This is a genomic window from Pseudomonas sp. MH9.2 (assembly GCF_034353875.1).
Classification (GTDB): Bacteria; Pseudomonadota; Gammaproteobacteria; order Pseudomonadales; family Pseudomonadaceae; genus Aquipseudomonas.
Window position 1 is genome coordinate 2586420 of record NZ_CP133784.1, and the last position, 41081, is coordinate 2627500.

The window sequence follows — 41081 nt, forward strand, 5'->3', positions numbered from 1 at the left end:
CCGGTCGACTTCGGCACCATGAAGGCGACGATCAGAATCCCTACCAGCGCCATCCCGCCCGTGGCCAGAAACAGCCCCGACAGGCCGAACGCGCGGGTCAGCAAGGGGCCGACGACCATGGCAACCGCAAAGGAGAGACCGATGGTCATGCCGATCATGGCCATCGCTTTGGTGCGGTGCTGTTCGCGGGTAAGGTCCGAGAGCAACGCCATCACCGCCGCCGAGATGGCGCCAGCCCCTTGCAGGATCCGTCCGGCGATCACGCCCCAGATCGAGTCCGCATTGGCCGCCAGCAAGCTGCCAAGAGCAAAGATGATCAAGCCCAGATAAATTACTGGCCGCCGACCGATCCGGTCGGAAATCATCCCGAATGGAATCTGCAGCACCGCTTGGGTCAGGCCATAAGCGCCGATAGCCAGACCGATGAGCGCAGGAGACGCGCCCGCCAGGTCCATGCCATAGGTGGCCAGCACCGGCAAAACCATAAACATGCCAAGCATACGGAAGGCGAACACCAGCGCCAGACCGCTTGCTGCGCGGGTCTCGCTGCCACTCATGCGTTCGCTAAGGGGATCGTGCATGGAAAAACCTCGTGTGAACCGGCAGCGATTCTACCAGTCCCATCGATGTAGAGCACATACGCGACGCTTTGCCGCGTAATGGTATGGAGCCGTATACTCCCGTGTTTAAGCCCGCCAAGCGAGGCCGCAGTGGACAAGATCCTGATACGTGGGGCGCGAACCCACAACCTGAAGAACATTGACCTGACCCTGCCACGCGACAAATTGATCGTCATTACCGGTCTTTCCGGTTCTGGTAAATCGTCGCTAGCCTTCGATACGCTTTACGCCGAAGGGCAGCGGCGCTATGTCGAGTCGCTTTCCGCGTACGCTCGGCAGTTTCTGTCGATGATGGAAAAGCCGGACGTCGATACGATCGAAGGGCTGTCGCCGGCGATTTCTATCGAACAGAAATCCACGTCGCACAACCCGCGTTCGACGGTGGGCACGATCACCGAAATCTACGATTACCTGCGCCTGCTGTATGCGCGTGTCGGCCAGCCTCGCTGCCCGGACCACGATATTCCGCTGGAAGCGCAGACCGTCAGCCAGATGGTCGACCTGGTACTGGCGCAACCTGAAGGCAGCAAACTGATGCTCCTGGCGCCTGTGGTTCGCGAGCGCAAAGGCGAGCACCTGGCGATCTTCGAAGAGCTGCGCGCTCAAGGCTTCGTCCGCGCACGGGTCAACGGCAGGCTATGTGAACTCGATGAACTGCCCAAGCTGGATAAACAGAAGAAGCACTCCATCGACGTGGTGGTTGACCGGTTCAAGGTTCGTGAAGACATGCAGCAGCGTCTGGCCGAGTCCTTCGAAACCGCGCTGAAACTGGCTGACGGTATCGCCTGGGTCGCGCCGATGGATGACGAGCCGGGCGAGGAAATGATTTTCTCCGCACGGTTTGCCTGCCCGATCTGTGGACACGCCATCAGCGAGCTGGAGCCCAAGCTGTTCTCCTTCAATAACCCGGCTGGCGCGTGCCCGACCTGCGACGGCCTGGGTGTGAAGCAGTTTTTCGACATCAAGCGTCTGGTCAATGGCGAGTTGACGCTGGCCGAAGGCGCGATTCGTGGCTGGGACCGGCGCAACGTCTATTACTTCCAGATGCTCGGCTCTCTCGCGAGCCACTACGGGTTCAGCCTCGAAGTGCCGTTCAACGAGTTGCCCGCCGATCAGCAGAAAATCCTCCTGAATGGCAGCGGCACGCAGAACGTCGACTTCCGCTATCTCAATGATCGCGGCGACATCGTCAAGCGTGCGCATCCGTTCGAAGGCATCGTGCCCAATCTCGAGCGGCGCTATCGCGAGACCGAGTCGGCCACAGTGCGCGAAGAGCTGGCCAAGTTCCTCAGCACTCAGCCCTGCCCGGATTGCCGTGGCACCCGTCTGCGTCGTGAGGCGCGGCATGTCTGGGTAGGCGAAAAAACCCTGCCGGCCGTGACCAGTCTGCCCATCGGCGATGCTACCGAGTATTTCAGCACGCTGAAGCTAACCGGACGGCGCGGTGAAATTGCCGACAAGATCCTCAAGGAAATTCGCGAGCGCCTGCAGTTCCTGGTCAACGTCGGCCTGGATTATCTGTCCCTGGACCGCAGTGCAGATACCTTGTCTGGCGGTGAAGCCCAACGTATTCGCTTGGCCAGCCAGATCGGCGCGGGCCTCGTCGGGGTCCTGTATATCCTAGACGAACCGTCCATTGGCTTGCATCAACGGGACAACGACCGGCTGCTGGGCACGCTCAAGCATCTGCGTGACATCGGCAATACGGTGATCGTGGTCGAGCATGACGAAGATGCTATTCGCCTGGCTGACTACGTGGTGGACATCGGCCCTGGTGCCGGTATTCATGGCGGGCACATCGTTGCGCAAGGCACGCCGGCCGAAGTCATGGCGCATCCTGATTCACTGACCGGCAAATACCTGTCAGGCCGGGTGAAGATTGAAGTACCGGCCAAGCGCACGCCACGCGACAAGAAGCTGAACCTGACCCTCAAGGGCGCGCGTGGCAACAACTTGCGCAATGTCGATCTGGAAATCCCGATCGGTCTGCTGACCTGCGTGACCGGTGTTTCCGGCTCGGGCAAGTCGACGCTGATCAACAACACACTGTTCCCGCTCAGCGCCACGGCCCTGAATGGCGCAACCACGCTAGAAGCCGCGGCGCACGACAGCATCGATGGCCTTCAGCACCTGGATAAAGTCGTCGATATCGACCAAAGCCCCATCGGTCGAACCCCGCGCTCCAATCCGGCAACGTATACCGGGTTGTTCACACCTATTCGCGAGTTGTTTTCCGGTGTTCCAGAGTCGCGCTCACGCGGGTACGGCCCGGGACGTTTCTCGTTCAACGTGAAGGGCGGCCGTTGTGAGGCGTGCCAGGGCGATGGTCTGATCAAGGTCGAGATGCACTTTCTGCCGGACATCTACGTGCCTTGCGATGTGTGCAAGAGCAAGCGCTATAACCGCGAAACGCTGGAAATCAAATACAAGAGCAAGAACATCCACGAAGTGCTGGAGATGACCATCGAGGAAGCTCGGGTGTTCTTCGATGCCGTACCTGCACTGGCGCGCAAACTGCAAACGCTGATGGATGTTGGGCTGTCGTACATCAAGCTGGGGCAGTCCGCGACCACGCTGTCGGGCGGCGAGGCGCAGCGGGTCAAGCTGTCACGCGAGTTGTCCAAGCGTGATACGGGCAAGACGCTGTACATCCTCGATGAGCCGACCACCGGTTTGCACTTCGCCGATATTCAGCAGTTGCTCGACGTGCTGCATCGTCTGCGCGATCACGGGAATACCGTAGTGGTGATCGAGCACAACCTGGATGTGATCAAGACCGCTGACTGGTTGGTGGACCTGGGTCCGGAAGGCGGTTCCAAGGGCGGCCAGATCATCGCCTGCGGTACCCCGGAGGAAGTCGCAGAGATGAAGCAGTCTTACACCGGCCACTACCTCAAACCGCTGCTGCTTCGGGATAAAGCCGACGCAGTCTAGCCGGTGCGCTAACGAAAAAGCCCTGCCGCATTTTTTCTGCGGCAGGGCTTTTTTATGGCTGTGGTGCGGGAATCAGAACTGCGATTGCAGGTAATTCTCCAGACCGATCAACTTGATCAGGCCGAACTGCTGTTCCAGCCAGTACGTGTGATCTTCTTCGGTATCGGCCAACTGAATGCGCAGGATTTCGCGGGTTACGTAATCCTTGTGCAGCTCGCAGAGCTCAATTCCCTTGCAAAGCGCGGCACGCACCTTGTACTCAAGGCGCAAATCGCTGGCGAGCATCTCAGGGACCGTGGTGCCTATGTCCAGATCATCGGGACGCATGCGCGGCGTGCCTTCGAGCATCAGGATCCGGCGCATCAAGGCATCGGCGTGCTGGGTCTCTTCTTCCATTTCGTGGTTGATACGCTCGTAGAGCTTGCTGAAGCCCCAGTCCTCGTACATCCGCGAATGAATAAAATATTGATCGCGGGCTGACAGCTCCCCCGTCAGCAGCGTATTGAGGTAATCGATTACATCCGGGTGACCTTGCATCGCCCTCATCTCCCTGCTTGAAAGGCTGTAGTTTGAACCAACCCGCCGGGGAGGTCACTTCACAAAAAGCCAGAAAATGTGAAAACACGGCGAAAGCCGAACAATCAAATGCGAAAAGCCGCCCCCTTGAGGGCGGTTCTGTATATCGCTTCAACTTAGACCTGGTTCAGTTGCACACCAAGGGCTTTGGCGACGCCTTCGCCGTACGCAGGATCGGCCTTGTAGAAGTATTGCAGCTGACGTTGCACGACATCAGCCGTCACACCGGCCATCGCGCCGGCGATGTTGCCGATCAAGAGTGCTTTCTGTGCATCGTCCATCAGGTTGAAGAGCGCACCCGCGTGGCTGAAGTAGTCACCGTCCTGACGATGATCGTAACGTGTGGCCTCACCGCTCAGCGCCAACCCGGGCTCAGCATAACGCGGGGCCTGCTTAGGGGCGTCAGCGTAGCTGTTGGGTTCGTAGTTAGGCGTTCCACCACCATTGCTGCCAAAGCTCATGGCGCCATCACGCTGATAGCTGTTAACCGGGCTCTTTGGCGCATTGATCGGCAATTGCTGGTGGTTGGTACCGACCCGATAGCGCTGTGCGTCAGCGTAAGCAAAGACACGCCCTTGCAGCATGCGATCAGGCGACAAACCAACACCAGGCACCCTATTACTTGGCGCAAACGCGGCCTGTTCGACTTCGGCGAAGTAGTTCTGCGGGTTACGGTTCAGCTCCAATTCGCCGATCTCAATCAGCGGGTACTCTTTCTGCGACCAGGTTTTGGTCACGTCAAACGGGTTCTCGTGATGGGCGGCCACCTGAGTCTCAGTCATGATCTGGATGCACACCCGCCATTTCGGGAAGTCACCCTTCTCGATCGCGGAGAACAGATCGCGCTGGGAGTAATCCGGGTCAGTACCTGCCAGGCGCGCGGCATCAGCAGGTGCCAGGTTCTTGATACCTTGCTTAGTCTTGTAGTGCCATTTGACCCAATGACGCTCACCCGTCGCGCTGATCAGGCTGTATGTGTGACTGCCGAAGCCGTGCATGTGACGGTAGCCATCCGGAATGCCACGGTCCGAAAACAGGATCGTGACCTGGTGCAGCGCCTCGGGCGAGTGCGACCAGAAGTCCCACATCATTTGCGCGCTTTTCAGGTTGGATTGGGGCAACCGTTTTTGGGTGTGAATGAAGTCAGGGAATTTAAGTGGGTCACGGATAAAGAAAACGGGCGTGTTGTTCCCGACGATGTCCCAGTTGCCTTCTTCGGTATAGAACTTGATCGAAAAACCACGCGGGTCGCGCTCGGTGTCTGCCGAACCACGCTCACCACCGACGGTAGAGAAGCGCATGAAAATTGGAGTCTGCTTGCCCACGGACTCAAACAATTTAGCGCTGGTGTACTGAGTGATGTCGCGATTGACCGTGAAAGTACCGTGAGCACCCGAGCCTTTCGCGTGCACGCGGCGCTCCGGGATATTCTCGCGATTGAAGTGTGCAAGTTTCTCGATCAGGTGAAAATCGTCGAGTAACAGTGGGCCACGCGGGCCTGCGGACCGGGAGTTTTGGTTATCAGCGACAGGAGCGCCACTGGCAGTCGTAATCGTTTTATTCAGGCTCATACGAAATCTTCCTCTCTAACGTGTCCAACCGGCTAAACGGCCTGAGAGGAGTATTGGGCAATTTTGTTACGCCATCAAATTCATTAAATTATAAATATCGATAGATTTTACTAATCATTCAGACACAAAAAACCGGGCACTAGGCCCGGTTCTTTGTACAGACTGACGTCTTATTCAGCAGCTTCTACAACACCACCAACCGGACGATCAACCAGTTCGACGTACGCCATAGGCGCGTTGTCGCCAGTGCGGAAACCGCACTTGAGGATGCGCAGGTAGCCACCCTCACGGGTTGCATAACGCTTGCCCAGGTCGTTGAACAGCTTACCAACGATGGCTTTCGAACGAGTACGGTCGAAGGCCAGACGGCGGTTAGCCAAGCTGTCTGTCTTAGCCAGGGTGATCAGCGGCTCGGCAACGCGGCGCAGTTCCTTGGCTTTCGGCAGTGTAGTTTTGATCAGCTCGTGCTCAAACAGCGACACCGCCATGTTTTGAAACATGGCCTTGCGGTGTGAGCTGGTGCGGCTCAGGTGACGACCACTTTTACGATGACGCATGGTTCATTCCTTACCAAACACAACGTTCGGTGATTACGACGATCAGGCAGTCGCCTTGTCGTCCTTCTTAAGACTTGCAGGCGGCCAGTTGTCGAGGCGCATGCCGAGGGACAGACCACGGGAGGCCAGAACGTCCTTGATTTCAGTCAAGGATTTCTTACCCAGGTTCGGAGTCTTCAACAGTTCTACTTCGGTGCGCTGAATCAGGTCGCCGATGTAGTAAATGTTCTCCGCCTTAAGGCAGTTGGCCGAACGTACAGTCAGTTCCAGATCGTCAACCGGACGGAGAAGGATCGGATCGATCTCGTCTTCCTGTTCGATAACCACTGGCTCACTGTCACCTTTGAGATCGACGAACGCAGCCAACTGCTGTTGCAGAATAGTTGCAGCGCGGCGAATAGCCTCTTCAGGATCCAGGGTACCGTTGGTTTCCAGATCAATAACCAGCTTGTCCAGGTTAGTACGCTGCTCGACACGGGCGTTTTCCACCACGTATGCGATACGGCGAACCGGGCTGAACGAAGAGTCAAGCTGCAAGCGACCAATGCTGCGGCTTTCGTCTTCATCGCTCTGACGCGAATCGGCCGGTTCATAACCACGACCACGAGCTACGGTGAGCTTCATGTTCAAGGCGCCGTTAGACGCCAGGTTAGCGATTACGTGATCGGGATTAACGATCTCGACATCATGATCCAGCTGAATATCGGCAGCGGTAACCACCCCCGAACCCTTCTTCGACAAGGTCAGCGTAACTTCGTCTCGACCGTGCAGCTTGATAGCCAGACCTTTAAGGTTCAACAGGATTTCAATTACGTCTTCCTGTACACCTTCGATGGCGCTGTACTCATGGAGTACACCGTCAATCTCGGCCTCGACTACTGCACAGCCGGGCATTGAGGACAACAGGATGCGTCGCAACGCGTTGCCCAGGGTGTGGCCGAAACCACGCTCGAGAGGCTCGAGCGTGATCTTGGCGCGGGTTGGACTGACAACCTGCACATCAATATGGCGGGGTGTCAGGAACTCATTTACCGAAATCTGCATGGATGCACCTATTTTCTAGCCCTTACTTGGAGTAGAGCTCGACAATCAGGCTTTCGTTGATGTCGGCGGACAGATCACTGCGAGCTGGAACGTTTTTGAAGACGCCAGATTTTTTCTCAGTGTCTACTTCTACCCATTCTACGCGGCCACGTTGGGCACACAGATCGAGAGCTTGGACAATGCGCAGTTGGTTCTTTGCCTTCTCGCGAATAGCGACCACGTCACCAGGGCGAACCTGGTAGGACGGTACGTTAACGGTTTTGCCGTTAATGCTGACCGATTTATGCGATACCAGCTGACGGGATTCGGCACGAGTAGAGCCAAAACCCATACGGTATACAACGTTGTCCAAACGGCATTCGAGCAATTGCAGCAGGTTCTCACCAGTAGCGCCTTTCTTGCCGGCTGCTTCTTTGTAATAACCGCTGAATTGACGTTCGAGAACGCCGTAAATACGACGGACCTTCTGCTTTTCACGCAGTTGGGTGCCGTAATCGGATTGGCGACCGCGGCGTTGGCCGTGGATACCTGGGGCTGCTTCGATGTTGCACTTGGATTCGATAGCGCGGACGCCGCTCTTCAAGAAGAGATCGGTGCCTTCACGACGTGCAAGTTTGCATTTTGGACCAATGTAACGAGCCATTTCTTACAGTCTCCTGGATTACACGCGGCGCTTCTTCGGCGGACGGCACCCGTTGTGCGGGATTGGCGTCACGTCGGTGATACTGGCGATCTTGTAGCCACAGCCGTTCAAAGCACGGACAGCGGACTCACGACCTGGACCTGGACCCTTGACGTTAACGTCGAGGTTCTTCAGGCCGTATTCCAGCGCAGCTTGACCAGCACGTTCAGCAGCTACTTGAGCAGCGAACGGGGTGGACTTGCGAGAACCACGGAAACCCGAGCCGCCGGAGGTAGCCCAAGAAAGCGCGTTACCTTGACGATCGGTAATGGTGACGATTGTGTTGTTAAAAGACGCGTGGATGTGGGCGATGCCATCAACCACTGTCTTTTTAACTTTTTTACGAGGACGAGCAGCAGGTTTTGCCATGACTAAATTCCTGTCGTTGCGCTGGTGCGATTACTTGCGGATCGGCTTACGCGGACCTTTGCGAGTACGCGCGTTGGTCTTGGTACGCTGACCGCGTACTGGAAGACCACGACGATGGCGAAGACCGCGGTAGCAGCCCAAATCCATCAAGCGCTTGATTTTCATGTTGATTTCGCGACGCAGGTCACCTTCAGTGGTGAACTTTGCCACTTCGCCACGCAGCTGTTCAATCTGCTCGTCGCTCAGATCTTTGATCTTCACCGCTGGGTTAACCCCAGTGGTTGCACAAATTTTCTGTGCAGTGGTGCGACCAACACCATAGATGTAGGTCAACGAGATAACAGTATGCTTGTTATCTGGAATGTTAACGCCTGCAATACGGGCCATTCAGTGGGACTCCAATTGACAGCTACCTACGCCCCGGAAGCCAAGAAATAGGGCGCGAGATAATATCGCTGTAATAACAAATAATCAACCCAGCAGCGCACTAGCTGCTGGGCTTTAAGCACAAATCACACTCAGCCTTGGCGCTGTTTATGACGTGGTTCCGCGCTGCAAATTACTCGAACAACACCTTCGCGGCGAATAATCTTGCAGTTACGGCACAGCTTTTTCACCGATGCACGAACTTTCATCACCAACTCCTCGAACCTTATGGGTGCTTCAGCGCAGCATGCCGCTACCGTAGCCCTTCAGGTTGGCTTTCTTCATCAGGGATTCGTACTGGTGCGAAACGAGGTGCGATTGTACTTGGGACATGAAGTCCATCACAACCACTACGACGATCAGCAACGAAGTCCCGCCAAGGTAGAACGGTACGTTTGCCGCAACCACCAGAAACTGGGGAAGCAGACACACGGCCGTCATATAAAGAGCACCGAACATGGTCAAGCGGGTCAGAACGCCATCAATATAGCGCGCAGACTGCTCGCCTGGACGGATGCCCGGAATAAAGGCACCGGACTTCTTCAGGTTTTCCGCTACGTCTTTCGGATTGAACATCAACGCCGTATAGAAGAAGCAGAAGAAAATAATCCCTGCACTAAACAGCAGAATATTCAACGGCTGACCAGGAGCGATCGACTGCGAGAGGTCCTGCAACCAGCCCATACCTTCAGACTGGCCAAACCAGGCACCCAACGAAGCCGGAAACAGCAAAATGCTGCTCGCGAAAATAGCTGGAATTACACCGGCCATATTCACTTTCAGCGGTAAGTGGCTAGTCTGCGCAGCGAAGACCTTACGGCCCTGCTGACGCTTGGCGTAGTGAACGGCAATACGACGCTGACCACGCTCAATGAACACCACAAAACCGATAATCGCTACTGCCAGCAAACCGATGGCAACCAAGGCGAAAATGTTGATATCACCCTGACGTGCAGACTCGAAAGACTGCCCAATCGCTCTCGGAAGACCGGCGACGATACCCGAAAAAATCAACATCGAGATACCGTTACCAACACCGCGCTCGGTAATCTGCTCACCCAGCCACATCATGAACATCGCGCCAGCCACAAACGTGGATACCGCAACGAAATGGAAGCCAAAGTCACCAGTGAACGCAACGCCCTGCCCTGCCAGACCAATGGACATGCCAATAGCCTGAACAAGAGCGAGGACGACAGTGCCATAGCGGGTGTATTGACTGATCTTACGACGACCAGCCTCACCTTCCTTCTTCAACTGCTCCAACTGCGGGCTCACGGCGGTCATCAACTGCATGATGATCGATGCCGAAATGTACGGCATGATCCCCAGTGCAAAGATACTCATCCGTTCCAGCGCGCCGCCGGAAAACATGTTGAACAAGCTAAGAATGGTCCCCTCATTCTGTCGAAACAGGTCCGCCAGCCGGTCCGGGTTGATACCAGGAACTGGGATGTGCGCGCCTATCCGGTAGACGATAATCGCCAGGAGTAGAAAACGCAGTCGAGCCCAGAGCTCGGATAACCCGCCTTTGCTGAGCGCTGAGAGAGCACCTTGCTTAGCCATTTATTCCTCGAACTTGCCGCCAGCTGCTTCGATAGCCGCACGCGCACCTTTGGTGGCTGCGATACCTTTGATGGTGACAGCGCGAGTAACCTCACCGGACAACATGATTTTCACACGTTGTACGTTTTGGTTGATCACGTTGGCATCCTTCAGGGACTGCACGGTGACGATGTCGCCTTCCACTTTAGCCAGTTCGGACAAACGCACTTCTGCGCGATCCATAGCTTTCAGGGAAACGAAACCGAATTTCGGCAGACGACGATGCAACGGCTGTTGGCCGCCTTCAAAGCCCGGAGCAATAGTGCCACCGGAGCGGGAGGACTGACCTTTGTGGCCACGGCCACCGGTCTTACCCAAACCACTACCGATACCACGGCCCGGACGATGCTTTTCGCGACGGGAACCCGGCGCTGGACTCAGATCATTGAGTTTCATCGATTAACCCTCGACTCGCAGCATGTAGTAAGCCTTGTTGATCATCCCGCGATTCTCGGGAGTATCCAGCACTTCTACAGTGTGACCGATGCGACGCAGACCCAAACCCTTAACGCACAATTTGTGGTTAGGGATGCGACCGGTCATGCTTTTGATCAGCGTTACTTTAACGGTAGCCATGATCAGAAGATCTCCTTGACACTTTTACCGCGCTTGGCAGCAATAGATTCAGGAGATTGCATAGCTTTCAAACCTTTAAAAGTGGCGTGAACCACGTTTACCGGGTTAGTCGAGCCGTAGCACTTGGCCAGTACGTTCTGAACACCAGCAACTTCCAACACTGCACGCATAGCGCCGCCAGCGATGATACCAGTACCTTCAGACGCAGGCTGCATGTACACCTTCGAAGCGCCATGAGCAGACTTCATTGCGTACTGCAGAGTGGTACCGTTAAGGTCCACCTGAATCATGTTGCGACGAGCAGCTTCCATTGCTTTCTGGATCGCAGCAGGCACTTCACGTGACTTGCCACGGCCGAAACCAACACGCCCTTTACCATCACCCACCACGGTCAACGCGGTGAAAGTGAAGATACGGCCGCCTTTAACGGTTTTAGCAACGCGGTTCACTTGAACCAGCTTCTCAATGTAGCCTTCGTCGCGTTTTTGGTCGTTATTTGACATAACTTAGAACTCCAGCCCGCCTTCACGAGCAGCATCAGCCAGCGCCTTGACGCGGCCGTGGTACTTGAAGCCAGAACGGTCAAAAGCCACTTGCGAGACGCCTACGGCTTTCGCACGCTCAGCGACCAGCTGGCCAACCTTAGTGGCCGCGTCGATGTTGCCAGTGGCTCCATCACGCAGTTCTTTGTCCAAAGTCGAGGCGCTCGCCAAGACTTTGCTGCCGTCGGCCGAGATGACCTGGGCATAAATGTGCTGCGAAGAGCGGAACACGCAGAGACGCACGACTTCTAGCTCGTGCATTTTCAAGCGTGCTTTGCGAGCGCGACGCAGTCGGGTAACTTTTTTGACGGTCATTTGCTATGCCCTACTTCTTCTTGGCTTCTTTACGGCGGACGACTTCGTCTGCGTAACGCACACCTTTGCCTTTGTACGGCTCAGGACGGCGGAAGTCGCGGATCTCAGCGGCCACTTGACCAACCAACTGCTTATCGATACCTCGGATGAAGATATCGGTCTGGTTGGGAGTCTCAGCGGTGATGCCATTCGGCAGGTCGTATTCCACTGGATGCGAAAAGCCGAGAGCCAGGGACAGCACTTTGTCTTTTGCTTGCGCTTTATAACCGACACCGACCAGCTGGAGCTTACGCTCGAAGCCTTGGCTTACGCCTTGGACCATGTTGTTAACCAGTGCACGAGTGGTGCCGGCCATTGCACGAGTCTGTTGATCGCCATTGCGAGCAGCGAAACGCAGCTCACCAGCTTCTTCAACAATCTCAATGGACGAATGGATGTTCAGATCTAGAGTGCCCTTGGCACCCTTCACCGAAAGCTGCTGGCCGACGAGTTTAACTTCGACGCCTGCTGGCAACTTAACGGGGTTCTTAGCTACGCGTGACATGCTTATCCCCCCTTAGAACACTGTGCAAAGAACTTCGCCGCCGACACCGGCAGCGCGCGCAGCACGATCCGTCATCACACCTTTGTTGGTGGAGACGATAGACACACCGAGACCGCCACGAACTTTTGGCAGATCATCGACGGACTTGTACTGACGCAGGCCTGGACGGCTAACGCGCTTCACTTCTTCGATGACTGGACGGCCTTCGAAGTACTTCAGCTCGATGGATAGCAGCGGTTTGATTTCGCTGCTGATCTGATAACCCGCAATGTAACCTTCGTCCTTGAGGACTTTGGCTACAGCTACCTTCAACGTGGAAGATGGCATGCTTACGACGGGCTTTTCAGCCATCTGGGCATTACGGATACGAGTTAGCATGTCCGCTAACGGGTCCTGCATACTCATGGGCTAGACGCTCCTGTTACAAAAATAATTAGCCTTGCGGCTACAGCTTGTCGCCGAGAAACTCCGGGCAAATGAAAGCACGGGCTCAGGCGAGCCGATCATTCTAGACACACCCCGGAAATGAATCAAGCCCCAAAAGGGGCTTGATTCAAAATCACGCTTCACACAGACCAATCTTTTACAAGATTGACCCGTGCGAGACGAGATGGACGCCTTACCAGCTAGCCTTGACCAGACCAGGAACGTCGCCACGCATTGCTGCTTCACGCAGCTTGTTACGGCCAAGGCCGAACTTGCGATAGACGCCGTGTGGACGGCCAGTGATGCGGCAGCGGTTACGCATGCGCGCAGCGCTTGCGTCACGTGGCTGCTTCTGCAGAGCTACTTGAGCTTCCCAACGTGCTTCTGGACTTGCGTTCAGATCAACGATGATAGCTTTCAGTTCTGCACGCTTCTTGGCGTACTTGGCAACCGTGAGCTGACGTTTCAGCTCGCGGTTTTTCATGCTCATCTTGGCCATTGTCCTACTCCAATCAGTTGCGGAACGGGAACTTGAAGGCACGCAGCAATGCGCGACCCTCGTCATCCGTACGAGCAGTGGTGGTCAGGGTAATGTCCAGACCGCGAAGAGCATCGATCTTGTCGTAATCGATTTCCGGGAAAATGATCTGCTCTTTAACGCCCATGCTGTAGTTACCACGACCATCGAAGGACTTGGCATTCAGGCCGCGAAAATCGCGAACCCGAGGCAGGGAGATCGACAGCAGACGATCCAGGAATTCGTACATACGATCGCGACGCAGAGTGACTTTAACGCCGATCGGCCAACCTTCACGGACTTTAAAGCCAGCGATGGATTTCCGAGCGTAAGTCACAACGACTTTCTGACCGGTGATCTTTTCCAGGTCAGCAACAGCGTGCTCGATGACTTTTTTGTCACCGACCGCTTCGCCAAGACCCATGTTAAGGGTGATCTTTGTAACGCGCGGAACTTCCATCACGTTCGAAAGCTTAAGTTCTTCCTTAAGTTTCGGAGCGATTTCCTTCCGGTAAATCTCTTTTAGTCGTGCCATGGTCTTCTACCTAGCAGTGTTCAAGCATCAACCGCTTTTTGGGTCGACTTGAAGACACGAATTTTCTTGCCGTCTTCAACTTTGAAACCAACGCGGTCAGCCTTGTTGGTTGCGCCGTTGAAAATGGCGACGTTAGAAGCGTGCAATGGCGCTTCTTTCTCGACGATACCGCCCTGAACGCCCGACGCCGAGTTAGGCTTGGTATGACGCTTAACCAGGTTGAGCCCACCAACGACCAGACGGTCGTCAACGAGAACCTTAAGCACCTTACCGCGCTTACCTTTGTCTTTGCCGGCGATCACGATGATCTCGTCGTCACGACGAATCTTTTGCATGTCGGATCTCCTTACAGCACTTCTGGGGCGAGCGAGACGATCTTCATGAACTTCTCAGTACGAAGTTCACGGGTCACTGGCCCAAAGATACGGGTGCCAATCGGCTCTTGCTTGTTGTTCAACAGAACAGCAGCGTTGCCGTCAAAGCGGATGATGGAGCCGTCAGCACGACGAACACCATGGCGAGTGCGGACTACTACTGCAGTCATCACTTGGCCTTTTTTCACCTTGCCGCGCGGAATTGCTTCCTTGACGGTCACTTTGATGATGTCACCGATACCAGCGTAACGACGATGGGAGCCACCCAGCACCTTGATGCACATAACGCGGCGTGCGCCGCTGTTATCGGCCACATCGAGCATGGATTGAGTCTGAATCATATAATTTCTCCGACCCCTAGTCCTTAGACTTCCACAGCGCGTTCGAGAATATCAACCAATGCCCAAGACTTGGTCTTGGCCAGCGGACGAGTTTCACGAATCGTGACTTTGTCGCCGATGTGGCACTGATTGGTTTCGTCGTGCGCGTGCAGCTTAGTCGAACGCTTAACATATTTACCGTAGATCGGGTGCTTTACGCGACGCTCGATCAGAACGGTGATGGTCTTGTCCATCTTGTCGCTGACAACACGGCCAGTCAGCGTACGGACGGTTTTTTCGGCTTCAGCCATGATCACTTACCTGCCTGCTGGTTAAGCACAGTCTTCACGCGAGCAATGTCACGTTTAACTTGCGAGAGCAGGTGAGACTGCCCCAACTGGCCAGTTGCTTTCTGCATACGCAGATTGAACTGGTCGCGCAGCAGGCCGAGCAATTGCTCGTTCAGCTGCTGTGCTGATTTTTCACGAAGTTCATTCGCTTTCATCACATCACCGTCCGTTTAACAAAGGAGGTGGCGAGTGGCAGCTTCGCAGCAGCCAGGGCGAAAGCCTCACGCGCCAGCTCTTCAGTAACACCCTCGATTTCATACAGGACTTTGCCTGGCTGAATCTGGGCAACCCAGTACTCAACGTTACCCTTACCTTTACCCATCCGAACTTCGAGTGGCTTTTTGGTTACAGGTTTGTCCGGGAATACACGGATCCAGATTTTGCCGCCACGTTTAACGTGACGGGTCAGTGCACGACGCGCTGACTCAATCTGACGAGCGGTGAGACGACCACGAGCAACAGACTTCAGCGCATATTCGCCGAAGCTGACTTTGCTACCGCGCTGAGCCAAGCCACGGTTGTGGCCTGTCATCTGCTTGCGGAACTTCGTACGCTTTGGTTGCAACATTTGGCGTACCCCTTACTTAGCAGCTTTTTTACGAGGCGCTGGTGCTTGTGGTTTCAGCTCTTCTTGGCGACCACCAATTACTTCGCCTTTGAAGATCCAAACCTTTACACCGATCACACCATAAGTGGTGTGAGCTTCGTAGTTGGCATAGTCGATGTCAGCACGCAGGGTGTGCAGTGGCACACGACCCTCGCGATACCATTCAGTACGTGCGATTTCAGCACCGCCGAGACGACCGCTCACTTGGATTTTGATGCCTTTGGCACCAATGCGCATGGCGTTCTGAACAGCGCGCTTCATAGCGCGACGGAACATTACGCGACGCTCCAGCTGCTGAGCTACGCTCTGCGCAACCAGCATACCGTCAAGCTCCGGCTTGCGGATCTCTTCGATATTGATGTGCACAGGCACACCCATTTGCTTGGTCAGGTCCTGACGCAGTTTCTCAACATCTTCACCTTTCTTGCCGATCACGATGCCGGGACGAGCGGTGTGGATGGTGATACGTGCAGTCTGAGCCGGACGATGGATATCGATACGGCTTACGGACGCGCTTTTTAGTTTGTCTTGGAGATACTCGCGCACCTTCAGATCAGCGAACAAATAGTCCGCATAAGTCCGACCGTCTGCGTACCAGACGGAGGTGTGCTCCTTGACGATTCCCAGGCGAATGCCAATGGGATGTACTTTCTGACCCATCTCTTCGACTCCGTTACTTGTCAGCAACCTTGACAGTGATATGGCAAGACCGCTTGACGATGCGATCAGCGCGGCCTTTGGCACGCGGCATGATTCGCTTCAGCGAACGCCCTTCGTTGACGAAAACGGTGGAGACCTTAAGGTCATCAACGTCTGCGCCTTCGTTATGCTCGGCGTTGGCTACGGCCGACTCCAGCACTTTCTTCAGGATCTCGGCGGCTTTCTTACTGCTGAAAGCCAACAGGTTGAGCGCTTCGCCCACCTTCTTCCCGCGGATCTGGTCGGCGACCAAGCGGGCTTTCTGGGCGGAGATTCGAGCGCCCGACAACTTAGCGGCTACTTCCATCGTTCCTTACCCCTTAACGCTTGGCTTTCTTGTCTGCCACGTGCCCACGATAAGTGCGGGTACCGGCAAACTCGCCTAGTTTATGGCCGACCATGTCTTCGTTCACAAGAACTGGGACATGTTGACGACCGTTATGCACAGCAATGGTCAAACCGACCATTTGCGGCAGAATCATAGAACGGCGCGACCAGGTCTTAACTGGTTTGCGATCATTCTTTTCCGCCGCCACTTCGATCTTCTTCAGTAGGTGAAGATCGATAAAAGGACCTTTTTTCAGAGAACGTGGCACTGTCGTATCCCTCTATTTACTTGCGACGACGGACGATCATTTTGTCGGTACGCTTATTACCACGAGTCTTCGCGCCCTTAGTCGGGAAGCCCCACGGCGATACCGGATGACGACCACCAGAGGTACGACCTTCACCACCACCATGTGGGTGGTCAACCGGGTTCATGGCAACACCACGAACGGTTGGGCGAACGCCACGCCAGCGTTTGGCACCAGCTTTACCCAGCGAACGCAGGCTGTGCTCGGAGTTCGAGACTTCGCCAAGCGTTGCACGGCATTCAGCCAATACTTTACGCATTTCACCAGAGCGCAGACGCAGGGTCACGTAGACACCATCACGCGCTACCAGCTGAGCAGAAGCACCAGCGGAACGAGCGATTTGCGCGCCTTTACCCGGCTTCAACTCGATGCCGTGTACGGTGCTACCCACTGGAATGTTGCGCAACTGAAGAGCGTTGCCCGGCTTGATCGGTGCCAAGGCACCTGCGATCAGCTGGTCGCCAGCACTAATGCCTTTAGGGGCAATAATGTAGCGGCGCTCGCCATCTGCGTACAACAGCAGGGCGATGTGAGCAGTACGGTTTGGATCGTATTCGATACGCTCAACGGTGGCACTGATGCCATCTTTGTCGTTACGACGGAAATCGACCAAACGATAATGCTGCTTATGACCACCACCGATGTGACGAGTGGTAATACGGCCATTGTTGTTACGACCACCAGTCTTCGATTTCTTCTCGAGCAGCGGTGCGTGAGGAGCGCCTTTATGCAGCTCCTGGTTGACCACCTTGACCACAAAACGGCGGCCAGGGGAAGTCGGTTTGCATTTAACGATTGCCATGATGCACCCCTTCCTTACTCAGCACTGCTGCTGAAATCGAGATCTTGGCCCGGTTGAAGGGAAATAATCGCCTTCTTCCAGTCATTACGCTTGCCCAGACCGCGAGCAGTACGTTTGCTCTTACCCAGAACATTCAGGGTAGTAACACGCTCTACTTTCACGCTGAACAGGCTTTCGACGGCCTTCTTGATTTCCAGCTTGGTTGCGTCAGTAGCAACCTTGAAAACGAACTGGCCTTTCTTGTCAGCCAGAACCGTAGCCTTCTCGGAAACGTGCGGGCCGAGTAGAACTTTAAATACGCGTTCCTGGTTCATCCCAGCAGCTCCTCGAATTTCTTCACGGCCGACACGGTGATCAACACCTTGTCGTATGCGATCAGACTAACTGGATCGGAACCCTGTACGTCACGAACATCAACGTGCGGCAGGTTACGAGCAGCCAGGTACAGGTTCTGATCAACAGCATCAGACACGATCAAGACATCAGTCAGACCCATGCCATTCAGCTTGTTCAGCAGGTCTTTGGTTTTCGGCGCTTCAACTACGAAGTCCTGAACCACGACCAGACGATCAGTACGTACCAGCTCAGCAAGGATGGAGCGCAATGCTGCGCGATACATCTTCTTGTTGAGTTTCTGGGAGTGATCCTGAGGACGAGCAGCAAAAGTGGTACCGCCGCCACGCCAGATTGGGCTACGGATAGTACCGGCACGAGCACGACCAGTACCTTTCTGACGCCATGGGCGCTTACCGCCACCGGAAACGTCTGAACGGGTCTTCTGGGCCTTGCTACCTTGACGGCCGCCGGCCATGTAGGCCACGACTGCTTGGTGAACCAGCGTCTCGTTGAACTCGCCGCCGAACGTCAGTTCGGAAACTTCGATCGCCTGAGCGTCATTTACATTTAATTGCATGTCAGCTTCCCCTTAACCGCGAGCCTTGGCTGCCGGACGTACAACCAGGTTGCCGCCAGTAGCGCCAGGAACAGCACCCTTGACCAACAACAGATTGCGTTCAGCGTCCACGCGCACCACTTCCAGGGACTGCACGGTCACGCGCTCAGCGCCCATATGACCGGACATTTTTTTGCCCTTGAATACACGACCAGGAGTCTGGCACTGGCCGATTGAGCCCGGGACGCGGTGGGATACGGAGTTGCCGTGAGTATTGTCTTGGCCACGGAAATTGTGGCGTTTGATCGTACCCTGGAAACCTTTACCTTTGGACTGACCGGTCACATCGACCATCTGACCAGCGGCGAAGATTTCTGCATTGATTACGTCGCCAGCCTGGTAGTCGCCTTCTTCAAGACGAAACTCCCAAACACCGCGACCAGCAGCAACGTTCGCTTTTGCGAAGTGACCTGCTTGAGCAGCAGTCACACGCGAAGCACGACGCACACCGACAGTGACTTGCACTGCACGATAGCCATCAGTTTCTTCGGTTTTGAACTGGGTGACGCGATTCGGCTCGATCTCAATGACCGTAACCGGAATGGAGACACCTTCTTCGGTGAAAATACGGGTCATACCGCATTTACGACCGACTACACCAATAGTCATGTTGTAAACCTCATGAGTGTACGGGGCTTTCACCCGCTATGGCCGCCCATTTCAGAGCGTTACACGACTAAGACCCGAGTCTTAGCCGAGGCTGATCTGTACTTCCACACCGGCCGCAAGATCAAGCTTCATAAGTGCGTCAACGGTTTTATCCGTTGGCTGGACGATGTCCAGAACGCGCTTGTGAGTACGGATCTCATACTGGTCGCGCGCGTCTTTGTTGACGTGCGGAGAAACCAGAACAGTGAACCGCTCTTTACGGGTAGGAAGTGGAATCGGACCACGCACCTGTGCACCAGTACGTTTCGCGGTTTCCACGATTTCCTGGGTGGATTGGTCGATCAGACGATGGTCAAAAGCCTTCAACCTGATACGGATTTGCTGATTTTGCATTGGATTTCAGACTCCCAGCTGCTATTCCCACCGGACGCAATACGCCCGTTAAAAGGAGGCGCAATTCTATAGACGGCCCAACCTAGTGTCAACCCAATAAAAAAGCCCCCGCAAGCGGGGGCCCTTTTATCAATCAACGCTTACGCGAGGATCTTGGCTACTACGCCAGCGCCGACGGTACGACCGCCTTCACGAATGGCGAAACGCAGACCTTCTTCCATCGCGATGGTTTTGATCAGGGTAACAGTCATTTGAATGTTATCACCTGGCATTACCATTTCAACGCCTTCTGGCAATTCGCAGTTACCGGTCACGTCAGTTGTACGGAAGTAGAACTGTGGACGGTAGCCTTTGAAGAACGGAGTATGACGGCCGCCTTCTTCTTTGCTCAGAACGTAAACTTCTGCGGTGAACGTGGTGTGCGGCTTAACCGAACCCGGCTTGACCAGAACCTGGCCACGCTCAACGTCTTCACGCTTGGTACCGCGCAACAGCACGCCGCAGTTCTCGCCAGCACGACCTTCGTCGAGCAGCTTACGGAACATTTCAACGCCGGTGCAGGTAGTGGTGACGGTGTCACGCAGACCAACGATCTCGATCGATTCCTGGATCTTGATGATCCCACGCTCGATACGACCTGTTACCACGGTGCCACGACCAGAGATCGAGAACACGTCTTCGATTGGCATCAGGAACGGCTTGTCGATCGCACGCACTGGATCTGGGATGTAGCTGTCCAGAGTCTCAAGCAGCTTAAGAACCGAAGTGGTACCCATTTCGTTATCGTCCAGACCTTCCAGCGCCATACGCGCGGAACCGATAATGATTGGAGTATCGTCACCCGGGAAGTCGTAAGTGCTCAGCAGATCGCGCACTTCCATCTCAACCAGTTCCAACAGCTCAGCGTCGTCTACCAAGTCAGCCTTGTTCAGGTAAACAACGATGTACGGAACACCTACCTGACGGGACAACAGGATGTGCTCGCGAGTCTGAGGCATAGGACCATCAGCTGCCGAGCAAACCAGGATAGCGCCGTCCATCTGCGCAGCACCGGTGATCATGTTCTTCACATAGTCAGCGTGACCTGGGCAGTCAACGTGAGCGTAGTGACGGATCTTGGTGTGGTATTCAACGTGAGCAGTGTTGATGGTGATACCACGAGCCTTTTCTTCCGGCGCGCTATCGATGCTGCCGAAATCAGCTGCTTTACCACCAAACGCTTCTGCAGCCACTCGAGTCAGAGCAGCAGTCAGAGTGGTTTTGCCATGGTCAACGTGACCAATGGTGCCAACGTTGACGTGCGGGAGGGTACGTTCAAATTTTTCTTTAGCCACGACAATTAACTCCTAGCCTAAAGGGGCTGAATCAGCCTTGTTTTTTAGTGACAGCTTCGACGATATGCGCCGGAGCTACATCGTATTTTTTGAATTCCATAGAGTAGCTCGCGCGACCCTGAGACATGGAACGGACGTCGGTCGCATAACCGAACATCTCACCCAACGGAACCTCGGCGCGAATCACTTTGCCGGAAACCGTATCTTCCATACCCAAGATCATGCCGCGACGACGATTCAAGTCGCCCATCACGTCACCCATATAGTCCTCAGGTGTAACAACCTCTACAGCCATGACCGGCTCAAGCAGAACACCACCACCTTTAGTGGCCAACTGCTTGGTCGCCATGGAAGCAGCCACCTTAAACGCCATCTCGTTGGAGTCGACGTCATGGTAAGAACCATCGAACACAGTAGCCTTCAGGCCGATCAGCGGATAGCCGGCAACAACGCCGTTCTTCATCTGCTCTTCGATACCCTTCTGGATAGCCGGGATGAATTCCTTAGGAACCACACCACCCACTACTTCGTTCACGAATTGCAGACCTTCCTGACCTTCGTCAGCAGGAGCAAAACGAATCCAGCAGTGGCCGAACTGACCACGACCGCCGGACTGGCGAACGAACTTGCCTTCGATCTCACAGGCCTTCGTGATTTTTTCACGATAGGAAACCTGTGGCTTACCGATGTTGGCTTCGACGTTGAACTCACGGCGCATCCGGTCTACCAGGATGTCCAGGTGCAACTCGCCCATGCCAGAGATGATCGTTTGACCAGTCTCTTCATCAGTTTTGACGCGGAAAGATGGATCTTCCTGAGCAAGTTTGCCCAGAGCGATACCCATTTTTTCCTGGTCATCCTTAGTCTTTGGCTCAACGGCAACCGAAATAACGGGTTCCGGGAAGTCCATACGAACGAGGATGATCGGCTTGTCGCTCGAGCAAAGGGTGTCACCGGTGGTGACGTCCTTCATACCAATCAAGGCCGCGATGTCACCAGCGCGTACTTCCTTGATCTCTTCACGAGTGTTCGCATGCATTTGCACCATACGACCAACGCGCTCTTTCTTGCCCTTGACCGAGTTGATCACGCCGTCGCCGGAGCTCAACACGCCCGAGTAAACGCGCACGAAAGTCAGAGTACCCACGAATGGGTCGGTAGCAATTTTGAAAGCCAGAGCCGAGAACGGTTCGTCGTCGTTTGCATGACGTTCCATAGCGACTTCTTCGTCATCCGGGTCAGAACCCTTGATGGCTGGAATGTCAGCTGGAGCCGGCAGGAAATCGATAACGGCGTCTAGAACCAGGGGAACGCCCTTGTTCTTGAACGAAGAACCGCAGACAGCAAGAACGATCTCACCAGCGATAGTACGCTGACGCAGAGCAGACTTGATCTCTTCGATGGTGAGCTCTTCACCTTCGAGGTACTTGTTCATCAACTCTTCAGTGGCTTCGGCCGCAGCCTCTACCATGTTGCCGCGCCACTCTTCAGCCAGCTCAAGCATGTCCGCCGGAATTGCTTCGCGGCGTGGAGCCATGCCCTTGTCAGCATCATCCCAGTAGACCGCTTCCATGTTGATCAGATCGATCTGACCCTGGAAGTTATCTTCAGCGCCAATAGCGAGCTGAATAGGGACTGGAGTGTGACCCAGGCGCTGCTTGATCTGAGCGACAACGCGCAGGAAGTTAGCACCCGCACGGTCCATCTTGTTTACGTAAACAAGACGCGGAACACCGTATTTGTTGGCTTGACGCCATACGGTTTCCGACTGAGGCTCAACACCCGAAGTGCCACAGAACACAACGACAGCGCCATCAAGTACGCGCAGCGAACGCTCTACTTCAATAGTGAAGTCAACGTGGCCAGGGGTGTCGATGATGTTGAAGCGATACTTGTCGAACTGCTTGGCAGAACCCGACCAGAAGGCCGTGGTTGCAGCGGAGGTGATAGTGATACCACGCTCCTGCTCCTGCACCATCCAGTCCATGGTCGCGGCGCCATCATGCACCTCGCCCATTTTGTGGTTTACGCCAGTGTAAAAAAGGACGCGCTCGGTGGTGGTGGTTTTACCAGCATCCACGTGAGCTACGATACCAATGTTACGGTAGCGGTTAATCGGAGTAGTACGAGCCATAAAGCCCTCGCAAAATTAGTGATGCCGAAATTAGAAGCGGTAGTGCGAGAAAGCCTTGTTGGCTTCAGCCATACGGTGCACGTCTTCACGCTTCTTAACTGCAGCACCTTTACCTTCAGCAGCGTCCATCAATTCGCCAGCCAAACGCAGAGCCATAGACTTTTCGCCACGCTTGCGCGCGAAGTCTACCAACCAGCGCATTGCCAGGGCGTTACGACGGGACGGACGAACTTCGACCGGAACCTGGTAAGTAGCACCGCCTACACGGCGCGACTTCACTTCGACCAGCGGAGCGATGGCGTCGAGAGCTTTCTCGAAGATTTCCAGGGGGTCGCTATTCTTGCGTTCTTTAACCTTTTCCAGCGCGCCATAAACGATACGCTCGGCAACGGCTTTCTTGCCGCTTTCCATCACGTGGTTCATGAACTTGGCCAGAATCTGGCTGCCGTATTTTGGATCGTCAAGCACATCGCGCTTGGCTGCTACGCGTCTTCTTGGCATGGATAAGCCCTCAAACGGTCTTCAGGTTAGCTCGGGACCACAGCGCTCTTGCGAGGTGCGCCCGACCTTACTCTTATCGACTCAGAAAAATAGAAATCTGCAATTTATCGCAAAAAACGGCCGATTACTTCGGACGTTTGGTACCGTATTTCGAACGACCTTGGTTACGACCTTTAACGCCGGAAGTATCCAGGGAGCCGCGAACGGTGTGGTAACGAACACCTGGCAAGTCTTTTACACGACCGCCACGAATCAGTACGACGCTGTGCTCTTGCAGGTTGTGACCTTCACCACCGATGTACGAGGAAACCTCGAAACCGTTGGTCAGGCGCACACGGCATACTTTACGCAGTGCCGAGTTTGGTTTTTTCGGCGTAGTTGTATACACACGGGTGCATACGCCACGACGTTGCGGGCAGTTCTGCAGCGCAGGTACGTCGGATTTCTCGACGATACGCTTACGCGGCTGACGTACCAGCTGGTTGATAGTTGCCATCTACTAGCTCCACTGTTGTCTTGCGACGCTATTGTCTTACAAGAAAAGCAAAATGGCAGGACACGAGTCCCGCCAAATTTAGGGGTACAAGAGTCTAAAGAGGATCCTGCCCCCAGTCAAGACAAAGCCCCAACCTCCCCGACCATGAAGACAACAGCATAACGCCATTGCCTTTTGGCCGGGAGGGCCAGGGCTTCAATCTTAATTACCGCTTGAGTTCAACGCTTCGGTCAGTGCAGCTTCGACTTCACTGGCGCTAACACGCAACGGTTTGTCTGCTTCACGGCGACGTTTGCGCTCGCTGTGATAAGCCAGACCGGTACCGGCCGGGATCAAACGACCCACGACCACGTTTTCTTTCAGGCCGCGCAAGTAGTCGCGCTTGCCGGTTACAGCCGCTTCGGTCAGTACCCGCGTTGTCTCCTGGAAGGAGGCTGCGGAGATGAACGACTCGGTGGACAACGATGCCTTGGTGATACCCAGCAACACACGAGTGAACTTGGAAACGAATTTCTCGTCCGCGCTCAGGCGCTCGTTCTCGACCAGAACATGCGTCAACTCCATCTGGTCGCCCTTGATGAAGGTTGAATCGCCAGACTCGGCGATCTCAACTTTACGCAGCATCTGACGAAGAATCGTTTCGATGTGCTTATCGTTGATTTTCACGCCTTGCAGACGATAAACGTCTTGGATCTCGTTAACGATGTACTTGGCCAGCGCACTCACACCCAGCAGACGCAGGATATCGTGTGGATCACTCGGGCCGTCGGAGATGACTTCACCGCGGTTCACTTGCTCGCCTTCGAAGACGTTCAGGTGACGCCACTTTGGAATCAGCTCTTCGTACAAGTCGCTGCCATCGTTCGGGGTAATGACCAGACGGCGCTTGCCTTTGGTCTCTTTACCGAACGCGATGGTGCCGCTGACCTCAGCCAGAATGGAGGCTTCTTTCGGACGACGCGCTTCGAACAAGTCGGCAACACGCGGCAGACCACCGGTGATGTCACGGGTTTTCGAAGTCTCTTGCGGGATACGGGCGATAACATCACCGATCGCAACCTGCACACCATCCGCAACACCGACCAGGGCGTTAGCCGGCAGGAAGTACTGAGCCGGTACGTCGGTACCTGGCAGCAGCAGATCCTTGCCATCCACACCGACCATCTTAACGGCAGGACGGATGTCCTTACCGGCAGCTGGACGGTCTTTGGCGTCGAGTACTTCGATGTTGGTCATACCGGTCAATTCGTCTGTCTGACGCTTGATCGTGATGCCTTCTTCCATGCCCACGTAGGTCACGGTACCTTTCATCTCGGTGACGATTGGGTGAGTGTGCGGATCCCACTTGGCCACGATTGCGCCAGCGTCGACCTTGTCGCCTTCCTTCACCGAAATCACAGCACCGTACGGCAGCTTGTAACGCTCACGCTCACGACCGTAGTCATCAGCAATAGCCAGTTCACCAGAACGAGACACTGCAACCAGGCAACCATCAACTCGCTCAACGTGCTTCAGGTTGTGCAGGCGGACAGTACCGCCATTCTTCACCTGAACGCTGTCAGCAGCAGAGGTCCGGCTTGCCGCACCACCGATGTGGAACGTACGCATGGTCAGCTGAGTACCCGGCTCACCGATCGACTGCGCAGCGATTACGCCGACAGCTTCACCGATGTTCACCTGATGCCCGCGAGCCAGGTCACGACCGTAGCACTTGGCGCAGATACCGAAACGAGTTTCGCAGCTGATTGGCGAACGTACGATCACTTCATCGATGCTGTTCAGCTCGATGAACTCAACCCACTTCTCGTCAACCAGGGTGCCTGCAGGAACGATGACATCATCGGTACCCGGCTTGAACACGTCACGGGCGATAACTCGACCCAGTACGCGCTCACCCAATGGCTCAACGACGTCGCCGCCTTCAATGTGCGGCGTCATCAGCAGACCGTGCTCGGTACCGCAGTCGACTTCTGTAACCACCAGATCCTGAGCCACGTCTACCAGACGACGAGTCAGATAACCGGAGTTCGCAGTTTTCAACGCGGTATCCGCCAAACCTTTACGAGCACCGTGAGTGGAGATGAAGTACTGAAGTACGCTCAAACCTTCACGGAAGTTCGCAGTGATCGGCGTTTCGATGATCGAGCCATCCGGCTTGGCCATCAAGCCACGCATACCTGCGAGCTGACGAATCTGTGCAGCGGAACCCCGTGCGCCGGAGTCAGCCATCATGTACATCGAGTTGAAGGATTCCTGATCAACTTCGACGCCATGACGGTCGATGACTTTCTCTTTCGAGAGGTTCGACATCATCGCCTTGGAAACTTCGTCGTTGGCCTTGGACCAAAGGTCGATCACCTTGTTGTACTTCTCGCCCTGGGTTACCAGGCCTGAGGCGTACTGACTTTCGATCTCTTTAACTTCTTCGGTCGCAGCGTCGATGATGCGAGCTTTTTCATCAGGGATAACGAAGTCGTTAACACCAATGGAAACACCCGAAATAGTCGAGTAGGCAAAACCGGTATACATCAATTGGTCAGCGAAAATAACGGTCTCTTTCAAACCAACCACGCGGTAGCACTGGTTGATCAGTTTGGAGATCGCTTTTTTCTTCATCGGCTGGTTGACCACGTCGTACGACAGGCCGGCCGGAACCACCTGGAACAACAGCGCACGGCCGACGGTTGTGTCGACGATACGGGTGTTCTTGACGCTGCCACCATCACGATCATTGACGGTTTCGTGGATGCGGACTTTGACTTTGGCATGCAGCGCGGCTTCGCCGGCACGGAACACACGGTCAACTTCCTGCAGATCCGCGAACACACGACCTTCGCCCTTGGCGTTGATCGCTTCACGCGTCATGTAGTACAGACCCAATACAACGTCCTGCGACGGAACGATGATTGGCTCACCGTTGGCTGGCGACAGGATGTTGTTGGTCGACATCATCAGCGCACGCGCTTCGAGCTGGGCTTCCAGCGTCAGCGGTACGTGAACGGCCATTTGGTCGCCGTCGAAGTCGGCGTTGTACGCAGCACAGACCAACGGGTGAAGCTGAATAGCTTTACCTTCGATCAGAACCGGTTCAAACGCCTGGATACCCAGACGGTGAAGAGTCGGTGCACGGTTGAGGAGAACCGGGTGTTCGCGAATCACTTCAGCGAGAACGTCCCAAACCTCTGGCAACTCGCGCTCAACCATTTTCTTCGCGGCTTTGATGGTGGTGGCGAGGCCACGCATTTCCAACTTACCGAAAATGAACGGCTTGAACAGCTCGAGAGCCATTTTCTTTGGCAGACCGCACTGGTGCAGACGCAGAGCCGGGCCTACGGTAATTACCGAACGACCCGAGTAGTCAACACGCTTACCGAGCAAGTTCTGACGGAAACGACCTTGCTTACCCTTGATCATGTCAGCCAGGGACTTCAGAGGACGCTTGTTCGAACCAGTAATGGCACGGCCACGACGGCCGTTGTCGAGCAAGGCATCGACCGCTTCCTGCAACATACGCTTTTCGTTGCGCACGATGATGTCCGGTGCGGACAGATCAAGCAGGCGCTTCAAGCGGTTGTTACGGTTGATCACTCGACGATACAGATCGTTGAGGTCGGACGTCGCGAAACGACCACCGTCAAGCGGAACCAAAGGACGCAGATCTGGCGGCAGAACCGGCAGAACGGTCAGCACCATCCACTCAGGAAGGTTGCCGGAACCCTGGAAGGCTTCCATCAACTTCAAGCGCTTGGACAGCTTCTTGATTTTGGTTTCGGAGTTGGTTTGCGGAATTTCTTCGCGCAGACGGCCAATCTCGTGTTCCAAGTCGATAGCGTGCAGCAGTTCACGGACAGCTTCAGCACCCATACGGGCGTCGAAGTCATCGCCGAACTCTTCGAGTGCTTCAAAGTACTGCTCGTCGTTGAGCAGTTGACCCTTTTCAAGGGTGGTCATGCCTGGATCGATAACGACATAGCTCTCGAAATAGAGAACGCGTTCGATATCACGCAGGGTCATGTCCATCAGCAAGCCGATACGGGACGGCAGGGACTTCAGGAACCAGATGTGGGCAACTGGCGAGGCCAGTTCGATGTGAGCCATACGCTCGCGACGAACTTTTGCCAGCGCGACTTCTACGCCGCACTTCTCGCAGATCACACCACGATGCTTCAAGCGCTTGTACTTACCGCACAGGCACTCGTAATCCTTTACCGGGCCAAAGATCTTGGCGCAGAACAGGCCGTCACGCTCAGGTTTGAACGTACGGTAGTTGATGGTTTCCGGTTTTTTAACTTCACCGAACGACCACGAACGGATCATCTCAGGCGATGCCAATCCAATACGGATGGCGTCGAACTCTTCGACTTGACCCTGGTTTTTCAGCAAATTCAGTAGGTCTTTCAAGGCCTTTCCTCCTGGCGGAGCAGGGAGCAGGCAATACAGCCCTGCTCCCAATTCGCGTCACGTGTTATTCGGTTTCCAGATCGATATCGATACCGAGCGAACGAATTTCTTTGATCAACACGTTGAAGGACTCGGGCATGCCCGGCTCCATACGGTGATCGCCGTCCACGATGTTTTTGTACATCTTGGTCCGACCGTTCACATCGTCCGACTTCACTGTGAGCATTTCTTGCAGAGTGTAAGCCGCGCCGTATGCTTCCAGCGCCCACACTTCCATCTCCCCGAAACGCTGACCACCGAACTGAGCCTTACCACCCAGCGGCTGCTGGGTAACCAGGCTGTAAGAACCAGTGGAACGCGCGTGCATCTTGTCGTCCACCAAGTGGTTCAGCTTCAGCATGTACATGTAGCCAACTGTTACCGGGCGCTCGAATTTGTTGCCGGTACGACCGTCGAACAGCTGCATCTGGCCGCTTTCTGGCATATCAGCCAGTTTAAGCATTGCCTTGATTTCGCTTTCCTTGGCACCGTCGAACACCGGAGTTGCCATTGGCACGCCGTTGCGAAGGTTCTTCGCGAGATCCAGGATTTCCTTGTCGGTGAAGTCTTCCAGATTTTCCTGGCGACCGCCGATTTCGTTGTAGATCTCGTTGAGGAACTTGCGCAAGTCTGCGACTTTACGCTGCTCTTCAAGCATACGGTTGATCTTCTCACCCAAGCCCTTGGCAGCAAGGCCCAGGTGGGTTTCAAGGATCTGACCGACGTTCATACGCGAAGGTACGCCCAGCGGGTTGAGGACGATATCGACCGGTGTGCCATTGGCATCGTGCGGCATGTCTTCAACTGGCATGATCACGGAGACCACACCTTTGTTACCGTGACGACCAGCCATCTTGTCACCCGGCTGGATGCGACGGCGGATTGCCAGGTAAACCTTGACGATCTTCAGAACGCCAGGTGCCAGGTCATCGCCCTGCTGCAGCTTGCGTTTCTTGTCTTCGAACTTGTCATCCAAAAGACGGCGACGATCAACGATGTAAGCCTGAGCCTTCTCGAGCTGCTCGTTCAGAGCATCTTCAACCATGCGCAGTTTGAACCACTGACCATGCTCGAGACCGTCGAGAATTTCGTCGGTGATGTCCTGACCCTTCTTCAGACCTGCGCCGCCTTCAGCCGTACGGCCTACCAAAGCGGAACGCAGACGTTCGAACGTAGCGCCTTCGACGATACGGAACTCTTCGTTCAAGTCCTTACGGATTTCGTCGAGCTGGATCTTCTCGATGGACAGAGCACGAGCATCACGCTCAACACCGTCACGAGTGAAGACCTGAACGTCGATGACAGTGCCCTTGGTACCCGTAGGTACGCGCAGGGAAGTGTCCTTAACGTCGCTCGCCTTCTCACCGAAGATCGCACGCAACAGTTTTTCTTCTGGTGTCAGCTGGGTCTCGCCTTTCGGAGTGACCTTACCGACCAGAATGTCGCCAGCGCCGACTTCAGCACCGACATAAACGATACCGGCTTCATCAAGCTTGTTCAGTGCAGCTTCACCCACGTTCGGAATGTCTGCAGTGATCTCTTCAGGCCCAAGCTTGGTGTCACGAGCCACACAGGTCAGTTCCTGAATGTGGATCGTAGTGAAACGGTCTTCTTGAACAACACGCTCGGACAGGAGGATGGAGTCTTCGAAGTTGTAACCGTTCCACGCCATGAATGCGATGCGCATGTTCTGACCCAGAGCCAGCTCACCCATATCGGTGGACGGACCGTCAGCCATGATGTCGCTACGCTCAACCCGATCACCCTTGCTCACCAGCGGACGCTGGTTGATGCAGGTGTTCTGGTTGGAACGGGTGTATTTGGTCAGGTTGTAGATGTCTACACCAGCTTCACCGGTTTCAACTTCGTCATCAGCAACACGAACCACGATACGGCTGGCATCGACCGAGTCGATCACGCCGCCACGACGAGCCACGACGCAAACACCGGAGTCACGGGCAACGTTACGCTCCATCCCGGTGCCGACCAGCGGCTTGTCGGAACGCAGGGTCGGTACCGCCTGACGCTGCATGTTCGAACCCATCAACGCACGGTTGGCGTCGTCATGCTCGAGGAACGGGATCAGCGAGGCCGCTACCGAAACTACCTGCTTCGGCGAAACGTCCATCAGCGTCACGTCTTCAGGCGCCTTGACGGTGAATTCGTTGAGGTGACGTACCGCAACCAATTCGTCGATCAGGTGACCGGTGTCGTTCATCGTGGCCGAAGCCTGAGCGATAACGTGATCCGCTTCTTCGATAGCCGAGAGGAACACGATTTCGGTAGTCACCAGTGCGTCTTTAACCACACGGTACGGGCTTTCGAGGAAGCCGTACTGGTTGGTACGCGCATAGGCAGCCAAGGAGTTGATCAGACCAATGTTCGGACCTTCCGGCGTTTCAATCGGGCATACACGACCATAGTGAGTCGGGTGTACGTCACGAACTTCGAAGCCGGCACGTTCACGAGTCAAACCACCAGGGCCGAGTGCAGAGACACGACGCTTGTGGGTGATCTCGGACAGCGGGTTGTTCTGGTCCATGAACTGCGAAAGCTGGCTGGAACCGAAGAACTCTTTGACCGCGGCTGCGACTGGCTTGGCGTTGATCAGGTCTTGAGGCATCAGACCTTCGCTTTCCGCCATCGACAGACGCTCTTTGACCGCACGCTCTACACGTACCAGGCCAACGCGGAACTGGTTTTCGGCCATTTCGCCAACACAACGAACACGACGGTTACCCAAGTGGTCGATGTCATCGACGATGCCTTTCCCGTTACGGATATCAACCAGCGTCTTCAGGACGGCGACGATATCTTCTTTGCACAACACACCCGAACCTTCGATCTCGGTACGACCGATACGACGGTTGAACTTCATCCGACCGACTGCAGACAGGTCATAGCGCTCAGGGCTGAAGAACAGGTTGTTGAACAGCGTTTCGGCTGCATCTTTGGTCGGTGGCTCACCAGGACGCATCATGCGATAGATCTCGACCAGCGCTTCCAATTGGTTGCTGGTGGAGTCGATCTTCAGCGTGTCAGAGACAAACGGACCGCAATCGATATCGTTGGTGTACAACGTTTCGACACGGACAACCTGAGCCTTGGCGATTTTTGCCAGAATCTCGGTGTTCAGCTCCGTGTTGCATTCGGCAATGATTTCGCCGGTCGCTGGATGCACGATGATCTTGGCGGTAGTGCGACCCAGGACATAGTCCATAGGCACTTCCAGCTCTTTGATCCCGGCTTTTTCCATCTGGTTTACATGGCGAGCGGTGATCCGACGACCTTGTTCGACAATGACTTTGCCTTTGTCGTCCAAGATGTCAATAGCCGCAATTTCACCACGAAGACGCTGAGGAATCAGCTCCAGATTCAGGTTTTCACCCTGCACATGGAAAATGTTGGTGGTATAGAACGCATCGAGCACTTGCTCAGTCGTATAGCCCAGCGCGCGCAACAATACGGACGCAGGCAGCTTACGACGACGGTCGATACGAACGAACACGCAGTCTTTCGGGTCGAACTCGAAGTCCAGCCACGAGCCGCGGTATGGAATGATACGCGCGGAATAAAGCAGCTTACCGGAGCTGTGCGTCTTACCGCGGTCGTGGTCGAAGAACACGCCCGGGGAACGGTGCAACTGGGAAACGATTACGCGCTCGGTACCGTTGATTACGAAGGTACCGTTCTCAGTCATCAGGGGAATTTCACCCATGTAGACTTCTTGCTCTTTGATGTCCTTGATCGCTTTATTCGACGATTCTTTGTCGAAAATGATCAAACGGACCTTGACCCGCAAAGGCACAGCGTAAGTCACACCGCGCAGCACGCACTCTTTGACATCAAATGCCGGTTCGCCCAAGCGATAACCCACATACTCCAGCGCAGCATTGCCGGAGTAGCTGATGATCGGGAAAACGGATTTGAAGGCTGCATGCAGACCGACGTCGCGGAACTGATCTTTGGTAGCTCCCGCTTGCAGGAATTCGCGATACGAATCCAGCTGGATGGCCAGGAGATAAGGCACATCCATTACGTCCGGCAACTTGCTAAAGTCCTTGCGGATACGTTTTTTCTCAGTATATGAGTAAGCCATCAGCGTTCCCCAGCTTGGTCACCTGCTTGTTTGGCTTCTCCCGACGGGAGCAGCCAGAAAATCGTGCAAACCCCTTGGTTTGCACCACCCGCATCGGGTGGCTCTTACACGTTACAGATGCTGACCAGGCCAGCCATCTATAACGGAAAAAGGCCGGTGGCAAGAGCCACCAGCCATCAGCCTTTCGCTTAACGCTTGGGCTGGATACGCAAAGTCGATGCTTATTTCAGCTCGACTTTAGCGCCTGCTTCTTCCAGAACAGCTTTGGCTTTGTCAGCAGCATCTTTCGATACAGCTTCCAGAACGATGCCAGGAGCGCCGTCAACTACAGCTTTGGCTTCTTTCAAGCCCAGGCCAGTCAGTTCACGTACAGCCTTGATCACGTTAACTTTCTTCTCGCCAGTTTCGGTCAACATAACGTTGAATTCAGTCTGCTCTTCAACAACAGCGGCAGCAGCAGCTGGGCCGGCGGAAGCAGCGGCAGCAGAAACGCCGAATTTTTCTTCGAAAGCTTTGATCAGCTCAACAACCTGCAGAACGGACATTTCAGCTACGGCGTTGAGGATATCGTCTTGAGAGATAGACATGACTCTAATTCCTGATTTGGGGACGGCCTACGCGGCCATCGAAATAAACAAAAATACGCGAGAAGAAGTGCTCAGCCTTAAGCTGCGGCCGCTTCTTTTTGTTCGCGAACAGCCGCCAGAGTACGAGCCAACTTGCTGGTAGCGCCTTGAATCACGCTCATCAGCTGAGAAATAGCTTCGTTACGGGTCGGCAGAGTTGCCAGTACGTCGATCTGATTAGCTGCGAGGAACTTGCCCTCGAACGCAGCTGCCTTGATCTCGAACTTATCCTGACCTTTGGCGAATTCCTTGAACAAACGGGCAGCAGCGCCAGGGTGTTCGTTGGAGAACGCAACCAAGGTCGGGCCTGTGAACACGTCGTTGAGCACGTCATATTGAGTGCCTGCAACGGCGCGTCGCAGCAAGGTGTTACGTACAACACGTACGTAAACGCCTGCTTCACGGGCCTCTTTACGGAGTCCGGTCATAGCGCTTACTGTCACACCGCGGGCATCAGCCACGACAGCGGACAGAGCTACTTTGGCAGCCTCGTTGACTTCAGCGACGATGGCCTTCTTGTCTTCGAGTTTAATTGCCACGGGTTAACTCCTGCTTGTTACCGTTTCATCCAACCGAGGTCGGATGTCGTTTTGGTGTCTGATTCGGTAAGGAACCGGGAGCACCATCTGCGTAGGCTTGAGGTTTAAGACTTTCGCCGCCTACGGTCTTGGATAGCCCCCGCCAGGCAGGGACCCCAATCTTTCATAGGTGCAGTCGCCTGCACCCATTTGTCTTACGCGTCCAGCGAGCCTTGGTCGATGACCAGACCTGGGCCCATAGTGGTGCTCAGGGTAACGCGCTTGACATAAATACCTTTCGAAGAAGCTGGCTTGATACGCTTCAAATCAGCGATCAGCGCTTCAACGTTTTCCTTCAACTTGACAGCGTCGAAACCGACTTTGCCAACGGAAGTGTGGATGATGCCGTTTTTGTCGGTGCGATAACGAACCTGACCAGCCTTGGCGTTTTTAACCGCCGTGGCTACGTCTGGCGTCACAGTGCCGACTTTAGGGTTAGGCATCAGGCCACGTGGGCCGAGGATCTGACCCAACTGACCAACAACACGCATCGCGTCCGGGGAGGCGATAACAACGTCGAAGTTCAGGTTACCGGCTTTCATTTCGGCGGCCAGGTCGTCCATACCAACACGATCAGCGCCAGCAGCCAGAGCAGCTTCAGCAGCAGGGCCCTGGGTGAACACAGCAACGCGAACAGTTTTGCCAGTGCCGTGCGGAAGCACGGTTGCACTGCGAACAACCTGATCGGATTTACGCGGGTCAACACCAAGGTTAACCGCAACGTCAACAGATTCGCTGAACTTGACCGTCGACAGCTCGGTCAACAGAGCAGCTGCGTCTGCGAAGTTATAAGCTTTGCCCGGCTCAATTTTAGCCGCGATAGCTTTTTGGCGCTTAGTCAACTTAGCCATTACACACCCTCCACGTTAAGGCCCATGCTACGAGCAGAGCCAGCGATGGTACGCACAGCGGCGTCCATATCACTTGCTGTCAGATCCGCGTTTTTGGTTTTCGCGATTTCTTCCAGCTGAGCACGGGTCACGGTGCCAACCTTAACGGTGTTCGGACGAGCGGAACCGCTAGTCAGACCAGCAGCCTTCTTCAGCAGAACCGAAGCAGGTGTGGATTTGGTTTCGAAAGTGAAGCTACGGTCGCTGTAGACAGTGATGATCACTGGAGTCGGCAGACCTGCTTCAAGACCCTGAGTACGGGCGTTGAAAGCCTTGCAGAATTCCATGATGTTCACGCCATGCTGACCCAGAGCAGGACCAACAGGTGGGCTTGGGTTAGCCTGAGCGGCCTTCACTTGCAGCTTGATGTAAGCGGTAATTTTCTTGGCCATGAGGCACTCCAATTACGGGTTCAGACGCCTAAAAAGGCTCCCCGGTTACTTGCGCGTTTATCCCAGTGACGACAAAACCCCACAGCCTAGGGCTGCGGGGTTGGGATTTTCGTTCAGCTATGCCTTTTCGACCTGGCTGAACTCTAACTCTACCGGAGTAGAGCGACCGAAAATAAGCACAGCCACTTGGATCCGGCTTTTTTCGTAGTTAACTTCTTCAACCGTGCCGTTAAAATCAGCGAATGGACCGTCGGTGACACGAACAACTTCACCTGGCTCGAACAGTGTTTTTGGCTTCGGTTTGTCGCTACCATCAGCGACGCGACGCAGAATCGCTTCTGCCTCTTTATCAGTGATCGGTGCTGGCTTATCAGCAGTACCGCCGATGAAACCCATCACACGAGGAGTGTCCTTGACCAAGTGCCAAGTACCCTCATTCATATCCATCTGTACCAGCACATAGCCTGGAAAGAATTTGCGCTCGCTTTTGCGTTTCTGGCCATTACGCATTTCAACCACTTCTTCAGTGGGAACCAGAATTTCGCCGAAGCCTTCTTCCATGCCAGCCAGCTTCACACGCTCAAGCAGAGAGCGCATGACATGCTTCTCATAACCGGAGTAAGCATGCACTACGTACCAACGCTTAGCCACGGGACACCCTTAGCCGACAATCAAAGAAACAAGCCAACCGAGCAGGGAATCTAAACCCCACAACAGCAGCGCCATAACCAACACAACAGCCACAACAATCAATGTGGTCTGCGTAGTTTCTTGGCGAGTAGGCCAAACGACTTTACGAATCTCGGTACGAGCTTCCTTTGCCAACACGAAGAAAGCTTTACCTTTTCCTGTCTGCAAACCAACAAAGGCAGCAGCAGCAGCAATAGCAAGCAATACAAGCACGCGGTACAGGATCGGTTCCGCTGAGTAGTACTGATTGCCGACAACACCTACGACCACCAAAACGGCTACCAGGAGCCATTTAAGCAGGTCAAAGCGAGAGTCTTGGGCTTCAGCCTTGGGAGTCATCTACGAGGATCCTGTGAAAAGAAAGCCAGATTAACACCGAGTGAATCTGGCAGGTCAGGAGGGAATCGAACCCCCAACCTACGGTTTTGGAGACCGTCGCTCTGCCAATTGAGCTACTGACCTAAAAGCAAAATTAGGCCGACCATTATGCCGGCCCAACAAGAGTTTTTCAACAACTTACTCGATGATTTTAGCTACGACACCCGCGCCGACGGTACGACCGCCCTCACGAATAGCGAAACGAAGACCATCCTCCATCGCAATCGGCTGAATCAGGGTGACAACCATTTTCACGTTGTCACCAGGCATTACCATCTCAATGCCCTCTGGCAATTCACAGTTACCGGTCACATCCGTTGTACGGAAGTAAAACTGTGGACGGTAACCTTTGAAGAATGGCGTATGACGACCACCCTCTTCCTTGCTCAGAATATACACTTCACCTTCGAACCTGGTATGCGGCCTGACAGAGCCCGGCTTGGCCAAAACCTGACCTCGCTGAACATCATCACGTTTGGTGCCGCGCAACAGTACTCCGACATTCTCGCCCGCACGACCTTCATCGAGCAGCTTCCGAAACATTTCAACACCCGTACACGTCGTCTTTATGGTGGGAACGATACCGATAATCTCGATCTCTTCCTGCACCCTGACGATGCCACGCTCAACGCGACCCGTTACAACCGTACCGCGACCCGAGATCGAGAACACATCTTCGATCGGCATCAGGAACGGCTTGTCGACTGCACGCTCAGGCTCTGGAATATAACTGTCCAGAGTATCAACCAATTTACGGACGGCTGTCGTGCCCATTCCGCCTTCATCCTGACCATTCAACGCCATCAAAGCGGAACCAATCACGATCGGGGTTTCATCACCCGGAAAACCGTACGCACTCAGCAGATCCCGGACTTCCATTTCGACCAATTCAAGCAACTCTTGATCGTCAACCATGTCAGCCTTATTCAGGAAGACAACAATATATGGAACCCCAACCTGACGAGACAACAAAATGTGTTCACGAGTCTGCGGCATTGGACCATCAGCCGCAGAGCACACTAGGATCGCGCCATCCATCTGAGCAGCTCCGGTAATCATGTTTTTCACATAATCAGCGTGGCCAGGACAGTCAACATGAGCGTAGTGACGGATCGCAGAATCATATTCAACGTGCGACGTGTTGATTGTAATGCCGCGCGCCTTTTCTTCAGGAGCATTATCGATTTGAGAGAAGTCACGAGCAGAACCACCGAATGCTTCAGCGCATACTTTGGTCAGAGCTGCAGTCAAGGTCGTCTTTCCATGGTCAACGTGACCTATGGTACCAACGTTCAAGTGCGGCTTCTTGCGTTCGAACTTTTCTTTAGCCATCGACACCATCTCCAATAGAAGAATGAATCTTGACCGCTTAAAACAAAGGCAGATATTTTCATATCTGCCTTGGTAATGGAGCTCTTGAGCAGATTCGAACTGCTGACCTCACCCTTACCAAGGGTGTGCTCTACCAACTGAGCTACAAGAGCGAAACACATTGCACCAACAGCAAACTTGGAGCGGGTAGCGGGAATCGAACCCGCATCATCAGCTTGGAAGGCTGAGGTTCTACCGCTAAACTATACCCGCGGCGCTTGCTGCTAACGCTGAAATTTGGTGGAGGGGGAAGGATTCGAACCTTCGAAGTCGTAGACGTCAGATTTACAGTCTGATCCCTTTGGCCGCTCGGGAACCCCTCCTGAACGAGGCAGCATTTTCAACTCATGCTACCCTTCTGTCAACTATTTTCTCATTAAAAACCTGAGGTTACATTCGCTGACAACAACTCTACAGGTGACGCTGTTAACGCCACGCTGCGAAGCGGGCGCCATTCTATGCAAACTAATCCGTAGTTGCAATGCCCTCACAAGACATTATTTTGTTTTTTAGCTGTGAGAAGTCCTGAGTGAGTTCCTGAATCAGGCCCTCATCCACAAGCCGTCGACTCGACGGAGCAACCCTCAACCAATAACCAGCCGTAGAACCTGCCGCGGGAGACTGAAACTGCGACTGTATATCGAGGCTCGTTAACCGCTGCTCAACCAGGCGTGCATCCTCCTGACGAACAAAACCACCCAGATACAGGCACTTTTCCTCCGCCTCATGGGGAGCAGAAGGGTTTTCGCGCGCAGCATCAGACTCACTCAGCAGATGAATATCTTGCTGAGAACCTCGATACAACGACAAGGAAATAACCTCCTTGGCCCGCAGAGGTGCTTCCTGCTGATGCCATATGTAATAGAAGGCATTGAGCATCAATAGCAAAAGAAATAGCCAGCGCATAGCAACCTCAAGGCAATGGACAAGCCAGGGCCAGCCCCACGAAAACCAGATCAGGCATCATTCGCGCGTCCGGCAAAATCCCCCCAATCAAATCCGCATCGCCGCCCGTAACAAAAACGGTGAAATCGTCCTTCCAATGATCGCGAGCCATGCTCAATTGAGTCAGTACAAAACCTCGCGCCATCAACGAACACCCACGCTCCACCGCCTCAGCTGTCGAGCGTCCTGGGGCGAAGTTGATCAGTGCGCGCTCCGCAGCAGCATCGTCGTAGCGAATCCGTCGTGTATGTGTACGCAGCTGATTGCGCATCAAGGGCATACCCGGACAGATAAAACCTCCCAGGTGCTGCCCATCGGGTGCAACAAAATCGGACGTGATAGCAGTCCCCAGATCCAGCACCAAGCACGCGCCACCTGCCAGATGATACGCACCCACTATGGCAAGCCACCGATCCAGGCCTAGCAGCTCATATTCGTCATAACCATTTGTTACGCCGGCCATAAGCCTCGCAGGAGCGGCATACATGACGTCTATCGAAAAGGCCTTGACCAGAACAGCGACCAACTGGGCCGTTTCCTCGTTGCTGCGCACGCTTACCAATCTACAGCGAGCCAAGCGCAGACCCGGCACCTGATGAAGAGCCCGTAGCAGCGCCTCATCACAATCGACAATACCTCCCACGACTGCCGATGGAGCATCCTCGTGAATTACCCGCCATTTGATGAAGCTGTTACCGCAATCAAGTTCAAGAATCATCACGCAGCCTCAAACTGAGCTCACCACCACTAAAAGTTTTCTCCTGCGAACCCACCCTCAACCGCAGAGCACCTTGCGCATCAACCCCTAAAACCACACCCTCAACGCTACTGGCTCCCGCGAGCAGCGTAACGGCTCGCCCCTGCCATAAGTGCCCCTGCTCCCACTCAGCCTGAAAAGCGGGGAATCCATTTTGCCGATGAATACTTAAATAGCGCTCAAGCGTGCGATTCAGTCGCGCGATCAAGTCATTACGATCTGACAAGACGCCGGTTTCAAGTCGGACAGAAGTCCAAAGCTGATCGACTTCGGACGCCGCTTGCATATTTACGTTGATGCCTATGCCTATTACAACGTGACAGACATCAGCGGGATCTCCCACCAACTCTAATAGAACGCCTGCAATCTTGCGCTGCCCGACAAGAATGTCATTCGGCCATTTCAGGCCGGCATTCTCGACCCCCACTCCACGGAGGGTCTGCATCACCGCCAGCCCCACAAGCAGGCTCAAGCCCTCAAGCTGGCGCATACCGCCCTCAACTCTCAAGACCAGGCTGTAGTAGATATTCTCCGCAAATGGACTTACCCATTTACGCCCGCGTCGCCCTCTGCCGGCAGTTTGCCGCTCAGCGAGTACAAGCACTGGCATATCATGGCCGCGCTCAATTGCGCGTAGCGCCTCTGCATTGGTGGAGTCGATTGAATCGAAGGTCAGGATTGGCCACGCAGGAGAAGAACCCGCGATGGAGATTTCATCCCGATCCAGTAGCGATATCGGATCGGCCAAGCGGTAGCCTCGACCTCTTACTTTATGGATCTCAAGACTCAACTCCGCTTCGAGCTGCTGCAGCTGCTTCCATACAGCACTGCGACTGACTCCAAGAGCATGGCCCAGGGCTTGCCCCGAATGAAAATTGCCATCCTTAAGAAGCTTCAATAACGTCAGCATGCGGATATCGCCTAACAATGAGGCACGCATAATAGCCACCCGGCCCGCTAATGCATAGAAACGAAAATGTGTTTATCAACCGCACAAACAAAACCCCTGTTTGCGTAAGCAAACAGGGGTTTCGGAATTCAATCTTGACGATGACCTACTCTCACATGGGGAAACCCCACACTACCATCGGCGATGCATCGTTTCACTGCTGAGTTCGGGATGGGATCAGGTGGTTCCAATGCTCTATGGTCGTCAAGAAATTCGGCTGCCGGATCGTCGTGCTTGCGCGCAACGGGCCAACTAATGGGGATGTGATAGATCTGTGGGTTGTTGCCAATTTTCGGTTTGTGTCGTCTTCACACACCGCAATCTGCTCTTTCGACGCAAATTGCTTGGGTGTTATATGGTCAAGCCTCACGGGCAATTAGTATTGGTTAGCTCAACGCCTCACAGCGCTTACACACCCAACCTATCAACGTCGTAGTCTTCGACGGCCCTTCAGGGGACTCAAGGTCCCAGTGAGATCTCATCTTGAGGCTAGTTTCCCGCTTAGATGCTTTCAGCGGTTATCTATTCCGAACGTAGCTACCCGGCAATGCCACTGGCGTGACAACCGGAACACCAGAGGTTCGTCCACTCCGGTCCTCTCGTACTAGGAGCAGCCCCTCTCAAATCTCAAACGTCCACGGCAGATAGGGACCGAACTGTCTCACGACGTTCTAAACCCAGCTCGCGTACCACTTTAAATGGCGAACAGCCATACCCTTGGGACCGGCTTCAGCCCCAGGATGTGATGAGCCGACATCGAGGTGCCAAACACCGCCGTCGATATGAACTCTTGGGCGGTATCAGCCTGTTATCCCCGGAGTACCTTTTATCCGTTGAGCGATGGCCCTTCCATACAGAACCACCGGATCACTAAGACCTACTTTCGTACCTGCTCGACGTGTCTGTCTCGCAGTCAAGCGC

48 protein-coding genes, 4 tRNA genes and 2 rRNA genes (2 of these 54 cut by a window edge) are annotated in these 41081 nt (G+C 54.6%); 1 reads left to right on the forward strand and 53 read right to left on the reverse strand.

The features are described 5' to 3' along the window. Positions 1-581 carry the beginning of an MFS transporter gene (locus tag RHM55_RS12130; protein WP_322182345.1) on the reverse strand. It extends 817 nt beyond the left edge of the window, so 581 of the gene's 1398 nt are visible here — the first part of the coding sequence; its start codon is at positions 579-581; its stop codon lies off the left edge, out of view. Between the two features lie 129 nt (positions 582-710). On the opposite strand from RHM55_RS12130, the gene uvrA reads away from it, so the two are divergent. Next, positions 711-3554 (forward strand): excinuclease ABC subunit UvrA, encoded by a 2844-nt coding sequence (gene uvrA, locus RHM55_RS12135; protein ID WP_322182348.1) that lies wholly within the window; start codon positions 711-713, stop codon positions 3552-3554. 72 nt (positions 3555-3626) lie between these two features. On the opposite strand, the gene bfr is transcribed toward uvrA, so the two are convergent. From bfr to RHM55_RS12395, 52 genes are all read right to left on the reverse strand, one after another. Further along, positions 3627-4091, reverse strand: a complete 465-nt coding sequence (bfr, locus tag RHM55_RS12140) for a bacterioferritin (RefSeq protein ID WP_322182350.1) — start codon at positions 4089-4091, stop codon at positions 3627-3629. Between the two features lie 155 nt (positions 4092-4246). Continuing rightward, positions 4247-5701 (reverse strand): catalase, encoded by a 1455-nt coding sequence (locus RHM55_RS12145; protein WP_322182352.1) that lies wholly within the window; start codon positions 5699-5701, stop codon positions 4247-4249. Between the two features lie 170 nt (positions 5702-5871). Then, positions 5872-6258 (reverse strand): 50S ribosomal protein L17, encoded by a 387-nt coding sequence (gene rplQ / locus RHM55_RS12150; RefSeq protein WP_219062771.1) that lies wholly within the window; start codon positions 6256-6258, stop codon positions 5872-5874. Positions 6259-6300: 42 nt separating this feature from the next. Next, positions 6301-7302, reverse strand: a complete 1002-nt coding sequence (locus tag RHM55_RS12155) for a DNA-directed RNA polymerase subunit alpha (protein WP_003176403.1) — start codon at positions 7300-7302, stop codon at positions 6301-6303. A gap of 22 nt (positions 7303-7324) precedes the next feature. Next, positions 7325-7945: a 30S ribosomal protein S4 gene (gene rpsD / locus RHM55_RS12160; RefSeq protein WP_322166322.1), complete on the reverse strand. Its 621-nt coding sequence runs from the start codon at positions 7943-7945 to the stop codon at positions 7325-7327. A gap of 18 nt (positions 7946-7963) precedes the next feature. Then, positions 7964-8353: a 30S ribosomal protein S11 gene (rpsK, locus tag RHM55_RS12165; protein ID WP_002555466.1), complete on the reverse strand. Its 390-nt coding sequence runs from the start codon at positions 8351-8353 to the stop codon at positions 7964-7966. Between the two features lie 30 nt (positions 8354-8383). Beyond that, positions 8384-8740: a 30S ribosomal protein S13 gene (gene rpsM, locus RHM55_RS12170; protein WP_002555467.1), complete on the reverse strand. Its 357-nt coding sequence runs from the start codon at positions 8738-8740 to the stop codon at positions 8384-8386. A gap of 131 nt (positions 8741-8871) precedes the next feature. Beyond that, the gene (gene rpmJ, locus RHM55_RS12175; protein WP_002555468.1) at positions 8872-8988 is read right to left on the reverse strand and encodes a 50S ribosomal protein L36; all 117 of its coding nucleotides are present in this window, start codon (positions 8986-8988) and stop codon (positions 8872-8874) included. A 28-nt stretch (positions 8989-9016) separates the two neighbouring features. Then, on the reverse strand, positions 9017-10345 hold the full coding sequence (secY, locus tag RHM55_RS12180; protein ID WP_219062775.1) for a preprotein translocase subunit SecY: 1329 nt from the start codon (positions 10343-10345) through the stop codon (positions 9017-9019). Next, positions 10346-10780 (reverse strand): 50S ribosomal protein L15, encoded by a 435-nt coding sequence (rplO, locus tag RHM55_RS12185; RefSeq protein ID WP_002555470.1) that lies wholly within the window; start codon positions 10778-10780, stop codon positions 10346-10348. Between the two features lie 3 nt (positions 10781-10783). Next, positions 10784-10960, reverse strand: coding sequence for a 50S ribosomal protein L30 (gene rpmD / locus RHM55_RS12190; RefSeq protein ID WP_003186033.1), 177 nt, complete (start codon positions 10958-10960; stop codon positions 10784-10786). A gap of 2 nt (positions 10961-10962) precedes the next feature. Further along, on the reverse strand, positions 10963-11463 hold the full coding sequence (gene rpsE / locus RHM55_RS12195; protein ID WP_003186035.1) for a 30S ribosomal protein S5: 501 nt from the start codon (positions 11461-11463) through the stop codon (positions 10963-10965). 3 nt (positions 11464-11466) lie between these two features. Next, complete coding sequence (gene rplR / locus RHM55_RS12200) at positions 11467-11817, reverse strand: 50S ribosomal protein L18 (protein ID WP_219062777.1); 351 nt, start codon at positions 11815-11817, stop codon at positions 11467-11469. Between the two features lie 10 nt (positions 11818-11827). Further along, positions 11828-12361: a 50S ribosomal protein L6 gene (rplF, locus tag RHM55_RS12205; RefSeq protein WP_219062778.1), complete on the reverse strand. Its 534-nt coding sequence runs from the start codon at positions 12359-12361 to the stop codon at positions 11828-11830. A gap of 12 nt (positions 12362-12373) precedes the next feature. Next, entirely contained in the window at positions 12374-12766 is a 393-nt protein-coding gene (rpsH, locus tag RHM55_RS12210; RefSeq protein WP_065833640.1) for a 30S ribosomal protein S8, read from the reverse strand. Positions 12767-12980: 214 nt separating this feature from the next. Then, positions 12981-13286 carry a 30S ribosomal protein S14 gene (gene rpsN, locus RHM55_RS12215; protein ID WP_219062780.1) on the reverse strand — a complete coding sequence of 102 codons (306 nt, stop codon included), beginning with the start codon at positions 13284-13286 and terminating at the stop codon, positions 12981-12983. A gap of 13 nt (positions 13287-13299) precedes the next feature. After that, entirely contained in the window at positions 13300-13839 is a 540-nt protein-coding gene (gene rplE, locus RHM55_RS12220) for a 50S ribosomal protein L5 (RefSeq protein ID WP_219062782.1), read from the reverse strand. Positions 13840-13859: 20 nt separating this feature from the next. Next, positions 13860-14174, reverse strand: a complete 315-nt coding sequence (gene rplX / locus RHM55_RS12225; protein ID WP_322182358.1) for a 50S ribosomal protein L24 — start codon at positions 14172-14174, stop codon at positions 13860-13862. An 11-nt stretch (positions 14175-14185) separates the two neighbouring features. Then, a complete protein-coding gene (gene rplN / locus RHM55_RS12230; RefSeq protein ID WP_002555479.1) occupies positions 14186-14554 on the reverse strand; it encodes a 50S ribosomal protein L14 in 369 nt (122 codons plus the stop codon). A 23-nt stretch (positions 14555-14577) separates the two neighbouring features. Continuing rightward, a complete protein-coding gene (gene rpsQ / locus RHM55_RS12235; RefSeq protein ID WP_003444370.1) occupies positions 14578-14844 on the reverse strand; it encodes a 30S ribosomal protein S17 in 267 nt (88 codons plus the stop codon). Between the two features lie 2 nt (positions 14845-14846). Next, entirely contained in the window at positions 14847-15038 is a 192-nt protein-coding gene (rpmC, locus tag RHM55_RS12240; protein WP_002555481.1) for a 50S ribosomal protein L29, read from the reverse strand. Next, entirely contained in the window at positions 15038-15451 is a 414-nt protein-coding gene (gene rplP / locus RHM55_RS12245; RefSeq protein ID WP_095080428.1) for a 50S ribosomal protein L16, read from the reverse strand. Before rplP ends, rpmC begins: the two co-directional genes overlap by 1 nt. A gap of 12 nt (positions 15452-15463) precedes the next feature. Continuing rightward, entirely contained in the window at positions 15464-16150 is a 687-nt protein-coding gene (gene rpsC, locus RHM55_RS12250) for a 30S ribosomal protein S3 (protein WP_003176422.1), read from the reverse strand. A gap of 13 nt (positions 16151-16163) precedes the next feature. After that, positions 16164-16496, reverse strand: a complete 333-nt coding sequence (gene rplV, locus RHM55_RS12255) for a 50S ribosomal protein L22 (RefSeq protein ID WP_002555485.1) — start codon at positions 16494-16496, stop codon at positions 16164-16166. Positions 16497-16509: 13 nt separating this feature from the next. Then, positions 16510-16785, reverse strand: a complete 276-nt coding sequence (gene rpsS / locus RHM55_RS12260; protein WP_002555486.1) for a 30S ribosomal protein S19 — start codon at positions 16783-16785, stop codon at positions 16510-16512. 16 nt (positions 16786-16801) lie between these two features. Next, entirely contained in the window at positions 16802-17626 is an 825-nt protein-coding gene (gene rplB / locus RHM55_RS12265; RefSeq protein ID WP_322182370.1) for a 50S ribosomal protein L2, read from the reverse strand. 14 nt (positions 17627-17640) lie between these two features. Continuing rightward, on the reverse strand, positions 17641-17940 hold the full coding sequence (rplW, locus tag RHM55_RS12270) for a 50S ribosomal protein L23 (RefSeq protein WP_017129879.1): 300 nt from the start codon (positions 17938-17940) through the stop codon (positions 17641-17643). Then, a complete protein-coding gene (gene rplD / locus RHM55_RS12275; protein ID WP_219062785.1) occupies positions 17937-18539 on the reverse strand; it encodes a 50S ribosomal protein L4 in 603 nt (200 codons plus the stop codon). The genes rplW and rplD overlap by 4 nt, the downstream gene beginning before the upstream one ends. A 12-nt stretch (positions 18540-18551) precedes the next feature. Next, positions 18552-19187, reverse strand: a complete 636-nt coding sequence (rplC, locus tag RHM55_RS12280; RefSeq protein ID WP_219062787.1) for a 50S ribosomal protein L3 — start codon at positions 19185-19187, stop codon at positions 18552-18554. An 81-nt stretch (positions 19188-19268) separates the two neighbouring features. Next, positions 19269-19580, reverse strand: a complete 312-nt coding sequence (gene rpsJ / locus RHM55_RS12285) for a 30S ribosomal protein S10 (RefSeq protein WP_003186070.1) — start codon at positions 19578-19580, stop codon at positions 19269-19271. A 140-nt stretch (positions 19581-19720) separates the two neighbouring features. Then, on the reverse strand, positions 19721-20914 hold the full coding sequence (tuf, locus tag RHM55_RS12290; protein ID WP_219062788.1) for an elongation factor Tu: 1194 nt from the start codon (positions 20912-20914) through the stop codon (positions 19721-19723). A 31-nt stretch (positions 20915-20945) separates the two neighbouring features. Beyond that, positions 20946-23048: an elongation factor G gene (gene fusA / locus RHM55_RS12295; protein WP_322182373.1), complete on the reverse strand. Its 2103-nt coding sequence runs from the start codon at positions 23046-23048 to the stop codon at positions 20946-20948. Positions 23049-23078: 30 nt separating this feature from the next. Beyond that, positions 23079-23549, reverse strand: coding sequence for a 30S ribosomal protein S7 (rpsG, locus tag RHM55_RS12300; RefSeq protein ID WP_003400433.1), 471 nt, complete (start codon positions 23547-23549; stop codon positions 23079-23081). Between the two features lie 124 nt (positions 23550-23673). After that, positions 23674-24045, reverse strand: coding sequence for a 30S ribosomal protein S12 (rpsL, locus tag RHM55_RS12305; protein ID WP_003186084.1), 372 nt, complete (start codon positions 24043-24045; stop codon positions 23674-23676). A gap of 201 nt (positions 24046-24246) precedes the next feature. Continuing rightward, positions 24247-28446 (reverse strand): DNA-directed RNA polymerase subunit beta', encoded by a 4200-nt coding sequence (gene rpoC / locus RHM55_RS12310; RefSeq protein WP_219062790.1) that lies wholly within the window; start codon positions 28444-28446, stop codon positions 24247-24249. A gap of 64 nt (positions 28447-28510) precedes the next feature. Further along, on the reverse strand, positions 28511-32584 hold the full coding sequence (gene rpoB, locus RHM55_RS12315; protein ID WP_322182396.1) for a DNA-directed RNA polymerase subunit beta: 4074 nt from the start codon (positions 32582-32584) through the stop codon (positions 28511-28513). A gap of 221 nt (positions 32585-32805) precedes the next feature. Further along, positions 32806-33171: a 50S ribosomal protein L7/L12 gene (gene rplL, locus RHM55_RS12320; RefSeq protein ID WP_219062792.1), complete on the reverse strand. Its 366-nt coding sequence runs from the start codon at positions 33169-33171 to the stop codon at positions 32806-32808. Between the two features lie 77 nt (positions 33172-33248). Next, entirely contained in the window at positions 33249-33749 is a 501-nt protein-coding gene (rplJ, locus tag RHM55_RS12325) for a 50S ribosomal protein L10 (protein WP_219062794.1), read from the reverse strand. A 194-nt stretch (positions 33750-33943) separates the two neighbouring features. Continuing rightward, positions 33944-34639: a 50S ribosomal protein L1 gene (gene rplA, locus RHM55_RS12330; protein WP_219062796.1), complete on the reverse strand. Its 696-nt coding sequence runs from the start codon at positions 34637-34639 to the stop codon at positions 33944-33946. After that, the gene (gene rplK, locus RHM55_RS12335) at positions 34639-35070 is read right to left on the reverse strand and encodes a 50S ribosomal protein L11 (RefSeq protein ID WP_219062797.1); all 432 of its coding nucleotides are present in this window, start codon (positions 35068-35070) and stop codon (positions 34639-34641) included. The genes rplA and rplK overlap by 1 nt, the downstream gene beginning before the upstream one ends. Before the next feature lie 117 nt (positions 35071-35187). Then, positions 35188-35721, reverse strand: a complete 534-nt coding sequence (gene nusG / locus RHM55_RS12340; protein ID WP_219062798.1) for a transcription termination/antitermination protein NusG — start codon at positions 35719-35721, stop codon at positions 35188-35190. 9 nt (positions 35722-35730) lie between these two features. Then, on the reverse strand, positions 35731-36099 hold the full coding sequence (gene secE / locus RHM55_RS12345; protein ID WP_219062800.1) for a preprotein translocase subunit SecE: 369 nt from the start codon (positions 36097-36099) through the stop codon (positions 35731-35733). 47 nt (positions 36100-36146) lie between these two features. Further along, positions 36147-36222, reverse strand: a tRNA-Trp gene (locus RHM55_RS12350). 54 nt (positions 36223-36276) lie between these two features. Next, a complete protein-coding gene (tuf, locus tag RHM55_RS12355; RefSeq protein WP_322182399.1) occupies positions 36277-37470 on the reverse strand; it encodes an elongation factor Tu in 1194 nt (397 codons plus the stop codon). A 76-nt stretch (positions 37471-37546) separates the two neighbouring features. Then, a tRNA-Thr gene (locus tag RHM55_RS12360) sits at positions 37547-37622 on the reverse strand. 26 nt (positions 37623-37648) lie between these two features. Next, positions 37649-37722 (reverse strand) — tRNA-Gly (locus RHM55_RS12365). Between the two features lie 25 nt (positions 37723-37747). After that, a tRNA-Tyr gene (locus RHM55_RS12370) sits at positions 37748-37832 on the reverse strand. Positions 37833-37974: 142 nt separating this feature from the next. Next, on the reverse strand, positions 37975-38415 hold the full coding sequence (locus RHM55_RS12375) for a hypothetical protein (RefSeq protein ID WP_322182402.1): 441 nt from the start codon (positions 38413-38415) through the stop codon (positions 37975-37977). A gap of 7 nt (positions 38416-38422) precedes the next feature. Continuing rightward, complete coding sequence (locus tag RHM55_RS12380; protein ID WP_322182404.1) at positions 38423-39172, reverse strand: pantothenate kinase; 750 nt, start codon at positions 39170-39172, stop codon at positions 38423-38425. Further along, positions 39162-40121 (reverse strand): bifunctional biotin--[acetyl-CoA-carboxylase] ligase/biotin operon repressor BirA, encoded by a 960-nt coding sequence (gene birA / locus RHM55_RS12385; protein WP_322182894.1) that lies wholly within the window; start codon positions 40119-40121, stop codon positions 39162-39164. Before birA ends, RHM55_RS12380 begins: the two co-directional genes overlap by 11 nt. Positions 40122-40253: 132 nt before the next feature. Beyond that, positions 40254-40369, reverse strand: a 5S ribosomal RNA gene (gene rrf / locus RHM55_RS12390). A 146-nt stretch (positions 40370-40515) separates the two neighbouring features. Further along, a 23S ribosomal RNA gene (locus tag RHM55_RS12395) occupies positions 40516-41081 on the reverse strand; it runs 2325 nt beyond the window's last position.

What these genes read in the sequence shown, in the direction of transcription:
- rplO (WP_002555470.1), bottom strand. Translation starts at nt 10,780, where the DNA reads ATGAAACTCAATGATCTGAGTCCAGCGCCGGGTTCCCGTCGCGAAAAG.
- rpsQ (WP_003444370.1), bottom strand. Translation starts at nt 14,844, where the DNA reads ATGGCTGAAGCCGAAAAAACCGTCCGTACGCTGACTGGCCGTGTTGTC.
- RHM55_RS12145 (WP_322182352.1), bottom strand. Translation starts at nt 5,701, where the DNA reads ATGAGCCTGAATAAAACGATTACGACTGCCAGTGGCGCTCCTGTCGCT.
- rplE (WP_219062782.1), bottom strand. Translation starts at nt 13,839, where the DNA reads ATGGCACGACTAAAAGAGATTTACCGGAAGGAAATCGCTCCGAAACTT.
- RHM55_RS12155 (WP_003176403.1), bottom strand. Translation starts at nt 7,302, where the DNA reads ATGCAGATTTCGGTAAATGAGTTCCTGACACCCCGCCATATTGATGTG.
- rplA (WP_219062796.1), bottom strand. Translation starts at nt 34,639, where the DNA reads ATGGCTAAGTTGACTAAGCGCCAAAAAGCTATCGCGGCTAAAATTGAG.
- RHM55_RS12380 (WP_322182404.1), bottom strand. Translation starts at nt 39,172, where the DNA reads ATGATTCTTGAACTTGATTGCGGTAACAGCTTCATCAAATGGCGGGTA.
- rpsL (WP_003186084.1), bottom strand. Translation starts at nt 24,045, where the DNA reads ATGGCAACTATCAACCAGCTGGTACGTCAGCCGCGTAAGCGTATCGTC.
- rplP (WP_095080428.1), bottom strand. Translation starts at nt 15,451, where the DNA reads ATGTTGCAACCAAAGCGTACGAAGTTCCGCAAGCAGATGACAGGCCAC.
- birA (WP_322182894.1), bottom strand. Translation starts at nt 40,121, where the DNA reads ATGCTGACGTTATTGAAGCTTCTTAAGGATGGCAATTTTCATTCGGGG.
- rpsD (WP_322166322.1), bottom strand. Translation starts at nt 7,945, where the DNA reads ATGGCTCGTTACATTGGTCCAAAATGCAAACTTGCACGTCGTGAAGGC.
- rpsJ (WP_003186070.1), bottom strand. Translation starts at nt 19,580, where the DNA reads ATGCAAAATCAGCAAATCCGTATCAGGTTGAAGGCTTTTGACCATCGT.
- rplL (WP_219062792.1), bottom strand. Translation starts at nt 33,171, where the DNA reads ATGTCTATCTCTCAAGACGATATCCTCAACGCCGTAGCTGAAATGTCC.
- secY (WP_219062775.1), bottom strand. Translation starts at nt 10,345, where the DNA reads ATGGCTAAGCAAGGTGCTCTCTCAGCGCTCAGCAAAGGCGGGTTATCC.
- rplK (WP_219062797.1), bottom strand. Translation starts at nt 35,070, where the DNA reads ATGGCCAAGAAAATTACCGCTTACATCAAGCTGCAAGTGAAGGCCGCT.
- secE (WP_219062800.1), bottom strand. Translation starts at nt 36,099, where the DNA reads ATGACTCCCAAGGCTGAAGCCCAAGACTCTCGCTTTGACCTGCTTAAA.
- rplQ (WP_219062771.1), bottom strand. Translation starts at nt 6,258, where the DNA reads ATGCGTCATCGTAAAAGTGGTCGTCACCTGAGCCGCACCAGCTCACAC.
- rplR (WP_219062777.1), bottom strand. Translation starts at nt 11,817, where the DNA reads ATGACCGTCAAAAAAGTTACCCGACTGCGTCGCGCTCGCAAAGCACGC.
- RHM55_RS12375 (WP_322182402.1), bottom strand. Translation starts at nt 38,415, where the DNA reads ATGCGCTGGCTATTTCTTTTGCTATTGATGCTCAATGCCTTCTATTAC.
- rplW (WP_017129879.1), bottom strand. Translation starts at nt 17,940, where the DNA reads ATGAACCAGGAACGCGTATTTAAAGTTCTACTCGGCCCGCACGTTTCC.
- rplC (WP_219062787.1), bottom strand. Translation starts at nt 19,187, where the DNA reads ATGACTATTGGTGTAGTCGGTCGTAAATGCGGTATGACCCGTATTTTC.
- rpsC (WP_003176422.1), bottom strand. Translation starts at nt 16,150, where the DNA reads ATGGGTCAGAAAGTACATCCCATTGGCATTCGCCTGGGAATCGTCAAG.
- rpsK (WP_002555466.1), bottom strand. Translation starts at nt 8,353, where the DNA reads ATGGCAAAACCTGCTGCTCGTCCTCGTAAAAAAGTTAAAAAGACAGTG.
- rpsG (WP_003400433.1), bottom strand. Translation starts at nt 23,549, where the DNA reads ATGCCAAGAAGACGCGTAGCAGCCAAGCGCGATGTGCTTGACGATCCA.
- bfr (WP_322182350.1), bottom strand. Translation starts at nt 4,091, where the DNA reads ATGCAAGGTCACCCGGATGTAATCGATTACCTCAATACGCTGCTGACG.
- rpsM (WP_002555467.1), bottom strand. Translation starts at nt 8,740, where the DNA reads ATGGCCCGTATTGCAGGCGTTAACATTCCAGATAACAAGCATACTGTT.
- rplD (WP_219062785.1), bottom strand. Translation starts at nt 18,539, where the DNA reads ATGCAATTAAATGTAAATGACGCTCAGGCGATCGAAGTTTCCGAACTG.
- rpmD (WP_003186033.1), bottom strand. Translation starts at nt 10,960, where the DNA reads ATGGCTACCGTTAAAGTAACGCTGATCAAAAGCATGACCGGTCGCATC.
- rpsN (WP_219062780.1), bottom strand. Translation starts at nt 13,286, where the DNA reads ATGGCCAAGATGAGCATGAAAAACCGCGAGCTGAAACGTCAGCTCACG.
- rpmJ (WP_002555468.1), bottom strand. Translation starts at nt 8,988, where the DNA reads ATGAAAGTTCGTGCATCGGTGAAAAAGCTGTGCCGTAACTGCAAGATT.
- rplV (WP_002555485.1), bottom strand. Translation starts at nt 16,496, where the DNA reads ATGGAAGTAGCCGCTAAGTTGTCGGGCGCTCGAATCTCCGCCCAGAAA.
- tuf (WP_322182399.1), bottom strand. Translation starts at nt 37,470, where the DNA reads ATGGCTAAAGAAAAGTTCGAACGCAAGAAGCCGCACTTGAACGTTGGT.
- rpsH (WP_065833640.1), bottom strand. Translation starts at nt 12,766, where the DNA reads ATGAGTATGCAGGACCCGTTAGCGGACATGCTAACTCGTATCCGTAAT.
- rpmC (WP_002555481.1), bottom strand. Translation starts at nt 15,038, where the DNA reads ATGAAAGCGAATGAACTTCGTGAAAAATCAGCACAGCAGCTGAACGAG.
- rplB (WP_322182370.1), bottom strand. Translation starts at nt 17,626, where the DNA reads ATGGCAATCGTTAAATGCAAACCGACTTCCCCTGGCCGCCGTTTTGTG.
- rpoB (WP_322182396.1), bottom strand. Translation starts at nt 32,584, where the DNA reads ATGGCTTACTCATATACTGAGAAAAAACGTATCCGCAAGGACTTTAGC.
- rplX (WP_322182358.1), bottom strand. Translation starts at nt 14,174, where the DNA reads ATGCAAAAGATTCGTCGTGACGACGAGATCATCGTGATCGCCGGCAAA.
- rplN (WP_002555479.1), bottom strand. Translation starts at nt 14,554, where the DNA reads ATGATTCAGACTCAATCCATGCTCGATGTGGCCGATAACAGCGGCGCA.
- rplF (WP_219062778.1), bottom strand. Translation starts at nt 12,361, where the DNA reads ATGTCACGCGTAGCTAAGAACCCCGTTAAGTTGCCAGCAGGCGTCGAA.
- fusA (WP_322182373.1), bottom strand. Translation starts at nt 23,048, where the DNA reads ATGGCTCGTACTACTCCGATTAACCGCTACCGTAACATTGGTATCGTA.
- rpsE (WP_003186035.1), bottom strand. Translation starts at nt 11,463, where the DNA reads ATGTCAAATAACGACCAAAAACGCGACGAAGGCTACATTGAGAAGCTG.